Here is a 50,437-nt window from a genome sequence, read left to right on the forward strand (position 1 = left end):
GTATTCGCGCTTTTTTTGCGCCGGTAGACCCAGAGGCCATAGCCGGCGACGACGATGAAGTACACGAGGAAGACGATGGAGTCGAGGCTGGAAATCAGATTCATAGGTTTGTCTCGTCAAGCGCCGGCCGCGGAGTGCGGCCATGGTCAACCTCGGATTCTAGGCAGGAAACGGCGCCCCTTGCCCATCCATTTTTCGCGCTACCTATGCAAAAATCGTATGGCTGTGACTCCGTGTCGCATTCCGGACACGCGCGGCGAGGCGCGCATGTCCGGAATGCCCGGTCAGGCCTTGCGCTTGCGGCGTGCGGACAGGCCGGCGCCGAGCAGGCCGATCATCGTTAGTGCCAGCGCGGACGGTTCGGGCACGTCGTTCACCGGCGGCACGGTCTCGAGATTGGCACCGAACCAGATGTACTTGTTCTGGACGACGTCCTTCACGTTCGGCAGCAGCGAACTTTCGATCGTCTGCGCGTTGCCATTGCCGTCGCCGAAGCCGACCGCGGCGTTCGTGCTGGTATCCGTGACTTCCCAGCCCATCGTCTGGTAGAAGAAACCGATCAGGCCTTCGCCGGCTGCCGGCGTGTAGCCGTCGCCGCGCAGGACCAGCTGGAAGCTGTCGGTCGGGTCGCCGTGGTCGCTGAAGTAGCCGACGTTGTCCCAGGTTACGACCAGCTGGTTCGACGTCAGGTTGTAGTGCACGATGCCCGAGGCGGGATCGCGCGTATCGACGTCGCCGAAGAACGGCGAGATGATCGGTGCGTTCACGCCGGTCACRCCGGTGGGTACGAACGCCGAAATGCCGTTGCCGAAGCTGACGTTGCCGTTGTTGTTGATGAACAGCGAATGATAGGTCTGGCCAAAGAAGGTGACGTTGAAGCCGAGGTCCAGCGCCATGTAGCCGTCGTCGTTGCGGCCATCCGCCTGGCCGATGTTGGCGCCGTTGCCGCCGCCGGTCGTGACGATGTTTGCGCCGAGGTCGTTCGTGAAATAGCCGCCGGCAGTGTATTTGCCGGGCGACGCCTTCAGGTCGCTGTTCGGGATGGTCACGACGGCTGCCTGTGCGGCGCTGAATGCCGTGAACAGTGCGGCACCGGCGAGTGCCTTGACGAGGAGGTTCATGGGTTTGCTGTCAGTACGGATCATTTTCTCTCCAGTTAATGGTTTGCGGGAACTAAGAGTCGAGGAACTCAGAGTCGCGCCAACTGGTTAGCAAAAACGATGCCAATCATGCAACATACTGATTTTACTGATATTATTCTCAGAACGATACTTTTTGGTTACAAAATTGTCAAATTCCTCGACATTACCTAAACGGGTTATATGCTTGCAACTATGCGGTGACTAACGCAAATGTGAAATCGATGCGAAAAGGGTGGCTCTGGCCACCCATCCGCGTCACATTCGCCACGAAACCGGGTCGCTCGTTTTGCTGATTTTTTGACAAGGGGAAAGGAACGCAGGTCATCCACGCACAGCAACTATACTGAGCTCGTGCCCGCCATCCGGCGGTGTTCAGGCTGACGCCGGGCGGCGTCGCCTCAATACGGTATCAGGAGGTCGAAATGAACAAAGCAACATGTATCCTGCGCGGCGTCGCGTTGGCGTGCGCGCTATGTGCGGCCGGTACCCCGGCCATGGCAGCGAAGGATCCCGCGCGCTGGACGCAGGGCGACAGCACCAGGACCCAGCGCATGGCCGCGCTCAAGAAGGAAATCAATGCCGCGTATGCGGAACAGCAATCGGCATGCAAGCGCAAGTCGTCCGGCAAGCGCGACGCCTGCCTGAAGCAGGCCCGGCAGATCTACCAGCGCGACATGGCCAGCGCGCCGCAACTGCTGGCCCAGGCGCCGCGGGGTAGGGTGAAGGAACGCGTCGTCTCCACGACGCCCGCCGCGCCGGCCACGTCCACCCAGCCGGGTGCTACCGCATACGGCAGCTCGGGCGCCGGCATGACCGGTTCTGGCGGTGCCACGGGCACCGTCAGAGGCAAGGACGATGCTCTCCCGCCGTCCAGCGGCCAGGCGGGCGACCTGCCGCCGCCGCGCATGGAACCGCAGGACAGCACGCCGCCGGTGCAGCAACAGTAAGGGCGTCTCGCGCCGTGGGGCGCCGGGTGGTAAACTGCCGGCTTTTGTCGCAGAGGACCACGATGGCGCTCCCTTCGGAGCTGCGCGCTCGCGCGCTGGCATTATTGATCGAGACCGCACCGGACGCCAAGACGCAGGGCGTGGCGGCACTGGCCGCAGCCTGGCGTACTGGTGAATGCGGTCTCGACGTTGCGGCAGTCCTCGACGCGGGCGATGCGGCCATCCCGGGCAGGCCCGCGCGGCCGCAACTGGTGCCCCCGCGGCTCGTCGGCCGCCGTTCGATGGCGACAAGGGAAGGCCGCGCCATGCTGGTCCACGCACTGGCCCACATCGAATTCAATGCCGTGAATCTGGCGCTGGACGCCGTCTGGCGCTTTCCCGGCATGCCCACCGACTACTACGCCGACTGGCTGTGCGTGGCGGCCGAGGAGGCCGACCATTTCACCCTGCTGGACGCACACCTGCATATGCTCGGCTGGGCGTACGGCGACTTTGCCGGCCATGACAGCCTGTGGGAGATGGTGGCCAAGACGAGCGGCGACGTGCTCGCGCGCATGGCCCTCGTGCCGCGCACGATGGAAGCGCGCGGCCTGGACGCGATCCCGCCGCTGCGCGCCAAGCTGGCCCAGGCCGGCGACGAGGCCGCGGCGCGCATCCTCGACGTGCTGCTGCGCGACGAGGTGGGCCACGTCGAGATCGGCAACCGCTGGTACTTCCACCTCTGCACCCAACGTGGCCTGGAGCCCGTCGCGACTTACGACGCCCTGACGGTACGCTACAAGGCCCCCGTCCTGAAAGGTCCGTTCAACATCGCGGCGCGCCGCCAGGCCGGCTTCACGGAAGTGGAACTCGTGCGTTTCGCCGGCGAGCCCCTGAAAGCCTGACGCCATGGACACCCGGGACGACGCCGGCGCGCAGGGCTTCCTGCTGACGCGCCACTGGCGCGACACGGATGCGGGCGTGGAGGTCGACTTCTGGCTCGCGACGCCGCAGGGAGCCCGCCGCGTGCGCCTCGCGCCGCAACCGGCCATCGCGTTCATCCCGCAAGAGCAGGGCGACACGGCGCGCCTCCTGCTGCAGCGCGAGCGCGGCGCCGAGTTGCGCGAACTGAACCTGTGCGACTTTCATCATCGTCCCGTGCTCGGGCTGTACTGCCGCCAGTACCGCCACCTGCTGCGCCTCGAGAAGCGCCTGCGCGAACACGGCGTCGACGTCTACGAGGCCGACGTCCGCCCGCCCGAGCGCTACCTGATGGAACGCTTTATAACGGCCCCCGTGTCGTTTGCCGGTACGCCGGACCCGCTCGACCCACTGCTCCTCGTCGACGCCCAACTGAAACCGGTGCCCGATTACCGCCCGGTGTTGACCACCGTCTCGCTCGACATCGAGACGACGATGCAGGGCGAGCTGCGCTCCATCGCGCTGGAAGGCTGCGGCCAGCGCCAGGTGTACATGCTTGGACCGCCGAACGGCGATGCGTCCCGGCTCGACTTCGACTACGAAGTGTGCGCAACGCGGCGCGACCTGCTCGACCGGCTGGAAGACTGGATCCGGCGTCACGATCCCGACGCCATCATCGGCTGGAACCTCGTGCAGTTCGACCTGCGCATCCTGCAGCAGCACGCGCAGCAGATGCAGCGCCCCCTGCGCCTCGGCCGCGACGGCAGCGCGATCGAATGGCGCGAGCACGGCGGGCGACAGGAGCACTGGTTCGCGGGCATTGCCGGACGGCTCGTCATCGACGGCATCGAGGCGCTGCGTTCGGCCACCTGGAGCTTTCCGTCGTTCTCGCTGGAGCACGTCGCGCAAAGCCTGCTGGGCGAAGGCAAGGCCGTCGACAATCCGTACGACCGCATGGCGGAGATCGACCGCATGTTCGACGAGGACAAGCCGGCGCTGGCCCGCTACAACCTGCAGGACTGCGTGCTGGTGACGCGCATCTTCGAAAAATCCGGGTTGCTGGCTTTCCTGCTGGAGCGCGCCAGCGTGACGGGTCTCGCGGCGGACCGCAGCGGCGGTTCCGTCGCCGCATTCGAGCATGCGTACATGCCGCTGATGCACCGGCTCGGGCGGGTGGCACCGAACATCGGCGACGTGCCGGGCGCGGACAGCCCGGGCGGTTTCGTGATGGATTCGCGCTCCGGCCTGTACGATTCCGTGCTCGTGCTGGACTACAAAAGCCTGTATCCGTCGATCATCCGCACGTTCCTGATCGATCCGGTGGGCCTCGTGGCCGGGCTCGAAGAACCGGAAGAGGACACGGTGCCGGGTTTTCGTGGAGCGCGCTTTTCGCGCACGCAGCACTGCCTGCCGGGCATCGTCACGCGCGTGTGGCAGGGGCGCGATGCGGCCAAGCGCGAGCGCAACGCGCCGCTGTCGCAGGCGCTGAAGATCATCATGAATTCCATGTACGGCGTGCTGGGCACCACGGGCTGCCGCTTCTTCGATCCGCGGCTCGCGTCGTCGATCACGATGCGTGGCCACGAGATCATGCACCGCACGCGCGAGCTGATCGAAGCACAAGGCTACCAGGTGATTTATGGCGACACGGATTCCACGTTCGTCTGGCTGGGCCGTGCACACGAGGAAGACGAGGCGGCGCGCATCGGGCGCGCGCTCGTCGACCACGTCAATGACTGGTGGCGCGCGCACCTGCAGGCGGCGCTGAAGCTCGACAGCGCGCTGGAACTCGAATACGAAACCCATTTTGCGCGCTTCCTGATGCCGACCGTGCGCGGCTCGGACGAGGGCAGCAAGAAGCGCTACGCAGGCCTCGTGCGGCGGCCGGGTGGCGGCGAGGAACTCGTCTTCAAGGGGCTGGAGACGGTGCGCACGGACTGGACCCCGCTCGCGCAGGCGTTCCAGCAAGAGTTGTACGGCCGCGTGTTCCGCGGCGAGCCGTACGAGGACTATGTGCGCGACTACGTGGCGCGCACGCTGGCAGGCAGGATGGACGGGCAGCTGGTCTACCGCAAGCGCCTGCGCCGGCCGCTGGTCGAGTACGAGCGCAACGTGCCGCCGCACGTGCGCGCGGCGCGCGCGGCCGACGACTTCCACGTCCGCCAGGGGCGGCCGCCGCAATACCGCAACGGTGGCTGGATCCGCTATGTGATGACGGTGGCGGGGCCGGAGCCGCTGGAGACGCTGGACCCCCGTCGCACGCCCGTCGACTACGAGCATTACCTGACGAAGCAGCTGGAACCCGTCGCCGACGGCATCCTGCCTTTCCTCGACGACAGCTTCGCGCGGCTCACCAGCAGGCAGGGCGCGTTGTTCTGAGTGTCACGGCGCGGGGCGCGAATGGATTGCCGTCGGGCGAATAGCCGGGATGCGTGTGGCATTCGTCGCAGCCGCTCGTGCTGAGGATGTAGCTCCCCAGCCACACCATGCTGCGTAACTTGCCCTTCAGGTTCACGACGACGCCGGGCGGTACGATCTCGCACCAGCGTGGCAGCCCTGTCCGTTCTGATAGGCCCGGTGAGAATCCGCGCATTTGTGGTGGCAGCGACCGTGGCATCATCGGGACGCATCGACGACAGGGGACGAACTTGATCAGTTTATCCAGGCAATCGATTGGTCTTGCCATGCAGCGCTACCGCGAATCCACCTCGCAACCCGTCCAGGCCGACGCCGGGATCGAGCGGGCGGGCCAGGCGGGACCATGAACGACCGGGGCTTTCGCAACGAAGTGCCGGGTTTCCTGCGGCAGGCGGGCCGCCACGGGGAGGCGCTGGCCCTGCTGCAGCAACTGTTCGCCGGCGCGGCGCGCGCAGGCGCGCCCGCGCGGCCCGGACTTTTTCTGGTCATGCTCGAATGGGCGTTCCTCGCCACCGAGTATCCGCCCGCACGCACCGCGCTGGAAGAAGCACGCGACGAACAGATCGGCCACTTGCTGGCCGGCGACATGACGGTCGGCCCGGACGGCGACACGCACCCCGCGTTCCTGCACGGCTCACGCTTTGCGCTGGTCGCGGAGATGAACCGGATCCTGGGCGACGCCCGTTCCACGTACGAGGTCTTCGTCCGCCTGGACGCCATGCGGCCGGACCTGGCGCGGCGGCATGCCTTCCTGGCGCTGCCTGCCGTGGTCGCGGCCTGCGACTTCGCGCTGGCCGACCGCTACCGCGGCGATCCGCTGGCGCACCTGGCTGCGCTGAATGCGACCGCGGCCGCCTTCCCGCTGTTCCCGCCGCCCGACCAGGCGCCGCGCCTCGCGGCGGAACTGACCCTGCTCGTGAACGACGTGCGCATCGCCAGCGCCGTGCTGCGCGGCCGCTGCCGCGCGACCGACGCCCTGGCGCTGCGCGCGCGCCTGCTCGCCGGACTGCCGTCCGGGCCCGTGCGCACGCTCGCCCAGCGCGAGCTGGACGAAGAGGGCACCATCATGCGCGAGATTGTTGCGCACCAGATGGCGCAAGGGCGACTGCCCGGATCCTGAGCCGGCGGCGGTTGGGCGATCGTATGGCCTCAAGTTTTTGAACGAAAAATCATACCTCGCACTGGCATTTTTCACTCGCAATTTCCGTTGACAGTGAAAAACATTGAGGTTTAGACTGGGTTAATATTGGTTAATATTGGTTAATTTTGGTGGAATATTTGGTTAATCCTGGTATCGCACGCCGGACGCTCCCGACCGGCGATTGATTCGTGTGCGCTGGTCCCAGCCGGCGCACCCGGCAACCGCGCCCCCGATTGGTTCATCACAGCCGTGGCGCACAACACTCCCTGTCTGGCGATGCGATGGCCGTGGCCACCGTGCCGCCGTCGTGCGGCCAGGATGGTATTAAATATATAACAAACTTTCGTGTTTGATGCGTGTTGCGTTCATCCGGCGGCCGTATCGACACCCATGCCGTGGCGTTGTCCGTCGACCCGGCAATCTGAATCATTAATCTTGTATCTGGTAGGAGACATCATGGGCACTCACAAGAAACGACTCATCGTCCTGGCGATCGTCGCAAGCTTCGCGGCAGGTTGCGGCGGCGGCGGCGGCGGCGGTTCGGGCGACACCGGCAGCACCGGATCGACGGGCAGCACCGGCAGCACCGGCTCGACGGGCAGCACCGGCTCGACCGGCAGCACCGGCTCGACCGGCAGCACGGGAAGCACCGGCAGCACGGGCGGTACGACCGACACGGGCAGTACCGGCAGCGCGCCGGACTCGACCGCAATCGGCTCGGCGGTCGCCTGGCATAGCGCGGTGTGGGGCGGCGGCGGCTACGTCACCGGCCTGATCTACCACCCGACCAACGCAAACCTGCTGTACGCGCGCACCGACGTGGGCGGCGCCTACCGCTGGGACTCGACGTCGTCCTCGTGGACGCCCATTACGGACGGCCTCGGTTTTGGTGGCCCCGAAGGCAGTTACCACGGCATCGAAAGCATGGCCTTCGACCCGAACAACGACCAGCTCGTGTACATGATGACGGGCATCACCGTGACCGGGAATTCCAACGGCCGCATCTACGTCTCGAGCGACCGCGGCGACAGCTGGACGCATTATGACGTGCCGTTCCCGGTCGGCGGCAACGACAATGGCCGTGGCGTCGGCGAACGTCTCGCGGTCGACCCCAACAAGCCGACAACGCTGTACTTCGGCACGCACACTGCCGGCCTGTGGAAGAGCACGGACTCGGGCCAGACCTGGGCGCAGGTCACCGGCCTGTCGTCCACCAAGATCAACGGCGGCAACTCCCCGATCGGCGTCGAGCAGGTCGTGTTCGACACCGGCACCACCGGCAGCGGCACGGCGACGCAGACCCTCTATGCGTCGGTCGCTCCGGACTACGGCCAGGCGGCGGGCCTGACGTCGAACCTGTACAAGTCCACCGACGGCGGCACGACGTGGGCGCCGGTCTCGGTGCCGTCGACATTGACCGCCTATTACATCCCGCACATGGTGCGCACGTCCGACGGCGTGATCTACGTGGTGTTCAACCAGAACGTCGGCCAGGGCATCGGCGGCCCGAGCTATCTGTACAGCTTTGACGCCGGCAACACCGGCACCTGGACCAAGCTAAAGTTCTCGACGGCCAACGGCTTCGGCGGCCTGTCCGTCGTCGGTTCCGGCTCGACCGCCCGCATCGCGCTGGGCATGACCGGCTGGAGCGACGGCAGCAAGCAGATCCAGGTGTCCGACGACAGCGGCACCAGCTGGCACGAAGTCGAGGCCGGCATGTCGCATCCCGACGGTGACACGTGCGTCGGCTGGATCGAGGGCGTCACGATCGACCCGGCCAACCGCGACCACATCATGCACACCCACGGTGGCGGCGTCTGCGAGACCACGAACGCCTCCTCGCAGACGCCGACCTGGAACAACAAGGTCAAGAACCTCGAGGAGACGGTCACGCTGGCCCTCGCCACGCCGCCGGCCGGTGCGTCGTACAAGTTCGTCAACAGCGCGGGCGACATCGGCACGTGGGTCAGTACGGACTTGACGACGCGGCCGACGAAGGGCCCCCTGAAAACCTGGAGCAGCGGCAATGCGGCCGATATGGCATGGGCCGATCCGACCTATATCGCCGCCTCCGGCGTCGACAATGCGGCTAACGCCACCATCAAGGGTTTCTGGTCCGGCGACAGCGGCGCCACCTGGTCGACCTTTGCCACCCTGCCTGCCGGCGCCGCGGCAAACGGAAGCAACTTCCAGAGCATCGCGGTCACGGCGCGTAACAACGTGATCTGGGCACCGCCCAATTCGGTGCCCTCGTACACCACGAACAGCGGCGCGACCTGGACCGCGACCAACCTGCCTGCGGTGAGCGGCTGGCAAGGCTGGCCGCATTCCTATCGCGTGGTTGCGGACCGCAAGAACCCGAACAAGGTTTATGCCTACGATAATGGCGGCGCAGTATGGGGCACGGCGGGCAAGGTCTTCGTCTCGACCGATGGCGGCCATACGTTCACGCAGAGCCAGGGTTCGGGGTCGGCGCAGCTGGCTCCCAACTCCTGGGGCGATACGTCGATGGTGGTCAATCCCAACGCCGAGGGTGACGTCTGGCTGGCCGACGGCAATACCGTCTACCACTCGGTGGACTCGGGCGCAACCTGGACGAAGCTCAGCGGCTTCGCCAGCACCAACGCCACGAAGGGCGCGAGCATCATTGCCCTCGGCAAGGCGAAGTCCGGCGCTACCTATACGGCTGCGGTCTATGTGGTCGGCACGATGAATGGCGTCTGGGGAATCTATCGTTCCGACGATGCCGGTGCAACGTGGGCACGCTTCAACGACGATGCCCATCAGTTCGGCGGCATCGGCGTGATGGCGGCCGACTGGAACACCTACGGGCGCATCTACGTCAACGGTGCCGCACGCGGTCTGCTGTACAGCAACTGAGGACGTCCATCTCGAACAGGGGCAGCCGCGGCTGCCCTTTTTTGTGGGCTGTGTTCGCGTTTGTTATGTGAACTTTAATTTGTTGCCGAGGTCATACGCATCGTCGAGTTAACTCTTCCGGAGTGACAATGCGCAGCCTGGCGTTCGACGACCTGTTCGCCATGCTGGCCGCGGTCGCTTTGTCGGCGTGTATCGCACGACCAGTTTCCGGTGGCGCCACCGGTTCGTTCCCGGTGCCATGCGCTCCCGGCCGGGCAGGTTGACGGCCGCGGGCTATGTCGTGGAAACGATCATGCGTGGCACCGACACATTCTATGATCACATGCCCGGGGGCGGCTCGACCGGAATCTGGTTGCGCAGCGACAGGTTGATCGCGTTCCAACCCCGGATGACGGCAATCGTATAGCCCAGCTCCGCGATCTCGGCGTCGCTGAAATGCTCGCGGAGCAAAGGCCAGGCCGCATCCGTGTCGTCGCGGTGGGGCAGGGCGTTGACGGCGTCGGCCCAGGCGAGGGCGGCACGCTCGCGCTCGCTGAAGAACGGCGATTCGCGCCATGCCGCCACGCTGTTCAGGTGGCGCGGGTCCGCACCCTGCCTGATCAGGTCGCGCCAGTGCATGTCCACGCACACGCCGCAGCCGTTCTGCTGCGACACGCGCAGGTTGACCAGCTCGACGAGGCGGGGCCCGAGCGCACCCTGCTTGACGGTGTGCGACAGGTTGGACATGGCTTTCAGCGCGGACGGTGCCAGGGTGTACAGGTTGATGCGAGCGGTGTGCGACATGGCGTTTCCTTTCCAGTGAACGGGGCTGCGGCGTGCAGGCCGATATCCATTAGACGGATCGGCGCGTCCGTTTGTGACAGTCATCGCGGCGCATTCGCATTTATCATGAGGTTTTTCGAAAGGAGACCTCCATGATCAAAGGCTTGCGCACCGTGATCTATCCCGTGGCCGACCTGGGCCGCGCCAAAAACTGGTTTGCCGACGTGTTCGGCGTGCCGGCTTACTTCGACCAGCCGTTCTACGTCGGCTTTGCCGTCGGCGGCTTCGAGCTGGGCCTCGTCCCCGACGGCACGCCGGGCACGGCCGGCGCCACCGCGTTCTGGGGTGTCGACGACATCGCGGCCGAGGTCGACCGCATCGTCGGACTGGGCGCCACCGTGCACGCGGCGATCCAGGACGTCGGCGAGGGCATCCGGGTCGCGGAACTCCAGGACCCGTTCGGCAACGTCCTCGGCCTCATCGAAAATCCGCTGTTCAATCCGGCGGCAGTGCGCTGATCACATGCCCTGGGCGGCACGACCGGGTTCGGGTCGTGCAGTGACGAAACCCGATTCGGCACCCCAGCGGATGGCCGCGCGGTTCAGCACGACGGCTTCGGAATCGGCCAGCCAGCCGTCCGCGTCCGCGAGGCGCCACAATGCTCCGGTGCTGTTCCCGGGCGAGGATTTCGCGATCCGGGCCCGCCTGTATCAGTGGCTGGAGCACGAGGATATCCACGTCCGCGTCATCGGTGAGTTCGACGACAGCGCGATGATGAAAGCGTTCGGCCAATCGGGGGCAGGCGTGTTCTTTGCACCGGCGGTCATCGCCGCGCAGGTATGCGACCAGTACGGGGTGGTCGCGCTCGGGACCGTCGACACCGTCGTCGAGCAGGGGTATGCCATCACGACCGAGCGGCGCATGAGTCATCCGGCCACGGTCGCCATCGGCGCGCTGGCACGCGACAAGCTGTTCGTGTGAAGAGCACCGGCGTCCGTCTGGAACGACGCCGGTGGGGTATGGCACGAATCCGTTGGCGTGACTTACTGTCCGCCCACGTAGCGCCGTTCGAACCGCGCGCCCAGCCGCGTCAGTACTTCGTACCCGATCGTCCCGGCTTGCGTGGCGACCGCATCGACGTGCTGGTTGGCCCCCAGCAGTTCCACCGTCATGCCCGGCTGCAGGCGCGCCTCCGGAATGCCCGTGACGTCCAGCGTAATGCTGTCCATCGATACGGTACCGGCGATCGGCACGCGCATGCCGTCGATGAAGGCGCAGCCGCGGCCCGACAGCGCGCGCAGCCAGCCGTCCGCATAGCCGACGGCGATCGTCGCGATGCGGCGCGTGCCGTCGGCCACGTAGCGGGCGCCGTAGCCGACGGCGTCGCCGGCTTCGATCGTCCGGACCTGCACGATGCGCGCGTCCAGCGACACGGCCTGGCGCAGCGGATTGTCATGGCCCGGTTGCGGATTGATGCCGTACAGCGCGGCGCCCGGGCGCACGAGGTCGTAGCGGAAGCCGGCGCCGAGGAACACGGCCGACGAATTCGCCAGGCTCGCCGGCAGCGCGGGGAACGACGCACGGATGGCATCGAAGCGCTGGCGCTGGCGTGCATTCATCGGGTGGTCGGGTGCGTCCGCGCAGGCCAGGTGGCTCATCAGGAGGACGGGATCGAACGCGGCCAGCCAGTCGCGCGGGTCGCCCAGCGCGGCCAGGTCGGCGGGAGACAGGCCCATGCGCGACATGCCGCTGTCGACCTGTACCGCGGCGGCCAGGCGCCGGCCCGCGTGCGCGCAGGCGGCGCTCCATTCGCGCACCTGGCCCGGGTCGTTCAGCACGGGCACGAGGCCATGCGCGATGAAGTCGGCGGTCGTGCCGGGCGGCGGACCGTGCAGCACGTAGATGGTGCTGGCGGGCGGCACGATGCCGCGCAGCCGCATGCCTTCCTCGAGGTGGGCCGTGAAGAACACGCGGCAGCCCGCGCGCACGAGCCCCGGTGCCACCYGCGCCATGCCGAGGCCATAGGCATCGGCCTTCATCACGCCGGCGACAACGGCGCCCGCGGCCCGCTGCGCGAGCAACCGGTAGTTGGCGGCGATGGCATCCAGGTCGACCGTCAGGACGGCGCCGGCACGCGCGGCCTGCGCCACGTGATGGGGATGGGCGACCGCGTTCATGCTTTCGCCAGCGCAGGGCGCAGGTTGGCGGACGGCGTGCCGGCATAGCGGAACACGGCCAGGTCGTCGGCATGGATCGCGGGCACCTTGCCGCTGACGAGGTCCGCGATGACGCTGGCGGAGCCGCACGACATCGTCCAGCCCAGCGTGCCGTGGCCGGTGTTGAGGAACAGGTTGCGCAGCGGCGAGGCGCCGACGATCGGCGTGCTGTCCGGCGTCATCGGGCGCAGGCCGGTCCAGAACGTGGCGCGCGCGACGTCGCCGCCGCCCGGGAACAGATCGTTGACCACCATTTCCAGCGTCTCGCGCCGGCGCGGGTTCAACACCTTGCTGTAGCCCGCGATCTCCGCCATGCCGCCCACCCGGATGCGGTCGTCGAAGCGCGTCACGGCGATCTTGTACGTCTCGTCGAGGATCGTGGACACGGGGGCTTTCGCCGCGTCGACGATCGGCACGGTGATCGAATAGCCCTTGAGCGGATAGACGGGTACGCGGAACTGATCCTGCAGCAGCAGGCGCGAATAGCTGCCCAGTGCGAGCACGTAACGGTCGGCCGTCATGCGGCCCCTGTCCGTGGCCACGCCGGTGACCCGGCCATTGGCGATCTCCAGGCGCTCGATCGCGGTGCCGAAACGGAAGCGCACGCCGAGCTCGCGCGCCATCTGCGCGAGGCGTGCCGTGAACAGCTGGCAGTCGCCCGTCTCGTCGTTCGGCAGGCGCAGGCCGCCGACCAGCTTATCGCGCACGTTGGCAAGCGCCGGTTCGGCATTGCCCAACTGGTCGCGGCTCAGCAGGTCGAATGGGACGCCGGCCTGCTTCAGCACCTCGATGTCCTTGGCGGCGCCGTCGAACTGGGCCTGCGTGCGGAACAGTTGCAGCGTGCCCTGCTGGCGGCCTTCGTAGGCGATGCCTGTCTCGGCGCGCAGCGCACGGATGCAATCGCGGCTGTACTCGGCGAGGCGCACCATGCGTTCCTTGTTGACGGCATAGCGGTCGGCGTCGCAGTTCCGGAACATCTCCCACATCCATTGCAGCTGGAACAGGGTGCCGTCCGGCTGGATCGCGAGCGGCGCATGGCGCTGGAACAGCCATTTGAAGGCTTTCAGCGGAATGCCCGGCGCAGCCCAGGGCGAGGCATAGCCGGGGGAGATCTGGCCGGCGTTGCCGAAACTGGTCTCGAGGGCCGGACCCGGTTGACGGTCGACGACGGTGACGTCGTGGCCGGCCTTGGCCAGGTAGTATGCGGTGGTCACGCCGACCACGCCACTGCCGAGTACGATTACGCGCATAGTTCTTCCTGTGTTAATGTTGTTCTGGAATTAGAAATTGTTTCCATTGTAGTGACGTCAATGCGATAATTGTTTCGGTTTGTGATCGACTTTTTGGTGAAAAATAATGCGCGTACAAAAAGACTCGAGCCGTGTGCTGGACCGCATCGACCTGCACATCCTGTCCATCCTGCRGGACGACGGCCGCATCGTGATGAAGGACCTGGCCGAGCGCGTGGGGCTGTCGCTGACGCCCTGCATCGAGCGGGTCAAGCGCATGGAGCGCGACGGCGTGATTGCCGGCTACCACGCGCGCGTGGCACCGCGCGCGCTCGGGCTGCAGATTCTCGTGTTCGTGGAAATCACGCTGCGCCAGAAGTCCGGGGAGGCGTTCGAACGCTTCCGCCGCGCCATGCTGGCGATTCCCGAGGTGATGGAATGCCACCTCGTGTCCGGCGATTTCGACTACCTGATCAAGGCACGCATCCCCGAGATGACGGAATACCGCCGCCTGCTGGGCGAGATCCTGCACGTGGCGGATGGCGGGCAGTCGAAGAGTTATGTCGTGATGGAAGAGGTCAAGGAGACGCTGGCGGTGTCGATCRCACGCTGACGGCATGGCTTGAGATAGCATTAAATTAGTAAAAACCAGGATTGCCCTATAGGAAACTTTCCTGCAGATTGTTAGACTCACCACGTTAACATTAATTAATATAAAAAATGGAGGCGGAAATCGTGGGTTTCACAATCAAACGGACGGTATGGGCCACCCTCGTGGTTTGTGCACTGGCAGGCGGCGCCTGCGCCGCGCAGGAAGCCGAGCCGCAAAGCATCGTCGTCACGGGGCAGCGGGGCACGTCGCCATGGGTGCGGGCCGAGAGCCCCCACTTCGTTGTCGTCTCGGATGCGGCGCGCGCGGACGTCGCCCGGCTCGTCGAACACCTCGAGCGCCTCGACGCGCTGCTGCGCATGTTCACGGCGGACTACGGCGGCCCGGCCGCCGGCCCGGAGCCGAAGCTCAACCTGATGTACTTTCAGGATCCCCACCAGCTGGACCGCGTGGCGCCGGACCGTCCGTTTGCCGGCATCGGACTGTTCCGCGACTGCGCGGGCGGCGCGCTGGGCTTCCTCGTGCACACGGAAGCACTGCCCGAGGTGGCGGACGACAGGCTGGCCACGGCACCGCTGCACGAGGGCCTGTCGTATGTGTCGCAAGCGTATGCGCGCCATTTCCTGTACCGGCACACGGATGTGCGGAGGCCATCGGCCTGGATCGAAGGCTTTGCGGACTATTTCGCGAGTGTGACGTTCGGCACGAAGCAGATGGCAATCGGCCGCGTCCCGCCCGGCGTCCGTGCCTATCTCGACTACCACGACAAGGGGCATGAGTACTACCTCGATTACGACCGCATGCTGGGCCCGGACCCGTACAAGGACCTGTACGAGACAAAGGTCAAGGCCGCCCGGGTGGAATACCAGGCGCGGGCGTGGATACTTGCGCACTACATCCTCGGCGCCGACGAGCGGCGCAAGAGTCTCGCCACGTTCGTGAAGGCGGTCGACCAGGGGACCGATCCGGCCGTCGCGCTGCGCGATGCGTTCGGACTGGACGTGGGCGATGCGTCGAAAGTGCTGTGGCGCTACCAGCGGCAGGGGACCAACTCGATGCGTATCGACATGCCCTGGAATGCCCGCCCCGAGATAACCTTCAAGACGATGTCGGCGACGTCGGGTGAATTCGTGCTGGCCGATACCGTCCTGAAGGCCTGCCCGGCACGTGCGCAAGGCGAGGGCCTGTTGCGCACGCTGGGCACGGATGCGGCCAAGGTGCCGAACGTCGAGGCGGGCCAGCTGGCGCTGAACCGTGCCCGGGTCGACTGGGGCGACCCCGCCGCGGCGCTGCCGTGGCTGCAGCGGGCCGCCCGCGAGGCCGACGCCAGTGCCGACGTGCTGACCCTGCTGGCCCGGGCCGACCTGAAGCTCGCCGCGCGGGCGGACGGCGATGCGCGGACCGCCTACCTCGACGAGGCGTACGCCATCCTTGCGCGGGCGCGGACGCGCGATCCCAGGTCGGGCGCCGTCGCGCTGGCCGGCCTCGATTTTGCCCTGCTGACCGGCGACGCACCCGGCAGCGCGCCGCTGGACCGCGTGACCGCCGCATGGCAGGCGGCGCGCGACTCGGGGCCGCTGGCGCGCGCCGCCGCGCTGGCGTGGTGCTACCTCGGCGATGTGCCGAAGGCCACGCACGTCCTGCGCATGCTGGCAAGCGACACCCGCGATCCGGCCATGGCGGCCTGGGCGCTGCAATTCCAGCGCCGCGTCGACGCCGGCCTCACGAAAGCCGCCATCCTGGACGAGATGCGCAAGGGATCGGGCGACGGGCTGCTTGCGGGTGGCGCGAACGAATGGACGTTCGACATGGTCGCCCTGGTCAAGGAGGTGGAAGCGCAGGCCTCGGAGGAGTATGCCCGTGGTGCCGCACAGCGCCAGACGCTGAAGAAGCTGGCGTCGGACGCGGCGGTCAGTAGATTCAATCCCAACGGGCCTCCTCCTCCTCCCCCGCCGCCGGACACGCGTGAATGAGCATCGCGTCGTTGCGAATGAGCGGGCGGCGCGATTGTCCGTCGCGCCGCCCGCTCATTCGGCCTTATAAAGCGGCAACGTCAGCTTGACCGGCCTCACGTCCATGCGCACCCGGTACACGGAATAGGTATCGGCCCGGTTCGATTCCCAGCCCTCGCTTTCCGGCGTGCGCGTAAACGTGAACTCGAAGCCGCGTTCCGGCGCGGTGCCGTCCGGATTGCCGAAGGCGATCCCGGTGGCGCGCGTCTGGTCGCTGTCGCACAGCTTCATCAGGAGGTCGACGACGGCCGTGTTGCCGAGGATGTCCGGGGCGAACAGCGCGCCGCGGTACGACGGGTCGGCCGCGTCCACGCGTTCCTTGTCCGGGCCGGGCGTGAAGCGGTCGCGGGACGGATCGTAGCGGTCGCCGCTGTCGAGGTAGCTGATGCGGGCATTGGCGACGTTGAACCCGGCGCGCGTGCCGTCCACGCTGGCCTGGCCGAGGTCCAGCAGCAGCGCGCCCTTGTAGCCGATGACGGCGATCGAGCGGTCGGGCGCGACGACGGCCGCCGTGTTCTCGTCGATGCCCAGCCCCAGGCGGTAGTGCTTGGCCAGCATCACGGGCAGCATGCGGGCGAAGCGGCCGCGCACGAGGAGGTGCTGGTCGACGAAGACATCGTCGCCGATGAAGCCGAGGCCCGGCGCGATGTCGCGGCCGTCCGTGATGCCGTCGCGCAGCGTCGGCAGCGGCGCGCGGCCTTCGTAGAACATCGTCTTGCTCATGATGGCGGCGCCTGCGCTCGTGCCGGCGATGACGCCGCCGCGCCGGTACATCTCCCACAGCGCGTCCAGCACGGCGCTGTTGGCGCCGTCCGCATGGCGCAGCGCCGCCGTGATCCGGCCCTGGTCGCCGCCCGTGAAGAACGCGCCGCCGGCCGCGCGCACGCTGGCCGCCACCCGCGGATCGTCGGCCATGCGCTGCACGTCGCTGCCGGGCAGGTGCGCGGACAACGGCACGACGAACGGGTGGGCGCCGTAGCTCGTCAGGATCTCGGCCGTCACCCGGCCGGAGCGTTCCGGATTGCCGGCCGCCGTCGGGAACACGGCGATGCGTGCGCCCGGGCCGCCCGCCAGTTCCACGATCTTCTTCCATACCTGGGCATTGTCGGCGCGGAGGGCGCCGCCCGCGATCACGAGCGAACCCTTGAGCGCGGGCGTCGGCGCCCGTGCGTCGGCCCGCGCGGCCGCCGGCGCCAGGCCGAGCGCCAGCATGAAGGCGAGGGGAAGGGTGGGCAGGCGGATCGGCATGGATTTCCTCGTGGCGTACGTACGTGCGGATGKGACTACCCATCATGATACGCGTGCCCGGCCCTGCTGCCAAAGCCGGTATCATCGAGGCATGCGGGGCGCATGCCCACCGGCATGGGGCCGGGCAACCAGATTGGAGAAAGCATGTTGATCGTGACCCATGGCGGCAAATTCCACGCGGACGACGCGTGGGCGGTGGCCGTCCTGATGTTGTTGTACCCGGAAGCGGAGCTCGTGCGCACGCGCGACCCGGCCGTGATCGCCCGCGCCGACGTCGCCATCGATGTGGGCGGCGAATGGAACCCCGCCGCCGGCCGTTTCGACCACCACCAGAAAGGCTTCGACGGCGCCCGCGTGAGTGGCGTGCCGTATGCCAGCGCGGGGCTCGTGTGGCGCGAATACGGTGCGCGCTGCGTCGCCCTGCTGGCCGAGCGGCATGCGGGTTACCGGCTGTCGGAGGATAGCGCCCAGCAGATGGCGTATGCGATCGACGCCGACCTCGTCCAGTACCTCGACCTGTCCGACGTCGGCGCCGCGCGCAACGCGCCGGGCAGCTACGGGCTGTCCGCCATCGTGTCCGGCTTCAACCCGAGCTGGCTCGACGAGCAGCGGCTCGGCCATGGCGCGCCGACGGAAGAATATCGCGATGCCCGGTTCCGGCGCGTGCTGGACCTGTTGACCGACCTGATGATCAATGCCGTCAAGTACCGTGTGGGCGCGCTGCTGGCCGTCGAGCAGGTCCGCCAGGCCGAGCAGCTCGAGGGCGGACGCGTGCTGTATCTGAAAAATGCGGCATTGCCCTGGACGGCAGTTGTGCGCAAGGAAATGCCGAAAGTGCTGTTCGTGATCAGCTACAGCCTGGGCGAGCAGCGTCACATGATCCACACGGTGCCCGTCAGCGCGGAGAGTTTCGACGCCCGCGCCGACCTGCCGGCCGCGTGGGCGGGCCTGCGCGACGCCGACCTGGCCGCCGTCACGGGCGTGCCGGATGCCGGTTTTTGCCACAACGGCCTTTTCATCGCGGCTGCGAAATCGTTCGACGGCATCCTCGAGATGGCCCGGCAGGCACTGCGCGACGTCGATGCCCGGCAGGCCAACGGCGCGCCGGCGTGACGATCCCGTTACGATTTCGTCAAAGTTATGTGGTTTTTTGGAACGGAATCGGCAAAAACTGACGCAGATCGAAGCTGGTCTTTACACTGCCCGCAGGTTCGCGTCTAGAATTGCCCAAAAGTATCAACCTTCATTGGGACGGGACATGAAATCGGTTCAGCAGGAAGTCGACGAGCGCAGCAACCTCACGGGCACGAACAAATTCGAGCTTTTGCTTTTCCGCCTCGGCGGTGACGCCAACGGCGAGCACAGCGAACTGTTCGGCATCAACGTGTTCAAGATTCGCGAGATCGTCGCCATGCCGACGATCACCAAGGTGGCCGGCGCGCCCGAACACGTGCTCGGCGTCGTCAACCTGCGCGGCCAGATCATCCAGGTCCTCGACCTGCCCGGCATCGCCGGCGTCACGCCCCGGACCGGCCTGAACATCATGCTGGTGACGGAATTCGCCCGCACCACGCAGGCGTTCGCCGTCGAGAGCGTGGAAGAGATCGTGCGTCTCGACTGGAGCCAGGTGATGTCCGCCGAGCACAGCGCCGGCAGCGGCATGGTTACGAGCATCGCGCGCCTGGAACCGGTGGACGGCGAGCAGGCGCGCCTGGCCCAGGTGCTGGACGTCGAGACGATCCTGCGCAACCTGAATCCGGACGCCCACAGCGAGAACGTCGAGCAGGCCGTCGGTGAAAAAATGAAGCTCAAGCCGGGCGCCGTGATCCTGGCCGCCGACGATTCCGTGGTCGCACGCGCCCTGATCGAACAGGGCCTGGATGCGATGGGCCTGCCGTTCGTGATGACGAAGAGCGGCAAGGAGTGCTGGGACCATCTGAACTCCATCGCCGCTGCCGCCGAGGCCGAGGGCAAGACCGTGCACGACAGGGTCGCGCTGGTGCTCACCGACCTCGAGATGCCGGAGATGGACGGTTTCACGCTGACCCGTAACATCAAGTCGAACGCGCGCTTCGGCAGCATGCCGGTCGTGATCCACTCGTCGCTGTCCGGCACGACGAACGAGGAACACGTCAAGAACGTGCGCGCCGACGCCTATGTCGCCAAGTTCTCGGCCGAGGACCTGTCGCGCACGCTGCGCACGCTGCTGCGCCAATAAGTAGGATGGGGTATGTGAGGCCGGGGGCCTCACATACGAACGTGCCCACGCGAACGCATGCGGTTCGCGAACGTTACGCGTGGGCACAGGGGTGCCCACCCTACGCCCGTCAGCGCGCGTAGCTGGGCTGCTTCGGATCGTACGTCCAGCCGGGCACGAGGTAACGCATGGCCATCGCGTCGTCGCGCGCGCCGCCGGCGACCTTCTTGTACAGCGCGTGCGCCTGTTCGATGCGTTCCATGTCGGGCTCGATGCCGAGGCCCGGCGCATCCGGCACGGCGACCTGGCCGCCCACGATCCGTAACGGTTCCTTCGTCAGGCGCTCGCGGCCTTCCTGCCAGATCCAGTGCGTGTCGATCGCGGTGATGTCGCCCGGCGCGGCCGCGGCGCAATGCGTGAACATCGCCAGCGATACGTCGAAATGATTGTTCGAGTGCGAGCCCCACGTCAGGCCCCAGTCGTGGCACAGCTGTGCGAGGCGCACGGAACCCTGCATGGTCCAGAAGTGCGGGTCTGCGAGCGGGATGTCGACGGCGCCCAGCAGGTGCGAATGGGCCATCTGGCGCCAGTCGGTCGCGACCATGTTCGTCGCCGTGCGGATGCCCGTGGCGCGCTTGAATTCGGCCATGATCTCGCGGCCCGAGTAGCCGTTTTCCGGCCCGCACGGGTCTTCCGCGTACGCTAGCACGTCACCTTGGCCCTTGCAGGCGGCGATGGCGTCCGCCAGTGACCAGGCCCCGTTCGGGTCGAGCGTCGCGCGCGCGTCCGGGAAGCGCCGCTTGATCGCCGCGACGGCGGCCACTTCGTCCTCCGGCCGCATCACGCCGCCCTTCAGCTTGAAGTCGCGGAAGCCGTACCGGTCGACGACGGCGCTGGCCAGGTCGGCGATCTGCTCGGGCGTCAACGCTTCCTCGTCGCGCATCCGGTACCAGCCGTCGTGCGCGGCGTCGCCGTCGTACGGCAGGTCCGTGTGCGTGCGGTCGCCGATGTAGAACAGGTAGGCCAGCATCGTCACATGCGTGCGCTGCTGGCCGTTGCCGAGCAGTTCGCAGACGGGCACGCCCAGGTGCTGGCCCAGCAGGTCCAGCAGTGCGGCTTCCACGGCGGTGACGACGTTTTCCAGGCGCAGATTGATCTCGTGCGGCTGCTTCATCACCGCTTCCTCGGCGCGCGACGTCACCTGGTGGCTCACGCCCGACAGTGCGGTGCGCAGGACGTGCAGCGTGCGGTTGTAGCGCGCCACTTCGGTACCCGTGACGAGCGGCGCGAGGCTTTCCAGCGCGCGCAGGATGCCGTTCGAGCCGGGCACTTCGCCCATGCCGGTATTGCCGGCGCTATCCTTCAGCAGGACGAGGATGCGGGTGAAGTAGGGCGCGTGGGCGCCGCACAGATTGAGCAGCATGCTGTCGCGGCCGGCCACGGGGATCACCTGCATCTCGGTGATGATCGGGCTGGCGGCGCGCTGGATGAGGGGCATTTCTTGTCTCCTGTAATGACGGGCATGTCAAGTTAAATGGGCGCTATAACTCGTTGCTCGTGACATTGAACTAATCTAGAATGGTAGCGCAACCATTTCCCAGTGTGAAGGAATTACGATGTCGCGTCAATCGATTCTAGCGGCCAGCCTGCTCGGTTTCACTCTTGCCGGCTGTGCCGCCACCCCCTTTGGTGCCGCCTCCCGACCACCGGCCGGCGAGCGCTGGGTCGCTTCCTGGGGTAGCGCACAACTCGTGCCGGAAGGTCAGAACGAGTTGCCGGCAGCGCAATGGCTGGACGCGAGCCTGCGCCAGGTCGTGCGGGTGTCGCTGGCCGGCCGCCAGCTGCGCGTCAAGGTCAGCAACGCGTTCGGCACGGCGCCCCTGGTCGTCGACGCCGGCAGCGTGGCGCGCGCCTTGCAGCCGGGGCGGGCCGACGTGGACCCTGCCAGCCTGCGGCCGCTGACGTTCGGCGGCGCGGCCGGCGTGTCGATCCCGGCCGGCGCGGAATACCTCAGCGACCCGGTCGACCTGCCGCATGCGGCCGGCGCCGACCTCGCCATTTCGCTGCACTTCGCCCAGGCGCCCGCGCGCCAGACGGGGCATCCGGGCGCCCGTGCCACCAGCTTCCTCGTGCGCGGCAACCAGGTGGCCGCCGCCACCTGGCCGCAGGCCGAAACGTTCACCCGCTGGTACCAGATCGCCGGCGTGGAAAGCCTGGCCGGCGCCGGCGCGCACACGGTCGTCGCCATCGGCGATTCGATCACGGACGGCTATGGCGTCCAACCGGATACGTATGCGCGCTGGACCGACGGCCTGGCCACCCGGCTGCGCGCCGCGGGCATGCCGGATATCGGCGTGGTCAATACGGGCATCGGCGGCGGGCGCATGCTGCACGACGGCCTGGGACCGAACCTGGTGTCCCGGTTCGAGCGCGACGTGCTGGGCCGGCCGGGCGTGTCGCACGCCATCGTCATGATCGGCGTGAACGACTTCGGCGTGCAGCACCGGAACAAGGAAGACAGCCCGGCGGAACGGGCACGCCTCGTGGCGGACCTGGAGCAGGCGTACCGCCAGATCGTCGCGCGCGCGCACCTGCAGGGCGTGTGCGTGCTGGGCGCCACGATCACGCCTTACGGCGGCAGCGGCTATTACCAGCCGGGCCCCGAAAACGAGGCGGACCGGCTCGCATATAACCAGTGGATCCGCACGGCCGGTGTCGTCGACGGCGTCGTCGACTTCGACGCGGCGCTGCGCGATCCGGCCCGGCCGGACCACCTGTTGAAGTCCCTCGACAACGACGGCCTGCATCCGTCTCCCGCCGGGTACCAGGCGATGGCCGATGCCGTGCCGCTCGCCCGGCTCGAGACCTGCAGCATCGCGCGCTGACCGGCGCACGCAAGCACATACTTACAATATGAGGAGTCTTATGAAATCACTCGTCGCCGCCGCCGTCACGGCATTGGCGGGCGCGCAGCCGGCATGGGCGCTGGGAGAGCGGCCCTTCGTGGCTTTCGAGGCCGGCAAGGATGCCGTCGTGCTGGCCCGTGCCGGCCAGGCCGCGCGCATCGTCGTCGATCCGAACGAATTCAAGGGCGTGCACCGGGCGGCGGCCGACCTGCAGGGCGACATCGCCCGGGTGTCCGGCGCGCAGCCCGTGCTGCTGGACGCCGGCAAGGCCGTGGCGCGCGGGACGGACGTCGTCATCGTCGGCACGCTCGGCAAAAGCGCCCTGGTCGACCGCCTCGCGCGTGCAGGGAAGATCGATGCGAAGGCCGTACGCGGCAAGTGGGAAGGTTATCTCGTGCAGACCGTGCCCAATCCGATGCCGGGTGTCGCGCGCGCGCTCGTCGTGGCGGGCAGCGACCGGCGCGGCACGATCTACGGACTGTACACGGTGTCGGAACAGATCGGCGTCTCGCCGTGGAACTGGTGGGCCGACGTGCCCGCGCCACGTCATGACGTGCTCGCGGTGGCGGCCGGCACGCGCGTCGTCGACGCCCCCGTGGTGCGCTACCGGGGCATCTTCCTGAACGACGAGGCGCCGGCGCTGTCCAACTGGGCCAAGGAGAAGTTCGGCGGCTTCAACCACAAGTTCTACGGCAAACTGTTCGAGCTGATCCTGCGCATGCGCGGCAACTACCTGTGGCCGGCCATGTGGGGCAATGCGTTCTACGACGACGATGCGGAGAACGGCCCGCTGGCCGACGAGATGGGCATCGTGATGGGCACGTCGCACCACGAACCGCTGATGCTCGCCCATGCGGAATGGGCGAAGTATGGCAAGGGCCCATGGGACTACAGCCGCAACGACCAGGTGCTGCGCGACTTCTGGCAGCAGGGCCTCACCCGCGCGAAGGACTACGACAAGGTCATCACGCTGGGCATGCGCGGCGACGGCGACGAGCCGATGTCGGAAGAATCGAACGTCGCGCTGCTGCAGCGGATCGTGGCCGACCAGCGCGCCATGATCGCGCAGACGATGGGCCGGCCGCTGCCCGAGGTGCCGCAGGTCTGGGCTCTGTACAAGGAAGTGCAGGAGTACTACGAGAAGGGCATGCGCGTGCCGGACGACGTCACCCTGCTGTGGTGCGACGACAACTGGGGCAATATCCGCCGCCTGCCGACGGCCGAGGAACGCAGGCGCAGYGGCGGCGCCGGCATCTACTACCACTTCGACTACGTGGGCGGCCCGCGTTCGTACAAGTGGATCAACGTGACGCCGCTGCCGAAGGTATGGGAACAGATGCACCTGGCGTGGCGGCTCGGCGCGGACCGGCTGTGGGTCGTCAACGTGGGTGACCTGAAGCCGATGGAAGTGCCGACGGAATTCTTCCTCACCTATGCGTGGAACCCTGCCGCGTGGCCGGCGTCACGCCTGCCCGACTACCTGAAACTGTGGGCGACGCGCGAGTTCGGTGCGCCGCAGTTTCCCGACCTTCCGGCGGAGATCGCGGACATCGTCGAGACCTACGCACGCTACAACGGCCGTCGCAGGCCGGAGCAGCTGGAACCGGGGACGTACAGCGCGACGAACTACCGCGAGACGGAGCGGATCGTCGCCGACTGGCGCGCCCTGGCGGCACGGGTGGACAAGGTCAAGGCGAAGCTGGCGCCCGCACAGCGCGACGCGTTCTTCCAGCTCGTCGAACATCCCGTGCGCGCATCCGCCACGCTGGGCGAGTTGTATGCGACCGTGCAGGCCAACCGTATCCACGCCGCCCAGGGCCGCGCCGACACGAACGACCTCGCAGCGCGCGCGCGCGACCTGTTCGCGCAGGACGCGGCGATCTCGCGCGAGTACCACGAGATCAATGGCGGCAAGTGGAACCACATGATGGCGCAGACGCATATCGGCTACACGAGCTGGCGCGACCCGGCCACGAACATCATGCCCGAGGTGCGCGAGATCGCCGTGCCGGCCGCGCCCGCGCTGGGCGTGGCGGTGGAGGGCGGCGAGGCCGCCTGGCCGGCAGCGACCGGCCTGCGCCTGCCGGCGTTCGAGCCGTTCGACCGCTCGGCGCGTTTCATCGAGGTGTTCGACCGCGGCGGCGCACCGGTGGCATGGCGCGCCCGCGCCGACCAGCCGTGGATCGTGCTGGGTGCGACGAGCGGCACCGTCGACAAATCGCAGCGGATCACGGTCGACGTGCGTTGGGACCAGGTGCCGGCCGGGGCCACGTCCGGACACGTGTTCGTGAGCGGGCCGGACGGACAGGAAGCGCGCGTCGACGTCCCGCTGCGCCACGCCGACCGGCGTAGCGCGAACGTTGCCGGGTACGTCGAGACCGGGGGCACGGTCGCCATCGAGGCGGAACACTACAGCCGTGCGCTGGCGCCGCAGGGCCGCGAATGGCTGCGGGTGCCGGGCCTGGGGCGCACGCTGTCCGGCATGACCACATTGCCGGTGGATGCACCGGCGCTTCTGCCTTCCGATGGCATGCGGCTGGAGTACGAGGTCTATCTGTTCGAGCCGGGCAAGGTGGATGTGCAGGCGACGCTGGCGCCCACCCTGAAATTCCGGCCGGGCGCGGGCCTGCGCTATGCCGTGGCGATCGACGACGAGGTGCCGCGCATCGTCGACGTGCATGCGGACGGGTCGCTGCAGCACTGGGAAAGGATCGTCTCGGACGGCGTCGCGCAATTCACGACGGCGCACGAGGTGAAGGCGGCGGGACGGCATACGCTGAAGTTCTGGGCGCTCGATCCGGGCCTCGTGCTGCAGCGCGTGGTGATCGATGCGGGCGGCCTGAAGCCCAGCTATCTCGGGCCGCAGGAAAGCCCACCCTACTCGGCGTGGGCGATGCGCAGCCCGCCCTTGCGGTCGGGCAGCCAGACTTCGGCGAGGTCCGAACTGACGTCGAAGAAGCCCAGTTCGTGCTTCGCCGCGAGGCGATGCACGGCTTCCCAGGCCGCGTCGATCCGGTCCCAGTCGAGGAAGGACATATAGATCAGCGCGCGGGCGATCGTGTAATCCGTGCCGGATTCCGGCTCGGCCTCGTCGGCCAGGACCGGCGGGAATTCCCCGGCCAGGTCGGCGTAGAAGGCCTGCAGCGCGGGCGCGGCGACGGCCGGGTCGTCGTAGTCGTGGTCCTCGCCCCACTCGGTCTGTTCGTCATACCAGTCCAGGAAGGCCGCCCGCTTCGTTGGCGCGGCGTCGGGGGCGAATACCATCAGGTCGTAACTCATCGTGCGGTTCTTTCGGGGGATCGTCGGACAGGCATGACGATACATCGAAACGATTGCGTGTGGTGCAAATGCCGATCTGCTGCAAACCGTGGTGCCGGGCGCTACCGGAAATATAAAAAAGCTAATATGCTGAGCCAGCCCCCCCCGGTGGCATGCGCGCCGCCGGATCCGAACGCACCGACCACACGGAGTCCGCATGAAAGCAAACCCGATCGCCCACGCAGCCCGCGCCCTGTTCGTCGTCGTCCCGCTGCTGGCGGCCCAGCCGGCGCTGGCCGGCTCGAACTATACCTACAGTTATGTCGGCACGCCGGCCGCGCCCGTGAGCGCGAAACCCGTGTCGTGCGTGGGCACGGCCTGCTCTCCGTCCGTCGTTCTGATGGGCGGCGGCTACGACGTGGGCGAGGCGTTCCGCTGGATGATCGCGCAGGCCGGCATCTCGCGCGCGACGGGCGGGCGCTTCGTCGTCATCCGCGCGACGGGGACCGATGCGTACAACCCGTACGTCTACAGCCGCCTGGGGCAGGTCGACACGACGACGCCCAGGAATTACGAAATGGTCGGCGGCATCGACCTCGGTGTGACGTCGGTCGAGACCCTCGTCATCCCGAGCCGCAAGGCGGCCGAGGATCCGTTCGTGCTGGGCGTGATCGCGAAGGCGAGCGCGATCTTCATCGCCGGCGGCGACCAGGCGGATTACTACAACTACTGGCAGGGTACGTCGCTCGATGCGGCGCTGCAGCGCGCTGTGAACGCCGGCGTCCCGGTCGGCGGCACGAGCGCCGGCAATGCCATGCTGGGGCAGTATGCGTTCGTGGCCTTGCGCGGCACGGCCACGTCCGGCGATGCGCTCGCCGATCCTTTCAACCGGTATATGACGATATCGCCGCTGAACACGTCGTCCACCAAGGTGCCGGACCAGAGCTTCCTCGGCATCCCGTCGCTCGACAAGACGATCACGGACGATCATTTCAATACGCGCGACCGCCTGGGCCGGCTGTTCGGCTTCATCGCGCGTATCGGCAACGGCTGCCCCGGCGGCGTGGAGGCGTTCGACGCCGTGCTGGGCATCGGCGTCGACGAGGAGACGGCGCTGCTGGTGTCGGGGCCGCGTGGCGCTGCCCGTGCGCAACTGGTCGCCAATCCGTATAACGCGGAAAACACGACGCCGCAGTACACGCAGCAGAACTCCGCCTATTTCGCGAAAGTCGTGCGTGCGCCCACGCTGTGCGCCAGCGGTCAGCCGCTGAACGACAGCAGCGGTATCCAGGTGTATCGCCTGAGTGCCCAGACCGCGCAGCCGTCGCCGTATCCGGCCGCGCCGCAATACAGCTTCAAGGTCAAGGCGACCTTCAACCTGTCCGACTGGACGCGCCAGGGCGCGCAGGCCTACAGCGATGGATCTTCGCTCAACGGCCCGTTCGTGTACGGCACGGCCGGCGGCGCGATCCTCGGTACGCAGGTCCGCTGAGAGCCGCGCGAGGTATAACGAAATCGATTTCAGGCATACGATGTTGGCATGGCTCGATGATAGCGGTTAACAAGTAGAGTTAGCACGATTGACTCGTCGAACACTCATCCCTACGATAAAAAAAGCAATAAAAATACAAAGGCCGCCGCAGGCGGCCAAGGAGATAAGCCATGACAGCCAGCCAGGAATTCCGGGCGCTTGTGCCCGTCCGTATCCCGATGCCCTCCGGCGCCCGCGCCGCCCACCGGCTGTGCGCGGGCTGATCGCCGCGCACACCCACCGACACCATCCAGCAATGCGACCGCCGCGCACGCCGCGCGCGGCGGAGCGCGTATGCCTTCAGCGTTGACAGGACTGCGGCGTTTCACGCCCCGGACGCCGTACGCGGTTACCGCACGCAGTGCCGTGCATGCGGTGCGCACCAGCGGGGCGAATACAAGGAGATAAGATGAAGAAGACGTCAGGCATCATCGCACTGGTACTTGCAGCGGCGTTCGCCGCCCCGGCGCAGGCCGCGACGTGGTCGACCACCGCGCAATACGGTTCGACGACGATGGGCGCATACAGCTTCAACAACGACGTCTGGGGGCAGGGCGCCGGACCGCAGACCTTGTGGGTGAATTCGCCGACCGACTGGGGCGTGTGGTCGAACCAGCCGAACACGGGGGGCATCAAGTCCTACCCGCATATCAACTACTACGTCGGCAAGACACTGGGTTCCCTGTCGCGCCTGACGTCCGTCATGTCGGCCACGACGCCGGCCGGCGGCGCCTGGGAGTCAACGTACGACATCTGGGACACCAACCACGCCTACGAGATCATGCTGTGGCTGAACTACACGGGCACGTCGGCCGGCTGCGGCAACGTCAAGCCGATCTCGTACAACTGGACGGCGCAGGGATGCGCGATTCCCGTGTACGCGAACGTGAACGTCGGCGGCGCCACGTGGAACGTCTATCGCGGCAATAATGGCAAGAACATGGTGTATTCGCTGCTGCGCACGACGAAGACGAACAACACGACCGTCGACATCCTGGCGATCATGCGCTACCTGCAGAACCTCGGCTGGATGGGTGACGTGACCGTCGGCGACGTCCAGTACGGGTTCGAGATCACGTCGTCGTCGGGCGGCATGGACTTCGCGTCCCGGAATTTCTCGGTCACCGCCTATTGATCGAGCAGGCGCAGGGCGCAGACGCGGTTGCGCCCTGCGCGCTTGGCGTCGTACATCAGCTTGATCGCCAGCGACATCGCGTGCCAGTGGAATTCGTCCGGCCACCGGGCGGCGATGAACATGAAGCCGGCGAGCGCGACGCCTTCCGCGATGGAAGCGGTGCGCTGCGTGGCGCCGACGGCCAGCGGCCTGCGGTAGCACAGCCAGGCGCTGCTGACAGCCCGATGCCGGATGCGGGATCGGGCGCGCCGGCGGGGCGGGTCGCGACACCGCACGGCATGGCAGTCATATAAGGCTGTTGATATGGGTGCAATTCTGGCATGAGAATACGCCGGAATAGTCACCCTTTGTCACAGCGGCGCCGCAGGCGCGTCGACGAGGTAGCGCTCAGGCGCTCAGGCGGTCAGGCCCAGCAGCGTCGAGCCGTGCGGCGCCAGCGTCGTGCGGATGGCGCCCTTGACGGTGCCCTGGTCGCGGCGGGCCCACAGGTCGCGCACGGCAACGTTCCGGTTGCCCAGGTCCAGGCGCGACAGGTCGAACACGATCTCCGCCGGGGCATCGCCCGTGTTGAACAGCGCGAGGTATTGCACGCCGTGCTTGTCGGCCGGGCGCGCGGTCCAGATGCGGGTGTTGGCTTCGGCGCGGAGCGGGCGGTTGCCGCGGCTGCGCTGGTTGATGGCCAGGACCTCGGGGTTGGTCAGCAGCGCGAGCGTCTTCGCGTCCAGGTGACGCAGGTCGCCGCCCATGATCAGCGGCGAGCGCGCGATGCTCCACAGCGTCATCAGGGTCTGCTGCTCGTCCGGCGTGAACTTGGTGTCGCGTTCGCCGAGCGCGAGGCGGCCCAGCGGCAGCATGTCGGCATCGGGCCAGGAGTTCGCGCCCATCACCGGGTTCCAGTTTTCCAGGCGTTGGAACTGCTCGTTCAGGAGGCGCCATTCATCCCAGAAGTCGTCCGAGATGCGCCACATCTGCGCGTAGTGCGGCACGTGGCTGTCCCAGCGCAGGTCCATTTCACCCGGCGACAGGGAGAGGATGATCGGACGGCCGCTGGCCACGATGGCCTTGTGCGCAGCCTCGACCTCGGGCCAGTTGCGCTCGTACGGGCGCGACATGTCGTCCATCTTGACGAAGTCCACGCCCCACTCGGCGTACTGCTTGAAGACGGAATTGTAGTATTCCTGCGCGCCCGGCTTCGTCATGTCGACGCCGTACATGTCGCCGTTCCACTCGCAGATCGCCTTGGTGTCCGCGATATCCTGCGCGCGCAGCTTCGTGCCGAGGATCGGCGTGTTCAGGCGCACCGCCTGGCGCGGGATGCCGCGCATGAGGTGGATGCCGAACTTCATGCCGCGCTTGTGGATCTGGTCCGCGAGCCGCTTGAAGCCGGCGCCGCCCGCCGCCGACGGGAAGCGGTTCGGTGCCGGTTGCAGGCGGCCGTACTGGTCCATCGTCAGTTCCGCGTCCTTGCGGTAGGTGTAGCTGTTCGCGTTCGGTTCGTACCACTGGATGTCGACCGTGAACACGTTGTACCCGAACGGCAGCAGCTTCGCGGCCATGATGTCGGCGTTTTCCAGCGCCTGGGCTTCGGTGATGGTGGGGCCGAACGAATTCCAGCTGTTCCAGCCCATCGGGGGCGTGGGTGCGAGCGCGCCGCCGGATGTGGGCGCCTTCGACGTCGCCGCGAAGGCGAACGAGGGCAGGCTGGCGGAGGCGGCGGTGGCGAGGGAGGCAGTGAGGAGGCGGCGGCGATTGGAATCCATATGTCTCGACTTTATGATATTGATATTAATATAGAATTAATGCCGCCATAGTATAGATTCCAATCGGCCTGCGCGCCAAATGATTAAATCGCGCAGACCGATATCGAAATCGGTATCAGACGTGGCGCGGCGGCGCGGCCTTGATGGCGTCCGCGATGGCCTGGCGCATCGGCTTCGCCTTCAGCTGCGCGTCGAACGGCGTCGGACGCATCGGCAGCTTGTCCTTGCGTGGCGCTTCGTCCCAGGTCTGCAGCCAGCTGATGTTGTCCGACATGCCCCACACGAGGATGTCGCGCAGGCGCGGGTAAGCCAGCGTCACGTCAAGGTAGTCGCGCGTGGCGGCAGCCACGCCGGCGTCGCGCCTGGCGATGTCGGCCGGCAGGCGGCGGTCGTTCACGTCCAGTTCCGTGATCAGCAGGTCGTAACCCATGCCCGACACTTCGTCCAGGAACTTGCGCCATTCGGCCAGGTCCGATCGGCCTTTATCGGTCTCATCCCACGAGCCGATGTGGCTCTGCAGGCCGAGGGCGTGGATCGGCGTGCCGCGCTTCTTCAGGTCCGCGAGCAGGGCCAGGACGCCTGCCCGGTGGCGCGCGCTGCCGGCGTCGCCGCGCATGTAGTCGTTGTACACCAGCTGTGCCTGCGGCGCGTACTCGTGCGCGAGGCGGAACGCGAGGTCGATCTGCTCGATGGCACCGAGCGGGCGGGTGAGGGCGTTCTGGCGCAGCTTGCCGTCGGCCGGCTCGATGGCCTCGTTGACGACGTCCCAGCTCTTGATGCCTTTGCCGAAGTGGCCGCAGACGGTGCTCACGTGCGTGCGCATCAGCTGCTCGACGGCCTTGGCCGGCTGCGGGCCGAAATTCTGCCTGGCGACCCAGGCCGGCACCCATTTCTCGGCCTGCCAGAACAGGTTGTGGCCGCGCACGGCGATGCCCTTGTCGTTCGCCCAGGCGATCACCTCGTCGGCCGGACCGAAATTCGGCTTGCCCGGTGCCGGCTCGAGGGCCTGCCATTTCATCTCGTTCTCGAGCACGATCAGGTTGCACTCGCGTTCGACGAGCGCGCGGTAGGCCGGGTCGCCGAACTGGTTGCGGCCGGCGCTGATCGCCGTGCCGAAGCGCATGCCCTTGCGGGCCGCGATGTCTTTCAATCCCTCGCCGGCCGGCGCCTGCGCGCGCGCGCGGGGAGCGATTGCCGGCAGCATGGCGGCGCCGGCAAGCATGCCGAGGATGTTTCGTCTCGATGTCATGTGTAGTCCTTCTTTTATTGTGGTGGGTGAAACTGGTCAGCCGTGGCCGGGCGCGTACGGGAACGCGAGCGACCGGTAGTACTCGAGTGTTTGCGCCGGCGGACGCACGCCGGCCGGCAGGGGCAGCCCGGAGGCATGCTGGAAATAGGCGATGCACGCGTCGCGCCACCATTGCGCCTCGCGGTGTTGCTGGGCCAGGCGCTGGGAGACGTCGTCCCAGCGGCGCGCGTCGACGAACGGGCGCAGGCGCTGCCATTCGCCCTGCATGGCGGCGACTTCCGCCACGCCGTGGTCGTAGTGGGCGAGGAGGTCGTCCCACAGCGTGCGGCCGGACGGCATGCGGGTGTCCCACGGCAGATGGTGGAACCACAGCAGCAGCTCAGGCGGCGTCGTGGCCGGGTCGGCGAAGCGGCGCGCGACGTCCGGCGCGTACTGGGCCACGGCATTGCTGCCCTTCGCGGTGCGGTCGAAGCCGATGCCGTCGCGGCCGGCGCGGTGGTAATAGACGGGATTCCAGTCCGCGCGGCCCAGGTTGTCGACCCATGGTGCCGGGCCGTAGTGGTGACCCGTGCCCATGATATGGTGCAGGCCGAGGGGCGTCATGTAGTCGACGGCCGCCTCGCGCGAGCGCATCATCATGTCCACGACCGGATCGACGACGCGCGCATCCGGCGCGAACGTCTGGCTGGCCCATTCGCGGGCGATGGCGCGGCTGTCCAGGTCCGGATCCCAGGCGAGGCGGCCGACCGCGTACCAGTTGGCCTGGTCGAACGTGGAACCGGTCCAGTTGCGGCTGCTGCCGATGTTGGCGACGCCGGCGATGCCGCCCACGCGTCCATTCTGCGCCCCTTCCAGTACGCGTGCGACCGTCATCGGTTTGCCGCCGGCGCGGGTGTCGAAGCGCAGCGTCTCCTGGAACAGGGTGCCGAGGTAGACGAGATGGGTCGCGAAGCCGAGGTATTCCTTCGTCACCTGGAATTCCATCATCAGGGGCGTGTCCGGCATGGCGCCGAACAGCGGGTGTGCCGGCTCGCGCGGCTGGAAGTCGATGGCACCGTTCTTCACCTGTACGAGCACGTTCCTGTCGAACTTGCCGTCCAGCGGCTTGAACTGGTCGTAGGCCTGGGTGGCGCGGTCGCCGCTTCTTCCCCCCCCTTGGCCGGGGTGCGCCGGCGGACTGTAGACGAATGCGCGCCACATCACGATGCCGTTGTGCGGCGCGAGCGCGCGGGCCAGCATGTTGGCGCCGTCGGCGTGGTTGCGGCCATAGTCCTGCGGTCCCGGCTGGCCTTCCGAATTGGCCTTGACGAGGAAGCCGCCGAAATCCGGGATGCTGCGATAGATCTCGTCGGCCTTGCGCGCCCACCAGGCGGCGACCTGCGGGTCGAGCGGATCGGCCGTCGTCGTCTCCTTCAGTTCCAGCGGCGTCGACCAGCGCACGGACAAATACACGCGGATGCCGTACGGCCGCAGCACGTCGGCGACGGCGGCGGTCTTGGCGATGAAGGCAGGGCTCAATACCTCGGCCCTGGCGTTGACGTTGTTCAGCACCGCGCCGTTGATGCCGAGCGATGCATTGGCGCGCGCGTAGTCCGTGTAGCGCGGATCGACGATGTTCGGCAAATCCCACCAGTTCCAGATCGATTCGCCCGCATAGCCCCGTTCCACGGTGCGGTCCAGGTTGTCCCAGTGGTTCAGCACGCGCAGCGGCAGCGCGGGTTTGTCCGCCAGCGCGATCCGGTCCGGGGCCACGCCCAGCTGGACCTGGCGCAGCCAGGCGAATGTGCCGTACAGGAGGCCGATGTCCGTGTTGGCCGCGACGAGCGTCACGGTGATGCCCTTGATGCGGGCGCGCCGCACGAGATAGCCTTCCGGGCCGAGCGGCACCAACTCGCGCCGTAGGACGTCGGCATCGGCGAGGCCACTGTGGCTGACCAGCGCGTTCGCGCGCACCAGGACGATGGCGCCGGCGCGCGGTTGCGCGGCGGTCGGGATGGCGTCCTGTACACGGCCCAGCATGCCGGCGATGCCGCGCCTGAGTTCCGCCGCGGCGGCGCGCACGGTCGGGGTGTCGTCCGGCGCGGCGATGCCGGTGGCGGCCGCCTGTAAAGCGGTCCGTTGGGCGGCGGGCAGGGGGCGGTAGCGCAGCCACAAGTCGTAGCCGTCTTCGTCGGCGGCGCGGGCGGGAAGGGCGCCGAACAGTCCAAGCAGGATGTTCAGCACGAGCGCCGCCGTCAGGCACGCGCGGGCGTGCCGGAGGAAATGCTGCATTGTAATCTCCGTTGTCGTTATAGGCGGACCGGATGCGGCGGCCGGTCCAATGCGGGAATGTTAGCGCAAACTTTAAAAATGCGAAATCGATTTCTGGGTGTTTACGGCCATTTCTATGGCTATCTTTGCACGGGCATGAGATGCTAAGATAGCGCAAACAAAAAATGTTGGGGAATCGGGAGAAATGAGCAAAGCCAAACCAGAGTCGGTCCAGGAAGAGGTGGAGCGCCGTGGACAGCCCACGATGGCCGACGTCGCCAAGCTCGCCGGCGTGTCCGCGATGACGGTGTCGCGCGTCATGAACGGCAAAGGGCTCGTGCGCGAAAGCACGCGGCGCAAGGTCGCGGAAGCCGTGGCGGCGCTGAACTACACGCCCAACCAGGAAGCGCGCAACCTCGCCGGTTCCAAGCCGATCCGCGTCGGCTTCCTGTACAGTAACCCGAGCGCCGCCTACCTGAGCGAATTCCTCGTCGGCCTGTTGAGCCAGTCCGGCCTGAACAACGTCCAACTGTTCGTCGAAAAATGCGAGGCCGGCGAGCACGAGGCCGAGCAGGCCCGCCGCCTCGTCGAGAACGGCCTCGACGGCATCATCCTGCCGCCGCCGCTGTGCGACAGCGAGGAAGTCCTCGCCGCGATCGCGCAAGCGAACATCCCGGCCGTGGTCGTCGCCTGCGGCCTGCCGGACGCGCGCGTGGGCGCCGTCAGCATCGACGACTACGAGGCCGCGTTCGCGATGACGCGCCACCTCGTCCAGCTGGGCCACCAGCGCATCGGCTTCGTCGTCGGCCATCCGAACCAGACCGCGAGCGCGCGCCGCCTCGAAGGCTATCGCGCCGCGGTCGCGGAACAGGGCGCGGACGCCAGCTCCGAACTGGTCGTGCAGGGCATGTTCACGTACCGCTCCGGCCTCGACGCGGCCGAGCACCTGCTGGCTCTCCAGGAGCGGCCGACCGCCATCTTCGCCAGCAACGACGACATGGCGGCCGCCTGCGTCGCCGTCGCGCACCGGCTTGGCCTGGACGTGCCGGGCGACCTCACCGTCACCGGCTTCGACGACACGGCGCTCGCCACCACCATCTGGCCGGAACTGACCACCGTGCGCCAGCCGATCGCGGGCATGGCGCGCGAAGCCGTGCAGTCGCTCGTGCGGCGCGTGCGCGCGCAGCGCGAGGGCGTGGACGCGCAGCCCGAGCAGGTCCGCATGGACTTCGAACTGGTGCGCCGCCAGTCCGACGCCGCGCCGCGCACCCGTCCGTCGGCACTGTTGCCGCTGGCCGCCAAACGCGCGGTCTGATCTCCGGGGCCGCGGCGAGCGCCGCGGCCGTCACGTTTTTTCCATCCTCCGCAGCGCCCACCGCAGCCGCCGTGAACACATTGTGTTATCCATAACGCATGAATTTGTTCACGCTAACATCCGGTTTTTCCGCTTTCCCACCCGTTTTCGCCAACGCCTGACGTCTTTACGTCGTCCCGGCCGGACATTGCCCCAATATTTGATTGACAAGGGACAAATCGGCCGATTAGACTGGAATGGTTGCGGTAACATTTTTAGTTAAAAGAATGTTGGGTACAAACCCACAAGGATAACAACGACAGGAGACAGGAATGTCCGATCGAAGCGAACGGCAGCAGTGGCCGGCGCGCGGTGCGTGTTTGCACCCGCGTGGCGCCGTGCCGTGCGCGCCGGCGATCCCGCTCCCATGCTTCCCGTTGGCCCTGATGGCGATCCCGAACCCGACCGCGCGCGCTGCCCTTACCGGCCGCGGCGCGGTCCCGCAAGCCGAAGTACCGTCGCTGCCCGTGCGCCAGGCCGGGCGATTGTTTGCGGCGGCAACCATAAAAACAGCAGCACATACAGGTAGGAGACTTTAGTCAATGGGTATCAAACGCAGGGAGTTTCTGGCAAGCGTAGGCGGAGCGGCCGGCATGGCCGCGGTGCCGGGTGCGATGGCGGCTGCGACCGCCAAGGGCACGCCGGTCTACAAGCAGGCGAACGCACCCGTGAATGCGCGCGTCGAGGACCTGATCAAGCGCATGACGCTCGAGGAGAAGATCGCCCAGCTGCAGTGCGTGTGGCTCTCCAAGAAGGATCTGCAGAACGACGACACCAGCTTCTCGGTGGACAAGGCCAGCCGCGTGCACCCGAACGGGATGGGCATGTTCGCGCGTCCGTCCGACCGCCAGGTCGGCGCCGACAACAACGCCGGCAACTCGGGGGCCGTCGGCAACCGCGGCCCGAAGGAAACGGCGGAATATGTGAACGCCGTGCAGAAGTGGGCGCTGGAACGGACGCGCCTCGGGATCCCCGTGTTCATGCACGAGGAGTCGCTGCACGGCTATGTGGCGCCGGAGGCGACGAGCTTCCCGCAGGCGATCGGCCTGGCGTCCTCGTTCGACCCGGAACTGGTCCAGCAGATCTTCTCGCTGGCGGCGCACGAAATGCGCGCGCGCGGCGCCAACCTGGCGCTGGCGCCCGTCGTCGACGTGGCGCGCGAGCCGCGCTGGGGCCGTATCGAAGAAACCTATGGTGAAGATCCGCATGTGTGCGGCGTGATGGGCAAGGCCGCCGTGCTGGGCTTCTCGGGCGATTCCCTGCCGCTGGCGAAGGACAAGGTCTTCGCGACGCTGAAGCACATGACGGGCCACGGCCAGCCGGAGAGCGGCACCAACATCGGCCCGGCGAACGTGGGCGAACGCACGCTGCGCGAAGACTTCTTCCCGCCGTTCGAGAAGATCATCAAGGAAACGAAGATCGCGGCCGTGATGCCGTCGTATAACGAGATCGACGGCATCCCGTCGCACGCCAACCGCTGGCTGCTGACGGACGTGTTGCGCAAGGAATGGGGCTTCCAGGGCCTGACCGTGTCCGACTACATGGCGGTCGCGGAACTGGGCAGCCGCCACCACCTCGTCGGCTCCGTGAAGGAAGGCGGCCTGCGCGCGTTCAAGGCCGGTGTCGACATCGAGACGCCGGACCCGGCCGGCTATGCCACGTTGGGCGAGCTGGTCAAGGAAGGCAAGATCACGCAGCGCGAGATCGACGCCGTCGTCCGCCGCATCCTGCGCCTGAAGTTCGAGGCAGGCCTGTTCGAGAACCCGTATGCCGACGTCGCCCAGGCCGACGCCCTGACGGCCACGCCGGAAGCCCTTGCGCTCGCGCGCAAGGCCGCCCAGCGCAGCGCGGTTCTGCTGAAGAACGACAAAGGCCTGCTGCCGCTCGCGCCGCGCAAGGTCGGCAAGATGCTGCTGGTCGGTACGCACGCGAAGGATACCCCGATCGGCGGCTATTCCGACAAGCCGCGCCACGTCGTGTCCGTGTACGAGGCGTTGCAGGAAGAAGCGAAGGCGAACGGCTTCTCGCTGGCGTATTCGGAAGGCGTGCGCCTGACCGAAGGGCACGTATGGGGCCAGGACGAGATCGTGTGGACCAAGCCGGAAGTCAACGCCCGCCTGATCGCCGAGGCGGTGGCAGCGGCGAAGAACGCCGACACCATCGTCATGGTCCTGGGCGACAACGAGCAGACCGCGCGCGAGGCCTGGGCCGACAACCACCTGGGCGACCGCACGTCGCTGGACCTCGTCGGCCAGCAGAACGACCTGGCGCGCGCCATCTTCGCATTGAACAAGCCGACCGTCGTGCTGCTGCTGAACGGCCGTCCGCTGTCCGTGAACTACCTGGCCGAGCGTGCCGACGCGCTGCTGGAATGCTGGTACATGGGACAGGAGACGGGCCATGGCGTCGCGGACCTGCTGTTCGGCCGCGCCAACCCGGGCGGCAAGCTTCCGGTGACCATCGCCCGCAACGCCGGCCAGCTGCCGCTGTTCTACAACCGCAAGCCGAGCAGCCGCCGCGGCTACATCGACGACGTGACGGCGCCGCTGTACCCGTTCGGCTACGGCCTGTCGTACACGCGCTTCGAGATCTCGGCGCCGCGCCTGGAGCAGGACCGGATCGGCACCAGCGGCAGTACCCGCGTGCAGGTCGACGTCCAGAACACGGGCAGCGTGCGCGGCGACGAAGTCGTGCAGATGTATATCCGCGACGACGTCAGCTCCGTCACGCGTCCGCTGCTCGAACTGAAGGCCTTCAGGCGCGTCACGCTGGAACCGGGCGAGAAGCGCACGGTGACGTTCGACATCAAGCCGTCCGACCTGTGGTTCTACAATGCCGACATGAAGCGCGTCGTCGAACCGGGATCGTTCACCATTTTCGCAGGACCGAACAGCGTCGACCTGAAGAAGGCGACGCTGACGGTTGCATAAACCAAGAGAGACATAAGATGACAGCTATCCAAGCCAATCCGTTACCCCAGGACCTCGACCAGGCTCTGATGGTCGGCCGCGTGTGGCGCGCGGGTGAAATCAATGGTCCGGCCGTCGTGGCCGTACGCAAGGGCCGCGTGGTGGACATCACCCGCCACGCACCGACCGTATCCGAACTGTTCGAGCGCGACGATCTCGTCGCCATCGTGCGCGACGCCGACGGCGAGGACCTGGGCGACGTGAACGCCTTGGTAGCCGCCGCGCTGAATGGCGACGAAGGCGCCCCTGTGCGCCTGCTGGCTCCGAACGACCTGCAGGCCATCAAGGCATGCGGCGTGACTTTCGCCGTCAGCCTGCTGGAACGCGTGATCGAGGAACAGGCCAAGGGCGATCCGGCCCGCGCCAGCGCGCTGCGCCAGCAGCTGCAGGAAACCATCGGCACGAATCTGTCGGAACTGGAACCCGGTGGCGAGGCGGCCATGCGCCTGAAGGCCGACCTGTCGGCGCGCGGCATGTGGTCGCAGTACATGGAAGTGGGCATCGGCCCGGACGCGGAAGTGTTCACCAAGTCGCAGCCGATGTCGGCGGTCGGCCACGGCGCCCCTGTCGGCCTGCACCCGTCGTCGCACTGGAACAACCCGGAACCGGAAATCGTCCTGGCCGTGAACAGCCGCGCCCAGGTGGTCGGCGCGACGCTGGGCAACGACGTCAACCTGCGCGACATCGAAGGCCGCAGCGCACTGCTGCTCGGTAAGGCGAAGGACAACAACGGTTCCTGCGCCATCGGTCCGTTCATCCGCCTGTTCGACGGCGACTTCAACATCGACACCCTGCGCAACGCGGAAGTGCGCATGCTGATCGAAGGCGTCGACGACGGCTTCCAGTTGGCAGGTGMCAGCTTCATGCGCGAGATCAGCCGCGACCCGCTGGACCTGGTGCGCCAGACCTGCGGCAAGCATCACCAGTACCCGGACGGCTTCATGCTGTTCCTGGGCACGATGTTTTCGCCGATCAAGGATCGCGACGCGCAAGGCGGCGGCTTCACCCATCACCCGGGCGACCGCGTGAGCATCTCGACCCCGTCGCTGGGTACGCTGGTCAACACCGTCCAGCGCAGCGACGCCATCGCACCGTGGACGTTCGGCGTCCGCGCCCTGTACGCAAACCTGGCCCAGCGTGGCCTGCTGTCCGGCACCGGCAAATAAGCCGGGCCTTTGATCATAACGAGAACAAAATGTCTGAAAATAACCAAGCATTCGTCTACGCGACGTACCCGGACCTGCAGGACAAGCGGGTCGTCATCACCGGCGGCGGCAGCGGCATCGGCGCCGAGCTGACCACCGCCTTCGCGGGCCAGGGCGCGCGCGTGATCTTCCTCGACATCGCCGAGGAAGCTTCGCGCTCGCTGGAGAAAACGCTGGCCGGTTCGCGCCACGTGCCGAAGTTCATCAAGTGCGACCTGACCAACCTCGACGAACTGAAGTCCACCTTCAAGGCGATCGAGGAAGAACTGGGCGGCGTCGACATCCTGCTGAACAACGCGGCCAACGACGACCGTCACGAGATCGAGAACGTCACGCCGGCGTACTGGGAAAGCCGCATGAACGTCAACCTGCGCCACCTGTACTTCTGCGCGCAGGCCGTCATCCCGGGCATGAAGGCGCGCAAGTACGGCGTGCTGCTGAACTTCGGCTCGATCTCCTGGCACCTGCCGCATACCCAGCTGGGCCTGTACATGATGGCGAAGGCCGGCATCGAGGGCATGACCCGCAACATGGCACGCGAATTCGGCCCGCACGGCATCCGCGCCGTGACCGTGGTGCCGGGCGCCGTCGTCACGCCGCGCCAGAAGGCGCTGTGGCACAACCCTGACGAAGAAGCCCGCATCCTGGCCGGCCAGTGCATCCCCGAGCGCGTCGAGATGGAAGACGTGGCCGCGCTGTCGCTGTTCCTGGCGTCGAACAACGCGCGCCACATCAGCGGCCGCGAGTACTTCGTCGACGCGGGCTGGTACGGCGCATGAGTACCGTAGCCACCAACCCCACCGTGCTGTGGGAGGTCGGCGCCACGCTGGGCGAGGGCGCCCTGTGGGACGCCGCCAACCAGCAGGTGTGGTTCGTCGACATCAAGGGCAAGCGCCTGCACCGCTGCGCGGCCGACGGTTCCGACCAGCGCAGCTGGGACGCCCCGGGCCAGGTGAGCTTTGTCGTGCGTGCCGATGACGGCGGCCTCGTCGTCTCGCTGGAGGACGGGCTGTACCGCTTCATCGAGGCGACCGGAGAATTCGTGCCGTTCGCGAAGGTCGAGGCGGACGTGCCGGGCAACCGCTTCAACGACGGCCACGTCGATGCGCAGGGCCGCCTGTGGTTCGGTTCCATGGACGATGCGGAAGAGCAGGCGACGGGCGTGCTGTACCGCTTCGACGGCAGGCACATCGTGCGCATGGACGACGGCTACATCATCACGAACGGCCCGGCCGTGAGCCCGGACGGGGGCACGCTGTATCACACCGACACGCTCGATAAACGGGTGTATGCTTTCGACCTGGCGGAAGACGGCAGCCTGTCGAACAAGCGTCTGTACGCCGAGATCACGGACGGCGGCTGGCCGGACGGGATGGCGGTGGACGCCGACGGCCACGTCTGGATCGCCGTGTTCCGGGGCTGGCGCATCGAACGCCGCGACCCGCAAGGGCGCAAGGTGGGCGAAGTGCGCTTCCCCTGCTCGAACATCACCAAGCTGGCCTTCGCCGGCGACGACCTGCGCACCGTGTACGCGACGTCGGCGCGCAAGGGCCTGTCGGCCGAGGAACTGGCCCAGCAGCCGCTCGCGGGCGCGCTGTTCACCTTCCGTGCCGAGACGGCCGGATTGCCGCACCACGTGCTGCGGCTGCAGGAGTAAACGGAATGACTCAACAGAACACCAAACCGAAGCGCTTCCGGTCGCAGGACTGGTTCGACAACGAAGAGCGTATCGACATGACCGCTCTGTATCTCGAGCGCTTCATGAACTACGGCATCACGCCGGAAGAGCTCCGTTCGGGCAAGCCGATCATCGGCATCGCCCAGAGCGGCAGCGACATCTCGCCGTGCAACCGCATCCACCTGGACCTGGCCAAGCGCGTGCGTGACGGTATCCGCGACGCCGGCGGCATCCCGATGGAATTCCCGCTGCACCCGATCTTCGAGAACTGCCGCCGCCCGACCGCGGCGCTGGACCGCAACCTGGCCTACCTGGGCCTCGTCGAGATCCTGCACGGCTATCCGATCGACGCCGTCGTGCTGACGACCGGCTGCGACAAGACGACGCCTGCGCAGCTGATGGCCGCCGCCACCGTCGACATCCCCGCGATCGTGCTGTCCGGCGGCCCGATGCTGGACGGCTGGTTCGAAGGTGAGCTGGTCGGCTCCGGCGCCGCGATCTGGAAAGGCCGCCGCCGCCTGGCCGCGGGCGAGATCGACGAGCAGAAATTCATCGACATCGCGACCGCATCCGCGCCGTCCGCCGGCCACTGCAACACGATGGGCACGGCGTCGACGATGAACGCCATCGCCGAAGCGCTGGGCATGTCGCTGACGGGCTGCTCGGCCATTCCGGCACCGTACCGCGAGCGTGGCCAGATGGCCTACGAGACCGGCCGCCGGATCGTCGGCATGGCCTTCGAAGACCTGCGCCCGTCGCAGGTGCTCACGCGCGACGCCTTCATCGACGCCATCGTCGTCAATGCCGCGATCGGCGGTTCCACCAATGCCCAGCCGCACATCGTGGCGATGGCGCGCCACGCCGGCGTCGACATCACGCCGCAGGACTGGATGGAATACGGCTACGACGTGCCGCTGCTGCTGAACATGCAGCCGGCCGGCAAATACCTGGGCGAGCGCTACCACCGTGCCGGCGGCACGCCCGCCATCATGTGGGAGCTGGAGCAGAAGGGCCTGCTGCGCTCGAAGCGTCCGACCGTCACCGGCAAGACGATGGCCGACAACCTCGTCGGCCGCGAAAGCATTGATCGCGAGATGATCCGTCCGTTCGACGAGCCGCTGAAGCAGAAGGCCGGCTTCATGGTCCTGAAGGGCAACCTGTTCGAGTTCGCGATCATGAAGACGAGCGTGATCTCGGAAGCCTTCCGCGCGCGCTACCTGTCGACGCCGGGTTCGGAAAACGCCTTCGAGTGCAAGGTCGTCGTGTTCGACGGTTCGGACGATTACCACCACCGCATCAACGATCCGGCCCTGGACATCGACGAGAACACGATGCTGGTGATCCGCGGTTCCGGTCCGGTGGGCTGGCCGGGTTCGGCCGAAGTCGTGAACATGCAACCGCCCGATGCGCTGATCAAGAAAGGCATCAATGCGCTGCCCACCTTGGGCGAYGGCCGCCAGTCCGGCACGTCGGACAGCCCGTCGATCCTGAACGCATCGCCGGAAAGCGCGGCGGGCGGCAACCTGGCGCTGCTGCGCACGGGCGACCGCGTGCGCGTGGACCTGAACGCGGGCAGCTGCAACGTGCTGATCTCCGACGCGGAACTGGAAGCGCGCCGCAAGGAAGCGCCGCCGGCCATCCCGCCGAACCAGACGCCGTGGCAGCAGATCTACCGTGCGACCGTCGGCCAGCTGCACACCGGCGCCGTGATGGAGATGGCGCTGGAATACCGTGACGTCGGCCACGACATGCCGCGCCACAACCACTGATCTTTCCGATCAGGACGAGGGCCCCTTCGCGGGCCCTTTTTTTTACCGATTCAGACATGCATAGTTACGCGATCCGTTTCAAACGCGCCGTCATGCTGGCCCTGGCGTGCGCATGGATGGCCGGCGCCCAGGCCGCGCCGACGCCGCGCACGACCGTCCCCCTCGACAGCAGCTGGGAATTCATGCGCGGCGACACGCCGGCCACGAAGACGCCCGTGCCTGCGCGCGGCGCCTGGGCGCCCGTGGCGCTGCCGCACACGTTCAACGCCCTCGACGGCACGATGCCGAATCCGTATCGCGGCGCCGGCTGGTACCGGCGCACGATCGTGGCGCCGGGTACGGGGACGGGGCGCACCTGGCTGGAATTCGACGGCGCCGCGCTGTCGACCGACGTGTGGCTGAACGGCGCCTGGGTCGGGCGGCACGAGGGCGGATTCGCGCGCTTCCGCTTCGACGTGACGGAGCTGCTGCACGCCGGCCCGAATGCCCTGATGGTGCGGGTCGACAATGCGCGCCAGCCGGACGTCGCGCCGCTGGGCGGCGACTACACGCTGTACGGCGGCCTGTATCGCAGCGTGCGGCTCGTGACGACGGCCGACGTGCACGTGGACATGCAGGATTACGGCGGCCCGGGTGTCTACTTCAGCACGCCCGACGCGACCGCCCAACAGGCCAGCCTGCACTGGCGCGCGCGCGTGGCGARCGAGCGCGCACGGCCGCAACACGTGCTCGTGACGGCGCGCCTGCGCGACGGCGACGGCAACGTGGCGGCGGCGGCGCAGCGCAGCGTACTGGTGCCGGCGCACGGCGTTGCGGCGGTGGACCTCGACGCCAGCCTGGCCGCGCCGCATCTGTGGCAGGGCGTCGACGATCCTTACCTGTATGCGAGCGAAGTGACCGTGACGCCGGCCGGCGGCACCGCGCCCGTGGATCAGGTGACGAGCCAGGTGGGCATCCGCAACATCCGGCTCGACCCCGACAAGGGGCTGCTGCTGAATGGGCGCCCGTACCGCGTCCACGGCGTCAACGTGCACCTGACCTATGTGCCGGGCAGGGGCGTGGCCGCGACGGACGCCGACATCGACGCCGATTACCGCATCCTCGGCGAGCTGGGCGTGACGGGCGTGCGCCATTCGCACTACCAGCACAACGAGCATAGTTATGCGCTGGCCGACCGCATGGGCCTTCTCGTGTGGACGGAGTTGCCGCTGACGGCGGAGGTCGGCGCGAGTGCGGCATTCGCGGCCAACGCGGCCGCGCAGGCGCGCGAACTCGTGCGCCAGAACTTCAATCACCCGTCCGTGTTCGTCTGGGGCCTCGGCAACGAGATCTACAAGGTGGACGACACGAGCGCCCGCGTGCTGGACGCGATGCAGAACCTCGTGCGCGAAGAAGACGCCAGTCGTCCGACCGCGTACGCGAACTGCTGCGCGCCGATCGACGGGCCGCAGGCCATGCACACCGACGCGATCGCGTCGAACGTGTATTTTGGCTGGTACGATCATGAGTTCGCGGACCTTGCGCCGTTCCTGGCCGACAACCACAAGCGCCGTCCGAACACGCCGGAAGGAATCAGCGAATACGGCGCGGGCGGCAGCGTGCTCCAGCAGGAAGAGACGTGGAAGCGTCCGGTGGCCCCCAGCCGCTGGCATCCGGAGCAGTACCAGGCCCTGTACCACGAGGCCGCATGGCGCCAGATCGAGGCGGCGCCGTGGCTGTGGTCGACCTTCGTGTGGGTCGGTTTCGATTTCCCTTCGTCCGGCCGCAACGAGGGCGACGCGCCGGGCATCAACGACAAGGGACTCGTCACGCTGGACCGCAAGGTCCGTAAGGATGCGTATTACTGGTACCAGGCCAATTGGGCGAAGCGGCCGATGGTGCACATCACGTCGCGGCGTGTCGTGCGGCGTACGCAGGCGGATACCGAGGTCAAGGTGTACAGCAACCAGCCGACGGTGAGCCTGCGGGTGAACGGCGCCGACCTGGGCGAGCGCGCGGTGGAAGGCCATATCGCGCGCTGGCAGGTGCGGCTGGCGCCGGGTGCGAACCGGGTCGAGGCGCGGACAGGAACCCTCGTGGACCGCACGGACTGGAACCTTGAGTAGGGTGGGCACCCTACTGATCTGTCGCGACGCTATCCGGCGACCTTCAGGGTACCGTCCACCATGCGCGTGAGCCCCAGCGGATTCTCATCACGCAGCGCCTCCGGCAGCAGGTCCGCCGGCACATCCTGGTAGCACACCGGACGCAGGAAACGCTCGATCGCGGTCGCGCCCACGGACGTCGTGCGGCTGTCCGACGTGGCCGGGAACGGGCCGCCGTGCACCATCGAGTGGCACACTTCCACGCCGGTCGGGAAGCCGTTGAACAGGATGCGGCCCGCCTTGCGTTCCAGGACGGGCATCAGCCTGCCGGCCAGTGCGCGATCGGCGGCGGTGGCGTGGATCGTCGCCGTCAGCTGGCCTTCCACGTGGCGCGTCACTTCCAGCAACTCGTTCTCGTCCTGGCAGACGACGATCAGCGAGCTCGGGCCGAAGATCTCTTCTTCCAGCGCGCTGTTGGCGAGGAACGTCTGGGCATCCGCCTGGTACAGCGCGGCCTGTGCGGCGCAGCCGCAGCCAACGGCACTGCCTTGCGCGATCAGTTCCACGCCCGCGAGGCCGGAGCGGCGCGCGATCGCGTCGATATAGGCCTGGTGGATGCCCGCCGTGAGCATCGTGCCGGCACCCTTGGCGGCGAGGGCTTCCGTGACGGCCGTGCGGAACACGTCCAGGTCGGTGCCGGCGAGGGCGATCGCGAGCCCCGGGTTCGTGCAGAACTGGCCCGTGCCCATGGTGAGCGAATCGACGAAGCCCTGCGCGAGTTTCGCACCGCCCGCCGCGAGTGCGCCCGGCAGCAGGTAGAACGGGTTAATGCTGCTCATCTCGGCGTACACGGGGATCGGTTCCTTGCGCGCGTTGGCGGCGTTCACGAGCGCGAGTCCGCCCGCGCGCGAGCCGGTGAAGCCGACGGCCTTGATCGCGGGGTGCGAGACGAGGGCCTGGCCGATCTCGAAGCCGGTGCCGATCAGCATGGAGAAGGTCCCTTCCGGCATGCCGCAGTCCTGCACTGCCTGGCGGATGGCCTTGGCCACCAGTTCCGACGTGCCCAGGTGGGCATTGTGTGCCTTGACGACGACCGGGCAGCCGGCCGCCAGCGCGGACGCCGTGTCGCCGCCGGCAACCGAGAAGGCGAGCGGGAAGTTGGAGGCGCCAAAGACGGCAACGGGGCCGAGGCCGATCTTGCGCATGCGCAGGTCGGGACGCGGCGGCGTGCGCTGGGGCAATGCGGAATYCAGCGTTGCTTCGAGGAAGTGCCCGTCGCGCACGACCTTGGCGAACAGGCGCAACTGGTTGCAGGTGCGGCCGCGTTCGCCTTCCAGGCGCGCGGCCGGCAGGCCACTTTCCGCGCCGGCACGCTCGATCAGCAGGGGACCGATGTCCATGATGCGGTCGGCGATGGTTTCCAGGAAGCGGGCGCGCTCCTGCAGCGGTGCGCCGCGGTAGGCATCGAAGGCCTGCTCGGCGAGCAGGCAGGCCGCAGCCAGGTCGTCCATGGTGGCGGCGCCGAATTCGGGTTCGATATCAATGCGCGTGGCGGGGTTGTAGGCGCGCAGCACGCCGGCGCTGCCGCGCACGGCCTGGCTGCCGATGATCATTTCGCCTTGGATGTTCATGAGGGCTCCTTGTCCGAAAACGGAGGTTGGTAACGCGTAGAAAAAGCGTCGCCGCCGGGGCCTCGTGGGCCGCGGCGGCGGTGCGTGTCGATAGAACTTAATTGTATCGAATCATGCGGATTCCCGTTGGTACGGGTGATCCTTCGTCAGAACGTGTACTGTGCCAGCAGCGTGTAGCGTGGGCCGCTCATGAAGACCTGGCGGGTGAAGTTGCCCGCGTGCTGTTCCATGATCTGGCGCGTGTACGAGTTGGTCAGGTTCGTCGCTTCCAGGCCGACGCGGAACTTGTCCGTGAAGTCGTAGAAGATCGAACCGTCCAGCTGGCCGTACGGTGCCTGGTACAGCGGCAGGCCGAATGCCTGGTCGTTGTTGGTCGTCGGGATCAGGTAGCGGCTCGGGTCGGCGGCCGGGTTGGTGTTCAGGCCGTTGTTGCCGCGGCTACCCCACTGGTTCACGCCCAGCAGGTAACGCGAGCGCCAGTTGTACGCCAGACGCATCGACAGGCCGTGCTGCTCGTACATGACCGCGAGGTTGATCGTGTGACGCGACAGGCCCTGCAGCGGGGTCTTGCCGAATGCACGCGCGTCGGTATCGCAGCCGTTGAGCGACAGGTTGAAGTTCGACGAGGCGTCGTTGCCCGAGCACCATGCTTCGAACACCGGGTCGTTCAGCTCGCGCTTGCTCGACACATAGGTCCAGCTGGCCTGGGTACCGATGCCGCGCAGCCAGTCGGGCACGAAGTCGTAGTACTGCTGGTGGGCGATCTCGAAGCCGCGGGCGTAGCCCTTGGCGCCGTTGACCGGACCGGTCACCACGAACGTCTGCGGCTTGCCCGTGACGTCGTTTGCCGTGTACGAGTAGTTCTTCGTGACGATGATGTCCTTGATGTCCTTGTTGAACGCCGAGAACGTCAGCGAGCCGGCCTTGGCGAAGTACCATTCCGCGGTCAGGTCGACGTTGGTCGACGTGGTCGGCTTCAACATCGGGTTGCCGTCGCTGGTGCCGGTCAGGCTGGTGCCGTTGAACTGGATCGCGGTCGTCTTGCCCGAGGCGTCCCGGAAGGTCGTCTGCAGGTTCTGCGCGTTCAGCGTCGTCTGGACTTGCAGCTGGTTGAAGTCCGGACGCGACATGGCCTTGGCCCAGGCGAAGCGGAACTGCAGCGTGTCGCTGTACTTCATGCGCAGGTTCAGGCTCGGCAGCCAGTTGTGGTACGAATTGCTGGCCTGCTGGGCCTGCGCGAACTGGGCGATGTTGATCAGCTTTTCCTGGCCCGACACGGCGWCGCCATCGCCGATCGAGATGGTGGGCGGCGGCGTGAAGGCCACGTAGCCGCTGCCGGTGCCGGTCGTCTTCACGTAGCGGATGCCGACGTTACCGTCGATCGGATACTTCAGGTCATCCCAGCCGAAGCGCAGCTGCGTATAGGCGGCGCGGGTCTTTTCCGACTGCGTGTTGGTCGCGGCCGGATCGTTGAAGGTCGCGGCCTTCCACGGGTCGCAGGTCGAACCCTGTTCCTTGCACAGCAAGTCGTGGTAGGCGTGGATCTTGGCCCATTCGTTCGGGAAGCCGCGCACCGTCGCTTCGTCCGCGAACAGCATCGGCGGGATGTCGAACTTGCCGTCGAAGAAGTTGTCGATCTTCTGCAGCGACGCGCCGCCGGCGAAACGCGGGTCACCCAGGCGGGCGACGTGCGGGATCTGCCAGCCTTCCATCCACGGGAAGGTGATTGCCTGCCAGTTGTAGAACTTCTGGGCCTTGTGGTTCTCGCCATCGCGGTCGGCCATGCGGAAGCCGAAGCGGACGTCGCGCAGAACCGGGTCGTCGAACGTGAACTTGAAGTCGGACTTCCATGCCTTCTGCCTTGCCGTCGCATGGTCGAGCGCTTCCTGGGTGTAGGCCCAGTAGTAGTTGTTCGGGTCGGCCATGTAGGCCGGCGAACCCAGCGTGATCCGCGGGACGTCGCCGCGCATGTCCATCGTCTGGTTCGGCATGATGAAGCCGGTCGACACGTCGGCGTCGAAGCCTTCGGTCGTCGAGTGGACGTGCTGGAAGTCGTTGGTCCAGGTCAGGTCCGGGGTGATGCGCCACTGGACGTTCAGCGACGTGTCGCGGGTGCTCGATTCACGCGTGTTGATGCGCTGCGAGCTGTTGAACGGCGAACCGCCATAGGTCGGGTTCGAGATCGTACCGCTCTGGAACGCGCCATTGCCGTTGAAGACCGAGTCCGCGCTGGCGACCTGCTGGTACCACTTGTCCTCGGACGACGTCACGACGTGCTCGTCCAGGTCTTCCTTGTACTTCGTCTTGAAGTAGGTCAGTGAGGCCGTCAGGTCCTTGTTCGGACGCCACTGGAAGGCGGCATAGTCGCCGCGACGGGTACGCTCGAAGTCCTGCGAGCGGTAGCCTACGCCCAGCGGGATCCATTGCGTCCTGGAGCGATCGTACAGGGCCGGGTCCGTGGAGTTCACGTGCGGGAAGTACGGGTCGACGCCCACGCCGTCCGAACGGGTCGGGCTCTTGGCCTTGGCGAAGTCGACCAGGGCGCCGAATTCGCCGAGCGACGTCTTCCAGCGGTTCGACAGCAGCAGGGTGCCGGTCGGGGACGGTGCACCCTTGCGCAGCGTGGAATACGATTCCGACACGCCCAGCGAGCCCTTGAAGCCCTTGTAGTCGAACGGCATGGCCGTACGCAGGTTGACGAGGCCGGCGACTGCGCCTTCGATCTGTTCCGCGGACGGGTTCTTGTAGACGTCGACGCCGGCCATCAGTTCCGGTGCCACGTCGGCGAAGCCGAGCGAGCGGCCGCCGCCGGCCGAGAACGCGTCGCGGCCGTTGATTTCCGAACGCACGTAGGTCAGGCCGCGCACCGACACGCCGGAGCCTTCGACGGACTGGCGGTTCGGGTCGCCCGCCATGTTGCGGTCGATGGTGACGCCGGCGATACGCTGCAGCACCTCGGTGACCGAACGGTCCGGCAGCTTGCCGATGTCTTCGGCGACGATCGAGTCGACGACTTCATCGGAATTCTGCTTGAGTTGTTGCGCCGACTGCAGTGCGGCGCGCTGGCCGCTGATGTGGACGACCGCAGGGGCGGCGCCTGCAGGAACGTCGGTCGTGGTGGTGGCGCTGGTCTGGGCCCAGGCTGCTGCGCTGGACAATACGGCGACGTGCGCGACCGCTGCCGCGATCGCGGTTTTTTGAAACTTCATTGGTTGGTCTCCCCCGATGATCAGGTAGTGTTTTCTTTATGAAAAGCTCAAACAAAGCCAGGGTTCAGGTGGTGCTTAACACTGGTTGTTATACGCTACCATAAATTTGCACGGACTGCCTTACTCGCGTGTTGGTTTTATCGCACATCAAGACGGTGAAGTGCGTTTGTGATAGCTCGAACCAGCACTCTCTGGGCCTTGTGCCGCGCTACCATTCTGCCTGGGACGCTATGCGTCCGCCAGCAACAAGTCTCTGATATCACGAGTGAAAACGTAAGTTTTCAGATGCGAAGTCTGTTAGCGTATGACACCCGGATTTAACGTTAAGACACAGTTAATGTTATACGCAATCGATTTCACAACATCCAAAAAAATTTTGCTTGACGGATGAGAAATACAACAAATTGTGTCGTCTGAGCAAAAGTATTTCACAGCGTCTCGTCCTGTTCACTGGAACAGGTACTAAACACACGCAACAGCGGCGACACAATATGAAGATCTGTTAGCGCGAACATTTTTCTTGCACGACTAACATTGCTTCGCTTAGCATAACGCCCAGCAGTGCATAACGATAACGGAGATCAAACTGATGTCTTTCACCCGCCAGGCCGGCGCCCGCGCCTGTGCCGCTGCGCTCGCCGTTTCCGCCGTCGCCGGCGGCATGCTGGTGACCGCCGTGCCCGCGCAGGCCGCCGACGCGCCCACGGTCCGTCACTACAAGCACTTCAAGACAGCGATCTACATTCC

At 66.9% G+C, this 50,437-nt stretch carries 34 protein-coding genes; 22 read left to right on the forward strand and 12 right to left on the reverse strand.

The annotated features are described in order from the left end of the window. Positions 1 to 284: 284 nt before the first annotated feature. Positions 285 to 1,145 (reverse strand): nidogen-like domain-containing protein, encoded by an 861-nt coding sequence (locus AC1DYX_RS01660; protein WP_477255638.1) that lies wholly within the window; start codon positions 1,143 to 1,145, stop codon positions 285 to 287. Positions 1,146 to 1,564: 419 nt separating this feature from the next. Between AC1DYX_RS01660 and AC1DYX_RS01665 the strand changes: the two genes are divergently transcribed. The 5 genes from AC1DYX_RS01665 (at position 1,565) to AC1DYX_RS01685 (ending at position 9,428) form a co-directional block, all read left to right on the forward strand. Continuing rightward, the gene (locus AC1DYX_RS01665; RefSeq protein WP_477255640.1) at positions 1,565 to 2,089 is read left to right on the forward strand and encodes a hypothetical protein; all 525 of its coding nucleotides are present in this window, start codon (positions 1,565 to 1,567) and stop codon (positions 2,087 to 2,089) included. Positions 2,090 to 2,151: 62 nt separating this feature from the next. Then, positions 2,152 to 2,973, forward strand: coding sequence for a ferritin-like domain-containing protein (locus AC1DYX_RS01670; protein ID WP_477255642.1), 822 nt, complete (start codon positions 2,152 to 2,154; stop codon positions 2,971 to 2,973). Positions 2,974 to 2,977: 4 nt separating this feature from the next. Next, a complete protein-coding gene (locus AC1DYX_RS01675) occupies positions 2,978 to 5,368 on the forward strand; it encodes a DNA polymerase II (RefSeq protein ID WP_477255644.1) in 2,391 nt (796 codons plus the stop codon). A 382-nt stretch (positions 5,369 to 5,750) separates the two neighbouring features. Next, positions 5,751 to 6,527: a hypothetical protein gene (locus AC1DYX_RS01680; protein ID WP_477255646.1), complete on the forward strand. Its 777-nt coding sequence runs from the start codon at positions 5,751 to 5,753 to the stop codon at positions 6,525 to 6,527. 477 nt (positions 6,528 to 7,004) lie between these two features. Then, positions 7,005 to 9,428 carry a dockerin gene (locus tag AC1DYX_RS01685; RefSeq protein ID WP_477255648.1) on the forward strand — a complete coding sequence of 808 codons (2,424 nt, stop codon included), beginning with the start codon at positions 7,005 to 7,007 and terminating at the stop codon, positions 9,426 to 9,428. 318 nt (positions 9,429 to 9,746) lie between these two features. Here AC1DYX_RS01685 and AC1DYX_RS01690 read toward each other — a convergent pair whose 3' ends face one another. Then, entirely contained in the window at positions 9,747 to 10,211 is a 465-nt protein-coding gene (locus tag AC1DYX_RS01690; RefSeq protein WP_477255650.1) for a carboxymuconolactone decarboxylase family protein, read from the reverse strand. Positions 10,212 to 10,342: 131 nt separating this feature from the next. Here AC1DYX_RS01690 and AC1DYX_RS01695 point away from each other — a divergent pair, with 131 nt between their 5' ends. Both AC1DYX_RS01695 and AC1DYX_RS01700 read left to right on the forward strand, forming a co-directional pair. Further along, the gene (locus AC1DYX_RS01695; protein ID WP_477255652.1) at positions 10,343 to 10,708 is read left to right on the forward strand and encodes a VOC family protein; all 366 of its coding nucleotides are present in this window, start codon (positions 10,343 to 10,345) and stop codon (positions 10,706 to 10,708) included. Between the two features lie 40 nt (positions 10,709 to 10,748). Continuing rightward, complete coding sequence (locus AC1DYX_RS01700; RefSeq protein WP_477255654.1) at positions 10,749 to 11,171, forward strand: LysR substrate-binding domain-containing protein; 423 nt, start codon at positions 10,749 to 10,751, stop codon at positions 11,169 to 11,171. A gap of 62 nt (positions 11,172 to 11,233) precedes the next feature. Here the strand turns inward: AC1DYX_RS01700 and alr are convergent, their stop codons facing one another. Beyond that, positions 11,234 to 12,367, reverse strand: coding sequence for an alanine racemase (alr, locus tag AC1DYX_RS01705; protein WP_477255656.1), 1,134 nt, complete (start codon positions 12,365 to 12,367; stop codon positions 11,234 to 11,236). Further along, positions 12,364 to 13,656 carry a D-amino acid dehydrogenase gene (locus tag AC1DYX_RS01710; protein WP_477255658.1) on the reverse strand — a complete coding sequence of 431 codons (1,293 nt, stop codon included), beginning with the start codon at positions 13,654 to 13,656 and terminating at the stop codon, positions 12,364 to 12,366. Before AC1DYX_RS01710 ends, alr begins: the two co-directional genes overlap by 4 nt. Before the next feature lie 106 nt (positions 13,657 to 13,762). Here AC1DYX_RS01710 and AC1DYX_RS01715 point away from each other — a divergent pair, with 106 nt between their 5' ends. Both AC1DYX_RS01715 and AC1DYX_RS01720 read left to right on the forward strand, forming a co-directional pair. Continuing rightward, complete coding sequence (locus AC1DYX_RS01715; RefSeq protein ID WP_477255660.1) at positions 13,763 to 14,248, forward strand: Lrp/AsnC ligand binding domain-containing protein; 486 nt, start codon at positions 13,763 to 13,765, stop codon at positions 14,246 to 14,248. 122 nt (positions 14,249 to 14,370) lie between these two features. Next, complete coding sequence (locus tag AC1DYX_RS01720) at positions 14,371 to 16,218, forward strand: hypothetical protein (RefSeq protein ID WP_477255662.1); 1,848 nt, start codon at positions 14,371 to 14,373, stop codon at positions 16,216 to 16,218. Positions 16,219 to 16,272: 54 nt separating this feature from the next. Here AC1DYX_RS01720 and AC1DYX_RS01725 read toward each other — a convergent pair whose 3' ends face one another. Next, positions 16,273 to 17,505: a cyanophycinase gene (locus AC1DYX_RS01725; protein WP_477255664.1), complete on the reverse strand. Its 1,233-nt coding sequence runs from the start codon at positions 17,503 to 17,505 to the stop codon at positions 16,273 to 16,275. Positions 17,506 to 17,649: 144 nt separating this feature from the next. Between AC1DYX_RS01725 and AC1DYX_RS01730 the strand changes: the two genes are divergently transcribed. Together AC1DYX_RS01730 and AC1DYX_RS01735 are read left to right on the forward strand one after the other, a co-directional pair. Then, positions 17,650 to 18,618 carry an MYG1 family protein gene (locus tag AC1DYX_RS01730; protein WP_477255666.1) on the forward strand — a complete coding sequence of 323 codons (969 nt, stop codon included), beginning with the start codon at positions 17,650 to 17,652 and terminating at the stop codon, positions 18,616 to 18,618. Between the two features lie 145 nt (positions 18,619 to 18,763). Further along, positions 18,764 to 19,723, forward strand: coding sequence for a chemotaxis protein (locus tag AC1DYX_RS01735; protein ID WP_477255668.1), 960 nt, complete (start codon positions 18,764 to 18,766; stop codon positions 19,721 to 19,723). 109 nt (positions 19,724 to 19,832) lie between these two features. Here the strand turns inward: AC1DYX_RS01735 and AC1DYX_RS01740 are convergent, their stop codons facing one another. Further along, positions 19,833 to 21,200, reverse strand: coding sequence for an enolase C-terminal domain-like protein (locus AC1DYX_RS01740; protein ID WP_477255670.1), 1,368 nt, complete (start codon positions 21,198 to 21,200; stop codon positions 19,833 to 19,835). A gap of 118 nt (positions 21,201 to 21,318) precedes the next feature. On the opposite strand from AC1DYX_RS01740, the gene AC1DYX_RS01745 reads away from it, so the two are divergent. From AC1DYX_RS01745 to AC1DYX_RS01760, 4 genes are all read left to right on the forward strand, one after another. Further along, the gene (locus AC1DYX_RS01745) at positions 21,319 to 22,587 is read left to right on the forward strand and encodes an SGNH/GDSL hydrolase family protein (protein WP_477255672.1); all 1,269 of its coding nucleotides are present in this window, start codon (positions 21,319 to 21,321) and stop codon (positions 22,585 to 22,587) included. 40 nt (positions 22,588 to 22,627) lie between these two features. Next, the gene (locus AC1DYX_RS01750; protein ID WP_477255674.1) at positions 22,628 to 25,648 is read left to right on the forward strand and encodes a glycosyl hydrolase 115 family protein; all 3,021 of its coding nucleotides are present in this window, start codon (positions 22,628 to 22,630) and stop codon (positions 25,646 to 25,648) included. A gap of 435 nt (positions 25,649 to 26,083) precedes the next feature. Further along, positions 26,084 to 27,358, forward strand: a complete 1,275-nt coding sequence (locus AC1DYX_RS01755) for a cyanophycinase (RefSeq protein ID WP_477255676.1) — start codon at positions 26,084 to 26,086, stop codon at positions 27,356 to 27,358. 448 nt (positions 27,359 to 27,806) lie between these two features. After that, complete coding sequence (locus AC1DYX_RS01760; RefSeq protein WP_477255678.1) at positions 27,807 to 28,532, forward strand: GH12 family glycosyl hydrolase domain-containing protein; 726 nt, start codon at positions 27,807 to 27,809, stop codon at positions 28,530 to 28,532. Here the strand turns inward: AC1DYX_RS01760 and AC1DYX_RS01765 are convergent. From AC1DYX_RS01765 to AC1DYX_RS01780, 4 genes are all read right to left on the reverse strand, one after another. Beyond that, positions 28,526 to 28,807 (reverse strand): hypothetical protein, encoded by a 282-nt coding sequence (locus AC1DYX_RS01765; RefSeq protein WP_477255680.1) that lies wholly within the window; start codon positions 28,805 to 28,807, stop codon positions 28,526 to 28,528. The two genes, AC1DYX_RS01760 and AC1DYX_RS01765, sit on opposite strands and share 7 nt — an antisense overlap. Before the next feature lie 120 nt (positions 28,808 to 28,927). Then, positions 28,928 to 30,292, reverse strand: a complete 1,365-nt coding sequence (locus AC1DYX_RS01770; RefSeq protein ID WP_477255682.1) for a glycoside hydrolase family 27 protein — start codon at positions 30,290 to 30,292, stop codon at positions 28,928 to 28,930. Positions 30,293 to 30,407: 115 nt separating this feature from the next. After that, positions 30,408 to 31,541, reverse strand: coding sequence for an endo-1,4-beta-xylanase (locus AC1DYX_RS01775; protein ID WP_477255684.1), 1,134 nt, complete (start codon positions 31,539 to 31,541; stop codon positions 30,408 to 30,410). 36 nt (positions 31,542 to 31,577) lie between these two features. Beyond that, complete coding sequence (locus tag AC1DYX_RS01780) at positions 31,578 to 33,812, reverse strand: alpha-glucuronidase family glycosyl hydrolase (RefSeq protein WP_477255686.1); 2,235 nt, start codon at positions 33,810 to 33,812, stop codon at positions 31,578 to 31,580. Between the two features lie 184 nt (positions 33,813 to 33,996). On the opposite strand from AC1DYX_RS01780, the gene AC1DYX_RS01785 reads away from it, so the two are divergent. The 7 genes from AC1DYX_RS01785 (at position 33,997) to AC1DYX_RS01815 (ending at position 44,871) form a co-directional block, all read left to right on the forward strand. Beyond that, complete coding sequence (locus AC1DYX_RS01785) at positions 33,997 to 35,106, forward strand: LacI family DNA-binding transcriptional regulator (protein WP_477255688.1); 1,110 nt, start codon at positions 33,997 to 33,999, stop codon at positions 35,104 to 35,106. Positions 35,107 to 35,687: 581 nt separating this feature from the next. Continuing rightward, positions 35,688 to 38,075: a glycoside hydrolase family 3 N-terminal domain-containing protein gene (locus tag AC1DYX_RS01790; protein WP_477255690.1), complete on the forward strand. Its 2,388-nt coding sequence runs from the start codon at positions 35,688 to 35,690 to the stop codon at positions 38,073 to 38,075. Between the two features lie 17 nt (positions 38,076 to 38,092). Next, entirely contained in the window at positions 38,093 to 39,280 is a 1,188-nt protein-coding gene (locus AC1DYX_RS01795) for a fumarylacetoacetate hydrolase family protein (RefSeq protein ID WP_477255692.1), read from the forward strand. Between the two features lie 29 nt (positions 39,281 to 39,309). Then, positions 39,310 to 40,098, forward strand: a complete 789-nt coding sequence (gene xylB, locus AC1DYX_RS01800) for a D-xylose 1-dehydrogenase (RefSeq protein WP_477255694.1) — start codon at positions 39,310 to 39,312, stop codon at positions 40,096 to 40,098. After that, on the forward strand, positions 40,095 to 40,976 hold the full coding sequence (locus AC1DYX_RS01805; RefSeq protein WP_477255696.1) for an SMP-30/gluconolactonase/LRE family protein: 882 nt from the start codon (positions 40,095 to 40,097) through the stop codon (positions 40,974 to 40,976). Before xylB ends, AC1DYX_RS01805 begins: the two co-directional genes overlap by 4 nt. Before the next feature lie 5 nt (positions 40,977 to 40,981). Then, positions 40,982 to 42,766 carry an IlvD/Edd family dehydratase gene (locus AC1DYX_RS01810; RefSeq protein WP_477255698.1) on the forward strand — a complete coding sequence of 595 codons (1,785 nt, stop codon included), beginning with the start codon at positions 40,982 to 40,984 and terminating at the stop codon, positions 42,764 to 42,766. 56 nt (positions 42,767 to 42,822) lie between these two features. Beyond that, on the forward strand, positions 42,823 to 44,871 hold the full coding sequence (locus AC1DYX_RS01815) for a glycoside hydrolase family 2 protein (RefSeq protein ID WP_477255700.1): 2,049 nt from the start codon (positions 42,823 to 42,825) through the stop codon (positions 44,869 to 44,871). Between the two features lie 29 nt (positions 44,872 to 44,900). Here AC1DYX_RS01815 and AC1DYX_RS01820 read toward each other — a convergent pair whose 3' ends face one another. Both AC1DYX_RS01820 and AC1DYX_RS01825 read right to left on the reverse strand, forming a co-directional pair. Beyond that, on the reverse strand, positions 44,901 to 46,481 hold the full coding sequence (locus tag AC1DYX_RS01820) for an aldehyde dehydrogenase (NADP(+)) (RefSeq protein ID WP_477255702.1): 1,581 nt from the start codon (positions 46,479 to 46,481) through the stop codon (positions 44,901 to 44,903). Positions 46,482 to 46,627: 146 nt separating this feature from the next. Then, positions 46,628 to 49,690 (reverse strand): TonB-dependent receptor, encoded by a 3,063-nt coding sequence (locus tag AC1DYX_RS01825; protein ID WP_477255704.1) that lies wholly within the window; start codon positions 49,688 to 49,690, stop codon positions 46,628 to 46,630. Between the last annotated feature and the right edge of the window lie 747 nt (positions 49,691 to 50,437).

Source organism: Massilia sp. P2_C2, assembly GCF_056404615.1.

Excerpts from the sequence above, each read along its gene's own strand:
- AC1DYX_RS01665 (WP_477255640.1), top strand. The coding sequence starts at position 1,565 with ATGAACAAAGCAACATGTATCCTGCGCGGCGTCGCGTTGGCGTGCGCG.
- AC1DYX_RS01670 (WP_477255642.1), top strand. The coding sequence starts at position 2,152 with ATGGCGCTCCCTTCGGAGCTGCGCGCTCGCGCGCTGGCATTATTGATC.
- AC1DYX_RS01675 (WP_477255644.1), top strand. The coding sequence starts at position 2,978 with ATGGACACCCGGGACGACGCCGGCGCGCAGGGCTTCCTGCTGACGCGC.
- AC1DYX_RS01680 (WP_477255646.1), top strand. The coding sequence starts at position 5,751 with ATGAACGACCGGGGCTTTCGCAACGAAGTGCCGGGTTTCCTGCGGCAG.
- AC1DYX_RS01685 (WP_477255648.1), top strand. The coding sequence starts at position 7,005 with ATGGGCACTCACAAGAAACGACTCATCGTCCTGGCGATCGTCGCAAGC.
- AC1DYX_RS01690 (WP_477255650.1), bottom strand. The coding sequence starts at position 10,211 with ATGTCGCACACCGCTCGCATCAACCTGTACACCCTGGCACCGTCCGCG.
- AC1DYX_RS01695 (WP_477255652.1), top strand. The coding sequence starts at position 10,343 with ATGATCAAAGGCTTGCGCACCGTGATCTATCCCGTGGCCGACCTGGGC.
- AC1DYX_RS01710 (WP_477255658.1), bottom strand. The coding sequence starts at position 13,656 with ATGCGCGTAATCGTACTCGGCAGTGGCGTGGTCGGCGTGACCACCGCA.
- AC1DYX_RS01725 (WP_477255664.1), bottom strand. The coding sequence starts at position 17,505 with ATGCCGATCCGCCTGCCCACCCTTCCCCTCGCCTTCATGCTGGCGCTC.
- AC1DYX_RS01730 (WP_477255666.1), top strand. The coding sequence starts at position 17,650 with ATGTTGATCGTGACCCATGGCGGCAAATTCCACGCGGACGACGCGTGG.
- AC1DYX_RS01735 (WP_477255668.1), top strand. The coding sequence starts at position 18,764 with ATGAAATCGGTTCAGCAGGAAGTCGACGAGCGCAGCAACCTCACGGGC.
- AC1DYX_RS01740 (WP_477255670.1), bottom strand. The coding sequence starts at position 21,200 with ATGCCCCTCATCCAGCGCGCCGCCAGCCCGATCATCACCGAGATGCAG.
- AC1DYX_RS01745 (WP_477255672.1), top strand. The coding sequence starts at position 21,319 with ATGTCGCGTCAATCGATTCTAGCGGCCAGCCTGCTCGGTTTCACTCTT.
- AC1DYX_RS01755 (WP_477255676.1), top strand. The coding sequence starts at position 26,084 with ATGAAAGCAAACCCGATCGCCCACGCAGCCCGCGCCCTGTTCGTCGTC.
- AC1DYX_RS01760 (WP_477255678.1), top strand. The coding sequence starts at position 27,807 with ATGAAGAAGACGTCAGGCATCATCGCACTGGTACTTGCAGCGGCGTTC.
- AC1DYX_RS01770 (WP_477255682.1), bottom strand. The coding sequence starts at position 30,292 with ATGGATTCCAATCGCCGCCGCCTCCTCACTGCCTCCCTCGCCACCGCC.
- AC1DYX_RS01775 (WP_477255684.1), bottom strand. The coding sequence starts at position 31,541 with ATGACATCGAGACGAAACATCCTCGGCATGCTTGCCGGCGCCGCCATG.
- AC1DYX_RS01780 (WP_477255686.1), bottom strand. The coding sequence starts at position 33,812 with ATGCAGCATTTCCTCCGGCACGCCCGCGCGTGCCTGACGGCGGCGCTC.
- AC1DYX_RS01785 (WP_477255688.1), top strand. The coding sequence starts at position 33,997 with ATGAGCAAAGCCAAACCAGAGTCGGTCCAGGAAGAGGTGGAGCGCCGT.
- AC1DYX_RS01790 (WP_477255690.1), top strand. The coding sequence starts at position 35,688 with ATGGGTATCAAACGCAGGGAGTTTCTGGCAAGCGTAGGCGGAGCGGCC.
- xylB (WP_477255694.1), top strand. The coding sequence starts at position 39,310 with ATGTCTGAAAATAACCAAGCATTCGTCTACGCGACGTACCCGGACCTG.
- AC1DYX_RS01805 (WP_477255696.1), top strand. The coding sequence starts at position 40,095 with ATGAGTACCGTAGCCACCAACCCCACCGTGCTGTGGGAGGTCGGCGCC.